Source organism: Clostridium sp. UBA7503, from assembly GCF_002477055.1.
GTDB classification, from domain to species: domain Bacteria; phylum Bacillota; class Clostridia; order Clostridiales; family Clostridiaceae; genus Clostridium_J; species Clostridium_J sulfidigenes.
In genome coordinates, this window is sequence record NZ_DLNT01000026.1 from 1 (window position 1) to 57,671 (window position 57,671).

Here is a 57,671-nt window from a genome sequence, read left to right on the forward strand (position 1 = left end):
CGGGCCGCGTTAATGTAAAAGCCGTGTACATCTTCGGGACTGACGGTAATATAGGGATCCAAGGCAACAATATATTGAAAGGAAACATCAGCGATGGCAAATGTACAGGTGGTGTTCGTCCTGCTTTGTGGATAAAGCTGTAATTGTAAATCTTCGATCACTTTTAAAGTGGTTTAACTATAATTACAGCATAAAATAATTAAATATAAAGGAGAATTAAAATGAGCAAATATGAAAATGCAATGAAACTTATGGAGGAATGTTGCGGAAATGGCAAAGAGGAAGTTATTGCCCTAGCGACAATATCACTATCCTCCAGCGCTACCGGTAATCCTCGTCCTGCTGTCCGTATGGTATGCGCTTATTATGAAGACAGCGTATTTTATGTTTCTACGGATGCAAAAAAAAGTAAAATGCTGCAAATTGAGAAGAACAACGAGGTTTCCGTGTGTGGGTTAGGTTGGTACGCTTTCCAAGGTACCGCTGAAAATCTTGGTTGGGTCAAGGACGAGAAGAATGCGGAGATCAGAGCGAAATTTAAAAAAATTTTTGATTGGTTCGATGAAGTTGGCGACGAAGACAATCCGAACTCGATAGTTCTGCGTATCTCACTCACAGAGGGTACGATCATTGACAACGAAGAAAAATACGGTGAACGTCAGTATGAAATTGATTTCATCAATAAAACAGCGAAATAAATCTGTATAACATATCCAATACCACCTCCTAACTATGATGATATATTCACCAATAGTCCATAGAGGATAAAACATTCAAGACCACCGTAGCAATCCTACTACGGATTTTAAAATACTAATTTAGAATAGTTAAGGAGAATTGTATCTATGGAGAACCCTAATTATTAGAACGAATAATTAGGGTTAATATGAAGTTTATAAATAGCATCATTAGCTTGTGTTATAATTATACTATTAATTTATTGGAAGACATAATATGTAAGTAGGGATTTGAGGAGGGGAAATAAAATGACTAGTGATACTTTGAAAGTTGTTGAGAGTGAATATGACTATGATGCATCACCAGAGGCATGGGAAGAATATAAAGAAATCTATACTACCTCAAGATGGGGTTTTTGGGAAAAATTTGATCATGATAATTTAAAAAAACAAGGCATTAGAATTTACGCACCAATTAAGATTAATGAAAAATATGCGCAATTTAATCGATATCCTAAATTTAAAATGAGTGGCGATACAGACTTTAACTTTGGAAAAGATAAAAAATCCCAAAAAAAATATGAACAATTTAAAGAATTGTTATTGCGTGATTATAAAAGGGACGAATTCAATGTTTATTTAGATGAATTGGATCAATGTTATAATAGGTACCATAAACTCGAAAACTTCTCTTTTATGCCAATGACCGGTGGTTTGCAACTGGTAAAAGGAGCGTGTCAGTATGATAGACTTGATATGTTTGTATATAGATTAAGCACATATTATGAAACAAAGGGAAAAGACAAATTTATACTTAGTCGTGCGAGAACTTGTAATAGAGAAGCATTGGAAACCTATTTGAAGTTATTTGATAGTATTTATGATTATTGCTCTAAAATTTATATGATTAATAGTAAGGACTTTGTTGATAAAATAACAGCACAAGGAGAAGAATTAATAGACAGTGGAGTAAGCGTTGTTAGATATATGAATCTTGCACAAGAATTTTGGGATAATAAAGAACAAACATTAAAGAATGCTTGATTGGATTACTTAATATTGTGTCTATGACAAACTCTAATTTATGTGGATGAATGTGTTGAAAACTATTGGATAGAAATGATGATGAAATAAAACATTAAATGTATAGGTAATTTGGGAATACAAACAGCAGGTTAGGTTTAAAAATCATATCTTTTTTTGTAAAAATATATAATTAAAACTTGAATCCGAAATAATATTAATTATATTGTATATAGGCAAATATAAACTATAATGCTATTTAATTAGAAATACATATTAACAGCTAACCTTATTTAGCAAAGAAGTAATTTTTACTAAACTAAAGCATTACTTCTTTGCTAAAATAAGTATCCTCAATATCTAAAATATAATGAATCTCATCACTGTTATTTTAATGCGATATAAATATCAATATCTGCATTTTCAAAGTCACTGTTTAGGTATTCTTCAAAGTCACCTGTAAAGCTTCTATCTAAGTCCATTTTCCAAATTTCGCCCCAAGATTTTGCTACTGCTGTTTCCATGTGTCCATGGACAGAGAATTTTGCATATTTTCCAGCAGGAATGATCTTTGTTGTGAACTCACTATTTTCTGATTTTGATACTTCATTTCCTGCAGTAACAAGATAACTGTTTTCTGTATAATCGGAATAAAGTCCAATTGCATATTCATTTACTTTATTCTTGATTTTTGCATTGATGCCACCTTGATATAAATCAACCCACAGCTTGCCGATTTTCTCACCCATTTTAGGGTCTTCGTTGCTCGTTGTCACACTTACACCAACAATAATTTTTTCTTCAAGATTTACGATTTCATAGTTCATTTTAACTACCTCCATATATTTGATATATTTATAATAAATCAAATAATATGTCAACAGCATGTCATATTATAAATAATTGTTCATCATTTTTTGTATTTCTTCTTTTATGGAGTTTCTTATATAAAAAGGTTCTAATACCTCGCAATGGCTACCAAAAGAAGCTATATAAGGAAATAGCCATTCACCCATAGGATAAATTGTTTCAGTTATAAAGCTGCCGTCAACTTCTTTAGTATAATTATCAAACTCGTCATAAACTCGAAAAGCCATATCTGGAGACAGTTTTAATTTCAAAGTGATATATTGCTCATTAAACATGTTACCATCCTTAAATATGGGCCCGATAACTTTTCGATGAAAATGTTTATCTGTAACCACAATATCCTTTATACGACTTAGTTTGAAAAATCGAAAATCCTGTCTTAAAGTACAATAGGCATATAAATAACGTGACATCCCTTTAAAACAAAGCTTTAAAGGTTCTACCTCTCGTGTAGTTCTTTCACCTTTTCCGCTTGAATAAGTAAAACTTATTATCTTCTTAGCTAGGATTGCTGATTTAATATCATTAAAGATTTTAGATTCTTTTTCAGAATTGTACCAGGATGAAAAATCCACTTCAATCCAGTCGGAGTTATTCTCTCCAAATAGGCTGCCTAATTTTTGTAATGCAGAATCTGTTTCATTAAAATTGATTGCACCAACTGCTTGTAGTGAGGATAAGATATCAGACTTTTCTTCCTCGGTTAATAGAGCTTTGTTCAGTACAAATTCATCTAAAATAGATATTCCGCCACCTCTGCCTTTGCTCATATATACAGGAATGCCTGCTGATGATAATGTTTCAATATCACGATAAATGGTTCTACTAGAAACTTCAAATTTCTCTGCAAGTTCTCTTGCTGTAACATTTTTTTTATCAAGAAGTATGTATATTATTTTAAACATTCGGTTGATTTGCATATCTTCACCTCTATCATATTATAACACATGAATATGACATCAATATGTCGTATTTATATACTGCCCAATAAAGAATGACGTCCACATTATGGCTACCACTTATAAGTTTGAGAAATCCCCTTTACGGATGAGATGTATTCCATCGGTGACATTCCAGTTGACTTTTTAAATTGCTTAGAAAAATGCTGCAATGAATTATACGAAAGAAAATGTGCGACTTCAGTAATATTCATACTACCATCACGAATAATTTCCTTTGCACGCTCAATCTTCATATATATGAAATAATCAATTACTCCACAGTTTTTATTTTTGTGGAAGAGTGAATGTAAGGTTGAATGACTGATAGAAAATTCATTGCAAATATCTGAAATTCTAATTTGCTCGCAAATGTGTAACTGTAAATAATGCAAAATTTGTTCAAATACATAGGATTTATTAGAGCTATCACAACACTGTTTTTGAGAAGAAGGTAAGTTATTAACTTTTTCATCATCACAATGATGCCTCTTTATATGAATTAGAAATTGTTCTAAATATAATAAAATTAATTGCTGTGAGCCAAAAGGTGCACTGGACGAGAGTTTTACTTGTTCAACGGACGGGATATGGAGTGGAGTTGAAAATGCAGTGCGAGCTTCTGAAATGATTTGTGCAATTATAGTTTTTTCTACAGAAGATAGAGTTGTAACTTTAGAATCAAAAAAATGCATTGAAGGAGAACTACACAAAAATGAAATTGCAACTAAATTAGGAGCTTTCGTTCCTATTGCTTTCAAAGCATGAAATTCATTTGGTCCATGAAAAATCACATCTCCAGCATGGAGCTGATAATGCTCAGAGTCTGCTTGCACCATAACTGTTCCTTTGTCTACATATAGTAATTCCCAAAAATCATGAGACTCACCATGGAAAACAAAATCTTTCAAGTACTCAAAATAGTGAATGGTGATGATTTCTGTGATTTCAATTTCTTTTTTTAATCTAGTACTGATATAAGCCATACAAACAACTCCTTGCTTATGCATTATTATCAATTTATTTTAGCAAATATAACAAAAGAATACAATTTTATTATATAGCTATTTTGGATGATATGACAATTAAACTGGATGATTGTAAAAGCTAAGTTTAAAAAAAACATATATAATATATGTATCAGTACGGAAATTATAGAAAAGGTATTCTCTATGCACATAGAAGTACCTTTTAAAAATATGAATAAAAAATAGAAGTAAATGGGGGATATGAAATGAGTAAAAAAATAAAAGTAGCATTAGCTGGACTTGGTAGTAGAGGAAAAGACACCTATGCATTAACGGCTAAACTATTTCCAGAGAAAATTGAAATTGTAGCTATTGCAGACATTGATCCCGCAAAGGTAGAAGATGTGGCAAGGGAGTATAAGATTCCACAAAAGGCATGCTTCTGCAGTGCAGAAGAACTAATTGCTCAGGATAAGCTGGCGGATGTTATGTTCATTACTACTCAAGACAAGGAGCATGTAAGACAAGCAATTCCTGCACTTAGAAAAGGCTATCACCTGTTATTGGAAAAGCCAATTTCACCAGACCTTGATGAGTGTAGGGAAATTGTAAAAGTAGCAAATGAATGTGATAGAAAAGTGGTTGTATGTCATGTTTTGCGTTATACACCATTCTATACGAAATTAAAAGAAGTAATTGACAGCGGTGTAATTGGAGAAGTAGTTTCTGTTATGGCTATTGAAAATGTGGGATATTGGCATCAAGCGCATAGTTTTGTACGTGGAAACTGGAGAAACTCCAATACTACTAGCCCTATGATATTACAGAAATGTTGTCATGATATGGACCTGTTATTATGGCTAACAGGTAAAACTTGTAAGTCTGTATCTTCCTTTGGGAGCACCTATTTATTTAAGAAAGAAAATGCACCAGAAGGAGCAACAAAGCGCTGTATGGATGGATGCAAAGCAAAAACAAATTGTCCCTTTGATGCAGAAAAGATTTATATAACAAATGATAAAACTGGTGTGGCAAAGGGGAATACAAAATGGCCTGTTGATGTATTGACTCTTCATCCAACGGTAGAAAGTATTACAGAAGCAATTAAAAGTGGACCTTATGGAAGATGTGTATATTACTGTGATAATAACGTAGTAGATCATCAGGTTGTAAACCTAAATATGACAGATGGTGCCACCATTTCTTTGACAATGTGTGCATTCACTTCTACAGGTTCACGTTATCAGAAGATTATGGGTACAAAAGGAGAAATTGTTGCAGATTTATCTAAAAATACTATTATAGTCACACCATTTGGAAAAGAAAGTGAAGTAATCGATATATCTAAGATATCAACGGATTTTTCTGGCCATGCAGGAGGAGACAATCGTATGGTGGAGGAATTCATTGATATGATTGCAGAGGATGGAGAACCAACTAATGCCATTACATCAGTAGATAAATCCGTAGAAAGTCATTATTGCGCTATGGCAGCAGAACAATCCAGGCTGGTAGATGGAATGGTGATTGATTTGGACACTCTAAGAAAATAAGATGTAGTAATTAAGTAATGTATTTAATATAGATTAATAAAAAGAAAGTATTGAATTATAGGTGGAAATATGAATGAAACAACATTAGTAGTAATGGCAGCTGGTATGGGAAGTCGTTTTGGTAGTCTTAAACAGCTGGAGCCTGTGGGACCAAGTGGAGAAATAATACTCGATTTTTCAATATATGATGCAGTAAAAGCAGGCTTTTCAAAGGTAGTTTTTATTATAAAAAAAGAAATGGAAAAGGATTTTAGACATGTTATCGGCAAAAGAATTGAAAAGATAATAGATGTTGATTATGCTTTTCAAGCACTAGATAAAATTCCTTAGTGGTGTTCTATACCTCATAATAGATCTAAACCATGGGGAACAGGCCATGCTGTGATTTGTGCTAAAAGTGAAGTTACAACTCCCTTTATGGTAATAAACGCAGATGATTACTATGGTAGCCATTCCTACAAAATAGTTGGGGATTATTTATCTCAAAATAAAGGTATGTGCATGGCTGGGTTTAGATTAAAAAATACACTAACAGAAAATGGAACAGTAAGCCGTGGATTATGTGAAATGGAAAAAGGTTATTTAAAAAGCGTGGTGGAGCATACATCTATTGATATAAATAGTGGAATACCTCTTGATTCTACGGTATCTATGAACATGTGGGGGTTTGACCTTGATATATTTGATGTGCTTGAAGGGGATTTTGCTACGTTCTTAAAGAATTTAAAAGATCCATTAAAGGATGAATTTTTTCTTCCTTCAGTAGTTGATAATATGATTAAAACACAAAGAGCAAAGGTGAAAGTCCTTGATACAACAGATAAATGGTATGGAGTTACATACAAAGAAGACTTACCCACTGTTAAAAATGCAATAAACGAAATGATTAGAGAGGGATTATACCATGGAATATAAACTGCACGACGTTTTAAAACAGTTTAATATTAATACTGAAATGAGTTCTTATGGTAACGGATATATAAATGATACTTATATTACGAAACCATATATAGTGCAAAGAATCAATAGTAATGTGTTTAAGAATCCTGAGCATTTAATGGAGAATATTGCAGCTATAACAGAGCATCTGAGAAAGAAAATCCTCCTTAGTGGAGGAAATTCTGATAGGGAAACACTAACAATAATAAAAACTAATGATGGTGAAAAATACTATAAAACCAATGGAAATGATTATTTCAGGGTATATAAATTTATAGATAATGCAGTAACCTACGATAAGGTTGAGGATCCTATGCAATTTTATTATGGAGCCAAGGCCTTTGGTAAGTTTCAAAAAATGTTGTCTGATTTTCCAGCAGGTAAATTATATGACACAATACCTAATTTTCATAATACGGTCACTAGGTTTGAGGATCTGTTAAAAGCAATTGAAGATAATAAATGTGGCAGATTAGAAGAAGTGGGAAAAGAAATTGAATTTGTAAAAAAACGCAGAAGAGATGTAAGCATTATATTAGATGCAATGAAGGATGGAAGCATTCCTCTAAGAGTAACCCATAATGACACTAAGCTGAATAATGTTATGATAGATATAGACACAGGTGAAGGGGTATGTGTAATTGATTTAGATACAGTAATGCCAGGGTCACTTCTCTATGACTACGGCGATGCATTGAGATATGGAGCTTCTAGCGGAAGTGAAGATGAAACAGATTTATCAAAAATATGGTTTGATATGAATCTGTTTAAGTATTTTACAAAGGGATATTTTCATGAAGTATTACCTATACTTGTGCCAAAGGAGATTGAACTTATGGCATTTTCTGTGAAACTTATGACCTTTGAATGTGGTATAAGATTTTTAACGGATTATTTAAATGGAGATACCTATTTTAAAACTCACAAAGCGAAACACAATCTTCATAGAGCAAGAACACAGTTTAAGCTGGTTAGTGATATTGAAGGGAAAATAGATAATATGAATAAAATAATTAGGGAAATTATAGAAGAAAATTAGATAAATAGGAATACCTAGAAACAGCAGAATTTCAGAATTCTGCTGTTTTTTATGTAATTATATATTAACATTTAGTGATACATAAATCATATCTTACTATTTAGTAAGATTAAGACTAATACAGTAAGAGTTTAGTTATGGTTTTAAATTGATAAGAGTAATAAAATAAGTACATACCAAAGGATGAAGTATGGAGGTGATGTTATGAAAAAAATACTAGATGTAATGATTGTAGTTATTTTAGTTGTATTTGCTGGTTGGGATGAAAAGCACTTTTTAGTGAAAGCATAATATAGGTATTAATGAATAAAAAAATTCATTATATATAAATTTTTATAATTAAAGGAGATGGAATTAGTGAAAAGAATGAGTAAATGGATAATTGGAGTAGTTGTTCTTGTTGCAATATTTTTACTTGCATCACAAGGGTTAAACTATTATTTAAAGGGACCTAAAAAGCCAATTAATGCAATTTTAGTTGGTGGAGAAACTGAAGATGTTAAGGAAGCAAAGGAAATATATAAAGATAACACTAAGTATACAAAAGACTATAAATATAAAATGGTGACTAAAGAAGTAACTGGTACTGCAGATGATGGACAACAAGTCACAACTATTGAAAAGAAAATATTGTTTGCTAAGGATACAGTTAAGTCTATGATAAAAGACCAAGCTTTTCGTGTAAATGTAGATGGAAACATTGATTTAAACACTGAATTACTTACTGAGATGCCAAATATTGATTCAAATAAAAGTATTATTTTAGGTAGTGAATATGATAAAAAAATAAATGAGATAGATATTAACGGGGTAAATATTCCTGTTGTATACGGATGTTATTCATGGATTGGGTATCTTCCATCAGAAGGACGTATTGTAATTATGGATGATAATATGTATGCATCTATGGATGGGAAAGAATTAGACATGAGTCTTATAAGATTAAAGAAAAGCAACTTGGATTTGAGAAATATACAGGATCAAACAAAGATTAAAAATGAGCTATCAGATGTTTCAGATAATATTGAAATAAATTACACAAATATTAAAGATTAGTGAGGAATGAATATGAAGATATTAAAAATAGAAAATCTATCTAAGATTTATGGAGAAGGTGATAATAAGGTTGAGGCGTTAAAAAATATAAATCTTTCTATAAATAAAGGTGAATTTGTTGCTATCATTGGTGCATCTGGTTCTGGTAAAAGCACACTACTTCACCTTCTAGGGGGATTAGATAGACCTACTTCAGGAAAAGTTATAATTGATGAAAATAGCATATATGACTACAAGGATGAGGAACTATCTATATTTAGAAGAAGAAAAATAGGATTTATATTTCAATTTTTTAATTTAATACCTGTTCTAGATGTAGAGGAGAATATAGAACTTCCAGTAGTTTTAGATAATGAAAAGGTAGACAACGAATACCTAGATGAGATAATTTCAATTTTAAATTTGAAGGATAGAAGGACGCACCTCCCATCAGAATTATCAGGTGGTCAACAGCAGAGAGTATCCATTGGTCGTGCTCTTATAAATAAACCAAGTATTATTCTAGCGGATGAGCCTACGGGGAACTTAGACTCAAAAAATACAAGAGAAGTTATTGAGTTGCTTAAATTTACGGCGCGTAAGTTTAATCAAACGCTTATTTTAATAACCCATGATTCCAATATTGCATCTATGGCTGATAGAGTTATTACAATAGAGGATGGACAAATTATAGAAGATACTTCACAAAAAATCAAGTAAATTAGGGAGGAATTATATTGATAAACAATTACAAATCTATAAGTATAAGATATATAAAGCAAAATAAAAAAAGAACTATCTTAACACTTATTGGAATTATATTATCATTGTCTCTTGTTGCAACTATTGGACTATTTATTACAAGTGCCGAAAAATCTCAAATCGATGATATTAAACGTGCTGATGGAGTTTCTTTCCATATTGGTTTTTCATCTTATACAGAAGATATTTTAACAAAGGTAGTGAATAACCCTAGTGTCGAGCGGTACGGTATTATGGAAAATGGAGATACAGTTTCTTATAATGATATTAATATTACTATATGTAAAATGGATAAGGGAGCTACTGAATTATTTAAGTATAGTATAAAAGAAGGAAGAATGCCAGAAAATGAAAATGAAATCGCAATAGATCAGTGGGCTAAGGATCACATTAAGGAAAATTTAGATCTTCAAGAAAAATTAACTATTGGTGAAAAACAATACACTATAGTAGCATTCCTTAAAAATGATATATATTCTCAACGTGAAAAAAGTTCTAAAGCCTTTACATTCAGTAATAATCCTACTAATGGACGATTGTTGGTGGAAATAAGTCCCAAAGCTGATTTTAGTAGCACTTTTAAAAAACTTACTGATTTAACTACAGAGGATAAATTAATTAAAAACCATGCTTTAATTAGAATGAACCAAATGAAATCCAATAAAGCACTTATAGCTGCTGCTTGCATTGCTATTGTTATTGTAGTTAGTGCCACAATTATTGTAATATACAATTCATTTCAAATTAATGTTGCGGAGAGACTTAAGCAATTTGGGCTTCTTAGAAGTATTGGGGCAACAAAAAAGCAGATTAAAAAGATTGTATTTAGAGAAGCATCTATACTTCTTATCATTGCAATACCAATTGGTATTATAGTAAGTTTAGGAGCAATCTACGGTATTAATTATATTTTTAAATTACTTTTAAAAGGAGACAATCCCATTTCCCTGGTAGGTATTGATCCAATGGTGTTATTAATTAGTGCTATAATTACAACATTGGCAGTTTATATATCAAGTTTGATACCTGCAAACTTTGTAGGTAAAATTTCACCTTTAGCTGCAATAAGCAGTCGTGTTGTAATTAAAAAAGACGTAATTAAAAAAAAGAAGTATCCAACACTTAAAAAAATATTTAATTATAAGGTTGTAATGGCCGTAAAAAATATAAGGCGTAATCCTGGTAGATGCCAGACTATGATTTTATCTATTGTTGTAAGTTCAGCCTTGTTTATAACTTTTACATCCTTTATGGATGAGGTATTTATGGTAAAAGGCCCTAGTGGATCTTACCAAATTATTGATTTAGAAGTTTCTAAAGAATCCGATAATAATAAAGAGAAAAGTGAATTAGATAATAATCTTCTTAGTCAGCTTAAGTCGTTGAGCAATATAGACAAAGTTTATGTGAAGTATTCAAACTTGTTTGGATTTACTGAAGTACCTGAGGATAAAAGAATTAGTGAGACAGGAGATATTTATAAAAGGCAAAAGTATGGAAATATCTATAAAGATGGTATTGATATAGAATTAAAAACTTATGATGAGGTAGCTTTAAAAGAAATAAATAATCATTTAATAAGTGGAGAAGTTAATACTGAGAATATAAAATCGGAAAATGGAGTAATTCTAGTAGATAATGGTAAAGCTAGAGATAAAAATACTAATAAATCTTATATTGGTAAAATCACTGATTTTAGAGTAGGCGATAAAATTGTAATTATGAAGGATAATGTAAAGTAATGGCAATTGTCAAGGATGACATCTTTGAAATGGATAATTCCACAAATGTTTTAAAATTCATAACTTCTAATGAAGTTATGAAAAATCTTATGGTAGAACCTCCTAATATAGAGTATTATGGTATCTCTTTAAAGGATGATTCATTAAACTTAAATACTGCTACAGAAATTAGTAATATGGTCAATAAGGATTATTCCTATACAGTTATTAATTATGTAGATATAAACCAAAATCAAAAAAATTCTATGATTATGGTTAAAGTCCTTGTATATGGATTTATATCTGTAATTGCACTTATTAGTAGTATAAATATCATAAATACAATTACAATGAATATTACATTAAGGCGTAAAGAAAGTGCTATGTTAAAATCAATTGGAATGTCACAAAAGGATTTAAAAAAAATTATTAAGTATGAAGGACTTTTCTATGGAATATTTGGAGGTGCTTTAGGGGTAGTGATAGGATGTTTCTTATCTTACAGTTTATCTAATGTGCTTTCTGAAGTTGTTGTATTACAATGGAAGTTTCCATGGATGTTAAGTATAGTAACAATTTTGGCAGCAATGGGTATAAGTTATATATCTACTCTTATACCAATGAAAAAGATTGAAAAGGATAACGTAATAGAAGCAATTAGAGAAGAATAAGGATGAAGGTGGAATTTTATGATTAACATTTTATTTGTAGAAGACGATATGGGGCTTGGATATGCATTAGAATTTTCATTAATTGATGAGGGTTTTAACGTAGTTAGAGTTGATACATTGAAGGATGCAAGAAATAAATTCAGTAATGACAAATTTGATATAATCATCCTTGATGTTAATTTACCTGATGGTAATGGGTATGAGTTTTGCAAATATATTAGGAAAAAATCTAAAATTCCAATTATATTTCTTACAGCTCTAGATGATGAAGTAAATATAGTTATGGGCTTAGAGATAGGAGGAAATGACTATTTAACTAAGCCCTTTGGCTTTAGAGAATTATTAGCTAGAATAAATGTACAAATTCGTTCCAGAGTGGAAAATTATAAAGTAGAAAAGTTAATTAGTAGAGAGGTAATGGCTAACTTATTAACAACTCAAGGGTTTAAGGGAGAGGAACCTCTAAGTTTAACAGCCTTAGAATATAAGCTCTTAACTTTATTTATGAACAATCCTTTTAAAACTATGAAGAGAGATGATATCTTAGAAGGAATTACCAGAGATGGGGAAGTGTTTTTTGATGAAAACACTCTATCTGTTTATATAAAACGCCTAAGGGAAAAGATAGAAGATAATCCTAAAGATCCTAAATATATTGTAACTCAGAGAGGGGTAGGTTATAGATGGGATGCGGAGGTAAGGAGTGAATAACAGTGGGAAAAATTTATTTAAACTATGAGGTGAAAATTAGCACTATAATTTTATCATCACTCCTAATTATATTTCTTATAGTTCAAGGTATGTTCTTTATATCTTATAGAAATAATCAAAAACAGGATTATATAGATATTATTGGAAGTGTAATTTCAAAAGCAATAGAGATTGATCCAAAATTGGAGAAGGAATTAATACCTCTAGTTACTAAGGATATTACTGAGGAAGACAAGGGAAAAGGGACAAAAGTATTAGATGAATATGGTGTAACAGTAGATCTTAGCAATAGTATTTTTCCTAATATACAAAAAAACAATGGTGCTATCATAGTTACTATAGTATTTTCTTTTGCTTTACTAATATTAAATTACATTCAGTATAATATCTATTTTAAAAAGGTAAGAAGTTTAACTTTAGCATCAAACAAAATAATAGAAGATGATTATTCTATAGTAGTTAAAGAAAACAATGAGGGTGACTTTGCCAAATTATCTCTAGCATTTTCTAATATTCGAAGAATTATAAAAAATAACATTACTTCTACACAACAAGAAAAAGAACATTTAGTGGAGCTATTACAAAATATATCTCATCAGTTTAAGACACGAATATCTACTATGCTTCTATATAATGATATATTACTAAATAGAAAGTTAACAGAAGAGCAAAGAGTGAACTTTTTAAAAGATAATTATAGGCAGCTTGGTAAACTTAATGAAATGATTCAGAATATATTAAAGTTAGCAAAATTAGATGCAAGCGCCATAGAGTTTTACAAAAGAGATGATAATTTAAACAAGACATTAGAAGAAGTTATTGAATCTCTAAACCCCTTAGCTAAAGATAATAATATTAATTTGTCTTTAAAATTAAATAACAACATTATTTTTAAGCATGATAGGTTTTGGATGCAAGAGGCTCTTACTAATATAATTAAAAATTGTATTGAACATACTCTATCAAATGGAGAAGTTAAAATTGAACTAACGGAAACACCTATTTACTATAAAATAACTGTTGAAGATAGTGGAGAAGGAATTGAAGGTGATGAAATTCCAAAAATATTTAGCAGGTTTTATAAAGCTAAGAATTCTAGGAAGAAAGATTCAGTAGGCATCGGACTTGCTATTTCTAAATCAATCGTTGAAGGACAAGAAGGATATATAGATGTGAAAAGTCAAAAAGGTAAAGGTACAACTTTTATAATAACCTTTATGAAATTTTAGACAGAAAATATGGTGCAGTAATTATTCTATGGCTTGAACATGGCTACTTCAGCCACCATACATTTGTACCTTTAGGAAATCAGGTGTACTATAAAGGTTTCCAAGGATTAAGTTTTTTTATTAATCATGTATATGGAATAATGAATATGGATGATTACAAGGCTTTTGATAATTTATCTGATGCAGAGATTAGATTTGCATACAAAAATGATAGTGAAATAATGGGTAAGATGTCCAGTATAATCTTATCATGTCTCAACTCAGCACCTACTTTTTTACCTGTAAAACCTGAACTTGTAATAGATATAAATGCCGGATATAAAAGTTTAGTAGAGGATGATGATTCAACGATTCTTATTGCAGAAAAGAATATGAAGGAATTAGGATTTCAAGTATATGAGCCTATTACTCCAGATTTGATGTCACCTGATGATGGAGTAGAGCTACATATTGCGGGCACTCACTATTCCCAAAGGGCAAGAGGTATTGGTAAAAAATTAATGAATGAAGGCTATAGGATTATGAAGGAAAGGGGATATAATAGCATAATAACAGATTGGAAAATAACCAACCTTTCTGGTTCGACTTTTTGGCCTAAGTGTGGATTTAAGCCAATAGCTTACAGAATGATTAGAAATATTGACAAGGATATAACATAGGCAAACTTTAACAACCCAGGTACTAAGTTGTAGTAGCTTAGAGCCATTAGAAAAGTTAAAGCAGTATCTTTAGTTAAGGCAATATCTTCTATAAAATTAGCAAATTTAAAACACATAGGAGCAGTAGAATTTCAGAATTCTACTGTTTTTGTAGTTATCATTGAATCTGTTAAAGTATATTAAGACAAAAGGCTGATTTATATAAATGTATAATAAAGGATAAATCTAAATGAAAATTAATAAAATATATAGCTATAGTTATAATTTGTTATATGCTTGATATGACGCTTAATGGAATAACTTCGGATATTAACCGCTTTCCGAAAATTATAAACTTCAGTTTTCTTGTTAAAACTATTGGAGATATTAAAAGTATATAGGGTGAAATTTAGGATAATTAAGAGTCAACCGTACCATAAGTAAATGAGGTTTTTACTAAAATTGGATAAGGAGATGGTGGTAAGGTAACCATCGATTTCACTATGAAAACCTCCAATTATTTTTAAAATTGTTCATAAAGTTAGGATTATTTATAATGCTATTGATATAGGCATAAAAAAGAGGACTTACTGTAATAATGTAAGTCCTTGATACATCTTTAAAGAAGGTGAACTAACATAACTTTACATTATACTCATACTCTGTAGCCTTTATTTAAACGAGTTATTAACTGTCGATATTTGCTTTTCTTGCTTGACTGCATAAATCTTTGACGCTAAGTGTGTATTTCTTATCATCTTTGATAAAGTGAGTTCCACATTGCCTAAATTCAAAACGAACTCCTTTAGTTATGCACTGTTCTCGAATAGATAAAACCCAATTGTAATTTAGCGGTCTTGCAGTTCTATCAGATTCACCACCAACTACCACCAATTCAACATTATCCAGATATTGTGATATATTTATCTCTTCAATAAGTGGCTGGCAAATTACATTCCTATGCTTTATTGGAAGGTTGGCAAATATAGAGAGCCTAAAGTCTGCTCTATCTTGATTTTCAACAGTGCAGCCAACAGTCACATTATCATAACCATTGTTCCAGTCATCTGGAATACATTGCAAAAATCTTTCGATTCTTTTTATAAGAAAAATAAAATTCAAGTCCCGGCGTTCTCTTATCATTTTCCAACATTCTTCTCGCCATTCGTCAGCTTCTTCAATAAGAAAATCTGTAGAAAAACATAAATACACGGTTTGACCTGATTTAATTTTATACTCACCTTTTCTATTCTTTGCAACAGGTGCATTGAAATTATCTGTTTTTATAATAATATTTGTGTCTACTCCTTTTTTGGTATCGCCTTTATGAATATAGCAGTATTTACATCCTTCGCTATATTTATGACAGCCACGCCACGGATTCCACATTGCCATAGCAACACCACCTAAAATTTCGATTTGTCATAATTATATGGAATGCTTGTGCCAACAACTACATCTTCTATTTTTTCAATAATAAGCCAATCATCCATATTGCCCTGATGGTCAAAGTCAAGAGGTTGAATTTCACTCATATTCTCAAACTCTACCAAGCACATACATTTTTTATGCCAACGTTCTTGTTGCTTTTTAGATAATTTTAAATTTTCTTGATTATCGGCAAGTACCTTTATTATTTCATCTTCCGATAATTTAACGAAATTTTGAACTGATTTCACAGTTGCAGTTGCTGAGATTTTAGCTGTACCTTTCTTCATGAAGTAAAGTTTCTCACCAACGAATACTCTGCTATGAGGAATCTTTCTTCCGGCAGCAGCTCTAATAATCATCGTTTTAGAACTATCCGATATTTTTTCTAATACCTTTTCTTTGTCATCACAATATATCAAATGTACCATACTTAATTCTCCTTTTTTGAAACTGGAATCCATACTTCATATTGGGCATTCTCCGGGTCTGCATTTAAATACACCTCAATATCTGGTGCATTTCCATATTCATATCCTGAAGTTGGAAGCCATTCAGTTACGATTTTTTTTCTAGTTCCTGTATAGACTGAGAACTTCCTTCTCCTGAAAATATTGCCCATAGGGAGCTAGGGATAACGTATTCTTCTAAATTATTGTCTATTGGTTGACTACTTGCAACTGCAATATAGTATCTCCAATTATCTGATTCATTACAGGAGCTTATTCCCAGCATACCCATAGGCATTCCATCCATCATGGTAGCAAGTCTTGGTATTGTTCCATTCATTGCAGCTGTGCCCCACATTTTTGGTACAACTTCAAAGTTTTTCTCAATTTCTGCCTCTAATGGTTCTGAAACTCCTACAATTCTAAATGATTCTTTCTTTTCAATTCTGTAATTCATTTCACTATCTCCTTTTATTGTTATTTTGAAGCTGATAGGAGGAAATGCTTTTAATATTGTACCTTCTTCTTTTGCCTGAGATGGTGCTATACCATGTACACTTTTAAAAGCTCTGTTAAATGCTGTTGGTGAATCATATCCATATTTTAGAGAAATATCTATCACTTTTTCATTGCCACTCTGTAAATCAACGGCTGCCAATGACATTCTCCTACGGCGTATGTATTCTGATAATGGTATATCTGCTATATAGGTAAACATCCTTTGAAAATGATAAGTTGAGCAACATGCAATCTTTGATACTTCTTCTAAATTGATAGTTTCTTTTATATTCTCTTCGATATAATTAACAGCACTATTTAATCGTTCTATCCATTCCATATATTCATCTCCTAACAATAAAATACTCTATTTCAGATGATTATACCTCTCTTTTTCTGCCCAATAAAGAGAGGTTATATAAATAATCTTTATTACACAATTTTAAATTAACATAACGAATTAATTATAACATAAGCTTACAGTTATATTCCAATATTATCTGAATTAAGAACAAATTAACATATAACCGTATTAGTAAATAAAATTCCAGTATTAAATGCTATTTGAAATATATATTATTATAAGGTGTTGATTACTTGTTTTAAAAGTAATATTGCATCAGCTAAGACTATTATTAAAAATGGAGGGGTTTTTGAAAATGAAGTTGTTGAAGATGGAAAGACAAAACAAAGGTATTTGATTAAACTATAAACATATCATTACTTTATAAAAGTCCAATTTATACTGTTGAAATTAAAATTTTTAAACAGAAAAAATTATAATATGTAGAATAAATATAGGGATATTAATTGGAAAAACCTCACTTATAGTAGCTACGGTGAACCGTACCATAAGTAAGCCTCTAAATCTTTGATTTAGTTAGGCGAACTTACTCAGCGAACGAAGTGAGTCGAGTTTCCTTTATGACCAAGTGCGGCTTATAGCTTTAGGCAATGATATGAATGCCTAAAGCTATTTTTATAAGTAAAAATACTGTGCCATAAGTAATAGTGAATTTATAAAATATGCTATAATAAAATTAGGAAAAATTTGAGTAATAGACAAATAGTAATTTATCTGTTAGTTAATTAGCGCATTAATTTTAATAGAACACAAGGGGGAAAAATAATGATTCAATCAATTGTACATATTGCTTTAGTGGTAAAAGATTATGATGAAGCAATCGAGTTTTATACAAAGAAACTTCATTTTACATTAGTAGAAGATACCTATCAACCAGAACAAGAAAAAAGATGGGTGGTAGTATCTCCACCAGGTTCAAATGGAACAACAATATTACTTGCAAGAGCATCTAAGCCAGAACAAGAGCCCTTCATAGGAAATCAAGCAGGTGGACGAGTTTTTCTTTTCTTAGGAACTGATGATTTTTGGCGTGATTATAATGACATGAGAAAAATAGGAATAGAATTTGTTAGAGAACCTAAAGAACAGGACTATGGAACGGTTGCAGTATTTAAAGATTTATACGGAAATTTATGGGACTTAGTTGAATTCAATAAAAATCATCCAATGTTCAAAAGAGTTAAATAAATAATCACAAAGAGGAATTGTTCTAAGATTGTCGAATAAACATATAATTAGAAATATTTATATATTTGGGAGGGTTTTATGGAAGATAATACAGAAAAAATAAAGTTAAGTTTTTGGAAGAAAATAATAGGTAGCATTCAAGGAATAGAGCATTATGAGAATGTGTTAAAAGAAACTACTGGGAAGGCAGTACTATATTTGCTATTAATATCGTTGCTTCTTGGAGCTATTGGATCTATAAGAGGAGCTATTGAGGTTAATAATAGCATATCAGAGTTTATGAAAATATATAATGATGATTGTCCAAACTTTGAGCTTATAAATGGAGAGTTAAGTGTTGAGGGCGGTATGCCAATGATTTTATCGGAGGATGAAGATAATTATATTATTATAGATACAACTAACAGCACTAATCCTGATGTTCTAGATTCTCATAGTAAAGGTATTTTAATACTAAAAGATAAAATGATTCAAAAAGAGAACCAATTACAAACTCAAGTAACCGAATTCAAATCATTACAAGGATTAACCATAAATAAAGATATAATATATAGCTTCTTTCCTTATGCAAAGATTATTATACCATTTATTTTTATTGTAAATATCCTTGGGTATTTCTTGGGTGCACTCATAAGCTCTCTATTTTTAGCTCTATTTGCTCTTATAATCAATGGAATTTTTAAAACAGAGTTGAAATATGGACAGTTGTACAGCTTAAGCATTTATGCACTAACTACTCCGCTTATAATAAATACAATCTTTAAAATTTTAAGTATAGAACATTTTAGATTCTATTGGTTAGTATATCATACTATAGCTTATGTTTATATTGGCTTTGCACTGAACAAACTAAAAAGTTCTAAGAATAATATTTCATTAGATTAGGTGTATAAAACAAATAAAAAGGTTAATGTCATAAATATTACGGTGAATGGTACCATAAGTAACGATGACTCTTTATATTATATATGTTTAGGGTATTAAAATTCCGTTTATCATATGCAATGAAAAGTATATTAAAGTTAAAAAATGAAGCTACAGATTGTATAAAAATCTGTAGCTTTTTCTACGTTAATCAGAATTGAAGATATATAGTCCATATTGTAATGGAATTTACATTAGCTATCTCATAACCAGTCAATATATTATATAGAAAAAGCAGTGGTTTGTCAATATAATATGTTAAAAAGCTTGAAATGATGAGTGTTAAGTAGATAATATATATGCATCCTATTTGGATGTATTTTGTTCATTTGTAATAACCCACCTAAATGAATATAATTAATGTTCGTTGGTTAGGAAATTTATAAATTGAAATTGAGGTGTTGATTATGTTGTCAATGTTAGCAGACTTAAGAGAAAGTGACAAGGTACAGTATGGTGCTAAAGCAAGTGGGTTAGGAGAGTTAATAAGAAGCGGAGAAAAGATTTCAATTGGCTTTGCATTATCTTTAGAATTTTTCATGCGGTTTATAGCATTATGTATCCATATGACTTCGCTAAAGATGTTTTATAAGTGAAAATTCCCGTATCATAAGTACTAACATATTTTCAAAATATGTTAAAATAAGATTAGGAAAAAATCTGAGTAATAGACGAATAGGAATTTGCAGTTAACATGATTTATATAGAATTAACTGAGAAAGGAGGATTTTATTGTGAGAAACAAGAAAAATAAAGAATTTTTATGGAGGGGACTACCTCTATAAATTATGGAGGAAATATGTTTAAAGATAAATTTAAAATTACTAATATTCCTACAGTTTTGTGGGGAGAAAAGAGTGAAAAACTTTTTATCGCAGTACATGGAAATATGTCAAACAAGGAAGATGTTATAATTCAAATTTTAGCTGAAGAAGCAATTAAAAAGGGTTATCAAGTATTAAGCTTTGATTTACCGGAGCATGGTGAAAGAAAAAGTGAGGGTATTAATTGCAAAGTACAGTTATACGTTAGTGATTTATCTATAATTATGAATTATGCAAAAGAACGTTGGAATGAAATAAGTTTGTTTGCATGCAGTATGGGAGCTTATTTTAGCCTTTTAGCGTATCAAAACCATGAATTAAGAAAGGCATTATTTTTATCACCAGTAGTTAATATGGAAAGAATTATTGACAATATGATGCTATGGTTTAATGTAACACCGGAGCGTTTGCAAAAGGAAATGACAATAGAGACACCTATTGGTCAAAAGTTGTATTGGGATTATTTCTGTTATGTAAAGCAAAATCCCATTAGTACATGGAATACATATACAGATATTATGTATGGAGCTAAAGATGAATTGTGTGAAATTGAAATTATTAATGATTTTGTTGAAAAATACTGCTGTGGATTAGAAATCATGGATAAAGGAGAACATTACTTTCATACGGAAGAACAGTTGAATGTATTCAAGCATTGGTTACAAAAGCATATGGATTAACAAATTTAAATTTATATTGTTGAGATTAAAATTTTAAATAGAAAAAATTATTTAAGTTTACTTTTTATAAAGCTTTAATATAGTATAAATAAAAAATACTTCCCAGATTGATATTCAAACTGGGAAGTATTTTCTAACTTTATATTACCACAAAATTACTAAAATTTCAAGTCTTGTATTGGGTTAGAGTTAGGAGTACTGTGTATCTAGAGGTGATTATGGTGGATAAAAATATGACTTTAGCATTTCAAGATTTCCAGAAAAAACAAGCTGCAATTGAGTTAAAAGCTTGTAATGAAATAACAATAAAATATGGGTTAGCTTTATGTGATGTAGAAATTAATGAGCTGGTGGAGAATCGTTTTAAGTCATTAAAAGATACAGGAAGAATTGAGTTTTCTGAAGGGATTTTAAAAAAGATAGTGGAAGTTTTTTGTGATTCCCCTTATATAATGCAACAGAATTATAAAGAGACATTAATGGAGATTCAAGAGTCTTTCTATTTCTTTAAAAATGAAGCCATGGATCAGATAGCAGATGATGAGCTTATTGAGTTTATGAAAAGACATTTTGATGGAAAATGTCAAGGTTCTTTGGAATATTTAAGAGGAACTACCTTAGAAGAGCTTTGTAGAAATACAAGATACGGACATGAAGTGGAAGATACAGATATGTACGGACATGAATTTTAGGAGGTATTATGGAAGAAAGCAACAAGAGTTTAATGGCATTTTCAGATAATATTCAAATAGATAAAAATATAAGTGAAGAAGATAAAATGCTTATTGAGTTTAAAATATGGAATTTACTTGGCAAGCACACTGAGCGATATACAATGGGTGATAGCACTTCAGTTCCAATAGAAATAGCGGAAGAGTTACTTAATTCAATTTGTTTTTCATTAGGATTAGAATTAAGAGAGTTAATGAACGCAAAGGAAGTATTGATGGAAGAAGATATAAGTGACTTGTTAAAAGCTTCTTGGAGTAAAATAGCCTCTTTGATGGATAGAGGAAAGAAATTATTAGAAGAAGTTAGAAAAAGTTCACCTAATATAGAAAACATATCATATAAGGATACATTAAATGAAATAGATAAATTTTTTAATAAATATGACTATAGATTTTTTGCTCATAAGATAGGCTGTAGTATAGATTATCAACTTTCTAATCCTATATCAGAAAAGTTGCAGGGAATTGAATATATAAATGAATACTTAAAAGCACTACTTATAGAAAATCAGTTTTGCTTATGTTTTGATAAGGATAATATTATTTATATTCTAAATAGCTATTGCTCTGATTATAAAGAGCTATTAATTAATATTTTTGAACCAATACTAACAAATGCCATAGGGCTTGATATTTTAGGCAGAGATATATTAACATTAGAGATTTCGGCATTGCAAAGAGAAACATTATTAGGGATTTTTAGAAACTTGTCCAAAACTGAAATTTTAGTAAAATTAAAAAGCTCATCAAAGAACGTCTGTGATATTTTAGGGGTAGTTGATAATGAAAAGATAGAATATATCAAAAAAACAGCTGCGAATATTTATCCTAGAATTGAAGTAGGATTATCAACAGGAAATATTGATAACATATTTTTATCCTTTAAGTATGAAGAAGATTTAAAAGAAAGTGAATTTATAGATAATGATACTATGGATAATGAAAGGTTACGTAATTTAATCAATGAAATAAATGATTGTAGATTTATTTCAGATAAGATTGCAATGGTAAAAGAAGAGGTTAATAGCTTAAGTGACCTAGTGGAAGTGTTAAACCTATGTTTTTGGGAAGATGAAGCTTTAGAATTATTTAAAACCCTTTCAAAGGAAGAGATTTATATTATTAAACATTATTTAGATAATAAATATGAAGCATATAGTTCAGATTCACAATGGGAAATTAAATTTATGCATTATATAAGAGCTCTAAGTGAATAGTAATAAAAACTTCAACTGTTGGCATGATTTCAAATGAACATTGCTCTTTAGATTGCCATAGGTGCTGCTATTTTAGGTGGTATTGTTACTATAAGTATTAGTAACAATAATAAAAAGGAGAAAAATAACAAGAAATAAACTAAAATTTGTTTATTTAGTTAAAAAGGTTTATATAGGAAATATTATTTATGTTTATCTTTCATATAAATTTGATATAAAATAGATAGGAAACTCACTCAGTCGAGCTGAGGAATACAGAATTCTAAAGAAACAAGTTTCTAGGAATTCTAGTAAGAAAAGCTTAGTGCGTCAACACTAAGCTAAGTATCAGAACATTTATTTTGTTTTAGGGTTATTGGATTAGATTTATGTTATAAATTACGAATCTTAGAAAAAGTGCTAATCTTTACGGGATGTAGCACTTTTTCTGTATTTTTAACTTCTATATCAAGACCAAGAAATTTAATCGTAATTTTTAAGTGATGCTCTAAATCTTTGATTTAGTTAGCAGAACTTACTCAGTGAGCGAATGTGAGTCGAGTTTCCTAAGTAATGTATAAAAGGATTATGCTTTAGAATTAATCTAATTACATAAATTTATTTATTACAAGAGTAATTTTTACTTTAATCTTTCATCGAAAGATAATTGAATTTTAATACCAAATGGATCTTCAATGATTCCATATGCTTTACTAAATATATTACTAGCTAATGGTACAATTATTCTAACTCTATTATCTGCGATTAAGCTATCATAGAATTGATGGATTTCCTCCAAATCAGCACTTTGAACACATAGAGAGGTATTATTACCAACTTTGTACTCTTCATTGGCATCCATTGTATCTTCAGCAATCATAACTTTAGTATTGCCAATTTTTAAAACAGAGTGAGAAATATAATCTTTATTTTCATCATTAATTTCTAGTGATTTATCCCCCAGCTTTAACATATCTGCATATGTTACAATCATTAACTGTTCTGCGTTAAAGTGTTTCTTATAAAAATTAATAGCATCTTGTGCTTTTCCATTCATTGAAAGGAAAATAGCTGTTTCTAAGGTTTTACTCATAATATTAATCTCCTTTTTGTAGTAAATTATATATCAATGATTATATTATTGATATAAATATATTATAATATTTAAAGGTGTCAAAATGTGAAACCTTTACTTAAGATAATTTAAAAACGGAGGATATATGAAAAAATCAGAAAGATTAAACCATATGATAATGTACCTAAATGACCTGGATTGCTTCAATTTAAGTGACTTAATGAATAAATATAACATTTCAAAAAGTACAGCTTTGCGTGATATTAGTTCATTAGAAGAATTGGGAATGCCTATTTATACAGAGCAAGGTAGATACGGTAAATATGTTATATTGAAAAATAGATTATTATCACCTATTATATTTACCGTAGACGAAGTATACGCGCTGTATTTTGCAATGCTCACACTAAATGCCTACGAGTCTACACCCTTTCATTTAAGTATAAATAAACTAAATGAAAAATTTGAAAACTGTCTATCGGAAGAACAAATAGAAAAAATTAATAAGATGAAAAAGTCCTTACAATTTGAAGCCTCTAAACATAATAATGTCAGTAAATTCTTAGATAGGATTTTAGAAAGTATTATTAATGAAGTTAGTTGTACGATTAAGTATTTGAAAAATGATAAAACTATAAATTACCATATACAGTTTTTTAAAATTTCATCTAAATTTGGACAGTGGTACGCTAGTGGAATAGAGCTTAATAGCAATAAATACAAAGTTCTTAGATGTGATAAAATAACCTCATTAGATTTTAGTAGTGAGAAGTTAGAATTTCTAATTGATGATGTTATAAACTCACCCATAGAATTTTACCAATCTAATAAAAGTATTCATTTTGAAGTAGAGATTTTAGATGGTGCATCGGATATTTTCTACAAGGAACATTATCCTTCTATGAAAATAGAAACAGGAACAAAGACAATTATAAAGGGATTTTGTAATGTAGGTGAAGAAGATTTTATATCTGATTATTTTCTTAGATATGGCACTTGTATTAAGTCAGTAAAGCCACAATGGTTAAAATCTATTATTTATGAAAAGATCAAAAAAATTCTAAATCATTATGAAGAAATCTAAAATTCATCTACACTAAAATATTAATTCAATCATATCCTTTAGTTTATAAGTTTTCCATTGGTGATATAAAAATACTATGAATGATAAATTTAAACATACATATCTACAGCCACCTGTAAGTAGATTAAATAGCTACTTTACAGGTGGTTATATTTTTTATTAATTAATATTTAGTTTATGGGAGAAAACTTATTGCCAGTGTATTTATATATTTTAATAAAAATATATAAATATCAAAAGCAATAAAGAAAAACTTGACAAATATATCATTTATGGATATATTATATTTAATGATATATTATTAAATGATATATTATTAAATGATATATTATTAAATGATATATCGTTAAATAATATATGAAGGAGAATTTTATGCCAAGAAAAGATTCTATTGATATAGGGGAATTAACAGATTCTGCTTTTTATATTTTATCTAGTGTTGTTGATGAAAAGCATGGATACCTAATTATGAAAACTATTGAGAAGTTTACTAATAATGAAGTTACTATTGGTCCTGCATCACTTTATACAACATTGAAAAAGCTTTTAGCAGCAGATTTAGTGGAGTTAAATTGTGACACAGATGAAAATAAAAAAATATATAAAATAACCAATAAAGGACGAGAGATGCTTAAAAAAGAGATTGAACGTAAAAAGCAGATGATTAAATTCGCTGAAAATTTTTTAGGTTAGAAAAGAGGGATATTTTTGAAAAGTAAATATGTAATGATTAAGGGTCTTGCCTTTAGTGAAGAAAGTGATATGAAAAAATTAAAAGAATATGCAAGGCAAGGTTGGATATTAGAAGATATAGTAGGAGGGTTTTTCTATAAACTAAGAAAAGATAAATCTCAAGATATAATATATAACTTAGATTACCAAACAGAGGCAAATGAAGAATACTTCACTATATTTAAAGAAGCAGGATGGAATTGTATTGTTTCTATAGAAAATTATATGCACATTTTTTCAGCGCAAGCTGGAACTAAACCTATTTATAGTGATTGTGAATCAGAAATAGATAAATATACAAGTATAAGAAATCAAACAAGAAAAGGGACTTTATATTCTTTAATACTAGCTATAGCTCTAATGGGGTTGTTAGTTGTTTCTTTAGTTGCCATTAAACCTATATTTTTGATTATTGTTGGATTGTTGATAATTGATATATTTGTATTTGTCTTTAATTTTATGCCTTATTTAGCATATGGCTCTAGAATTAAGCAAATAAAAAAAGATGGTACGTGTAATTGTAAAGCAATAGATAATAAAAGTTCATGGATATTATATGCAATTTCAGGGGTTCTATGGTTGGCTATAGGAATATGGCATTTAACCGGGAAACTATATTTTTCTGCAGTGTTTTTTATAATTTTTGGTGCCTTTTTTATTTTTTCAAGTTTAACCTACTTTAAGAAATATAAAAAGTCTCTATAAATTATATGCAGTATGGTTAAGAGTATTTTTTAGGAACAGTAGAATTTCAGAATTCTACTGTTTTTTATGTAGTTACAGGTTAAACAAAGGAAATATATGCTTTAAATGGTATGGATTTATTGAGCAGTGGAAAGTGAGGTGGTACAATAAGTATATTGTTAATTCAGTTTAAATAATAAGGAGCAGGTAAAATAATATTCAATTTAGGAATAGTATTAAAGGTGAGTGAGATAGGAAATGCGTATAAGAAGGTATGAACCATCATACTGTAAAGATTTAGCGGAACTGTTTTATAATACAGTACATTCCATTAATGCAAAAGACTATACAGAAGAACAGTTGAATGTATGGGCAACAGGTAGTGTAGATTTAGAGAAATGGAATAAATCCTTATTAGAAAATTTTACAGTTATTGCTATTGAAGATAATATTATAGTTGGTTTTGGAGATATAGATAAGAGTGGATATTTAGATAGATTATATGTTCATAAGGACTGCCAAAATAAAGGGATTACTACTGCGATTTGTGATGTGCTGGAAAAGGCATTTGATGTAGATAAGATTAGTACACAGGCATCAATTACTGCAAAGTATTTCTTTGAAAAACGAGGATATAAGGTTGTAAAAGAACAGAAAGTAGAAAGGAAAGGTGTTTTACTAACAAACTATGTTATGGAGAGGTATTGCAATTCTAGTTTACTTAATGAAAATATATAAAAAACCCCACTTTAAGTAGATATGGAGAACTGTAACACAAGAAAATGCAATTTATACCCCCGGGAATTTATATGGCTTGGCTAAGGCTATTTTTAAAGCTGGAAATACCATACTAAAAATAATGTTATATTTACAAAATATGTTACAATTAAATAAGTAAGAAATTTTTTAGTGACAGGGAAATAGTATTTTGTAGAGGGGATTTTAAATTATGGATAATATTCAGAAAGTAATTAATTATTATATTACAAATTATAATCTGGAGTATAATGCATTTGATAATGATAAAAATGTATTCATGGAAAGCGATGTAGAAGTTTTTCGTATGATTTCATTTGGAAAATCAATGCTTTTTATTGGAAGGAGAAATTTAATTAACTGGGCAAAAGAAAATTTTATAGATACTTTAGCAGAAGATATTATTGATGGTAAAAATCTTCATAGAATTGAATGTAAACTAAGAGAAAATGATTTATGTCTTGCAGGTGAACATTTGAGATTTCTTTATAGTAAAAGTGAAGATATTATTTGCCCAGATAATGTAGTTCTTAAGAAAATAGAAAAAGAAAATATGAGTGAGTTTTATATAAAATATCCTGGATTTGAAAATGCATTAAACTATGAAAAGGATGAAATTGCAATTGCAGCTTTTATTGAGGGAACTATGGTAGCTGTAGCTGGTGCAGACAATTATCATGATCCACTATGGCAAATAGGTATAGATACCATTAAGGAATATAGGGGACAAGGGTTAGCAAAATTGGTTATTCAACAATTAACAAAGGAGATATTGAAGCTAGATAAAATACCATATTATACAACGTGGAGTGCGAACCTTGCTTCAATGAGAACTGCTTTAGCTACAGGATTTTATCCAGCATGGGTAGAATATTTTGCAGAAAAATATTAATTTTAACCAATATACTTTAGGTAACTTCATAGGACTTCAAAATGGTAACGAAGTTTGGGATGGTCCTATTCATAGATTTAGTAATAAATAAATAAGTACAAATAGAGCAGTAGGGCAATTATTGCATTACATATTTCATTATGAGATAATTATTAAAGATTACATAAAGGAAAGGGGATATATTATGCATATTCAGCATGTAACCTTAATGGTCAACGACTTAGAAGAATCTATTAAATTTTATGAGACAATTACAGAACTAACTGTTTACCGACGCTTTAAAGCAGGAGATGGAGAGCTTGCATTTCTGACAAATGGCAAGGGAGAAACTGAGATTGAACTTGTCTGTATGCCACAGGGTCAGAAGTTTGAAGGAAAGGGTATGTTCATTTGCTTTAAAACAGATAAACTAGATGAAATGCATAATCTTGTGCAGGGCAGAGGTCTTAATCCTTCTGCCATCCAAAACCCTGGTGATGGAACTCGCTATTTTTATGTATATGATCCAAATGGGGTATCAGTACAGTTACGAGTTTTTCCAGAGTAATTTTCAAAAGCATTTGGCTTACTGTAGTATACGGTTGAGTTAATTCACTTTTTCTATTATAGGTTGAAAGGTCTTTATCTAAAAAGGTAGAGGCTTTTTTATATTGAAAATAAAGCTTAGAAGGGCAGCCACTTATAGAACTAGTTAAATCACAATGTACCAGCAATTCCATTTAAAATCACAACACCAGAAAAGGGAGCTAAATAAAGTAACTAAGCTTTGGACAGATGTATCAGAATGTTTTTAATCAAGGGTATGGGTTATTGGGTAATAGGAGATATTAAAAGTATATAGGTGGAAATTTATGATAATTAAGAGTGAACCATACCATAAGTAAATGAGGTTTTTACTAAAGTTGGATGAATGCATAGTGGTAAGGTAAACCTCGCCTCCGACATGAAAATCTCGATTAATTATCAGTTATTTTTTTCTTATGCATAAGCTTAGAATTATTTATAATACTTATGGATGCTTTTTCAACTACATCCAAGTGAAATATCCTTTCAAGTACCTTTACTAAAACTAGTATAATATTTACTAAAAAATAAATTTAGGATAATCTGTCGTTGAATCTATCATAACCTAAATTGATATAGTATAATAGTTAATAATAAGAGGAGGTGGTTACATGGAAAGTGATATTAGCGATATTATCAATGACACAATAATTAAGAAGCAGGGGGAATTATTATGGGTAACCACGAAAATAATGAGGGTTCTAAGGAACTTTACAGAAAAGAGTACTTATTAAACGAGGGTCAACAACTTATTATACGAATTCCAGAACCAGGTGATGCACAAGGTTTAATAAATCAGATGCAAACTGTTGATGGTGAAACTAAATTCTTGGCACGTGAATCTGATGAATTTAATTTCACAGTGGAACAAGAAAGAGAATTTATTAAGAATTGTACGAACGATGAGAATATCCGTTTTCTAATTGCAGAATTAGACGGTAGAATTATAGCGAATTGTTCAGTTGGATTAATTCAAAATAAAAAAAGGTATCTTCACAGAGCAGCAATAGGTATTGCAGTGATGAAGGATTATTGGAACAAAGGAATTGGGAAGAAAATGATGCAGGAATGTATTAATTGGTGTAAAGAAAAGGGTGTTGAACAACTTGAGCTTGAAGTTGTTGCTCAAAATAATCGTGCTATTTCTATGTATAAAAGTTTAGGTTTTGAGATTTATGGTACAAAGAAACATGCATTGAAATATGGTGATGGAACTTATGCTGATGAATACTATATGATTTTATTCTTGAACAGTAAAAAACCTGAGTAAAGATTTTGTTCATACACTTATATTTATACTTATTGAATAATGACACACGTTGTGCATCGCTAAACCTTGAAACATAAGGCGCATAAATATATGCGTCTTTTTTTATGCCAAGATTTAGTTGTTGTAAAGTAGTAATAAAAGAAAAAATCGCATTTGATAGCGATACGCTGAACCGTACCATAAATAATGGAGTTTTTTTTATGGTAAAAAACAAATACTATGTAGAAGTAATGATATATATTGTTTGTGTAGATTTGTGATATATGATAAGAATTATTCAGCAATAAGGGCAAAATAAAACTATGGAGGAGATAAAATGAGTTTTAAGATTATTGCAGACTATCATACTCATACTAATATTGCAAAGGGGCATATTCCCTTATTTAATATTATTTTTGGAGAACATGCAAAAGGAAGTGTTGAATCAAATGTTAAAACTGGAATAAAAAAAGGATTAAAAGAAATAGCAATAACAGACCATGGTTATAGGCATAGTACCTACGGGATGAAACTAAATCAATATAAAGAAGTACGTAAAGTAATTGATGATTTTAATAAGAGTTCATTGTTGAAGGAGAATGACTTTAAGATTCTTCTTGGTGTAGAATGTAATATTGTTACTAAGAAGGGTGATATAGATATTAAAGATGAAATAATTGATTACCTAGACATAATTTGTGTGGGTTATCATCCTGGAGCGGTACAAAATCCATTTTTATTGAGAAATTATACAGAAGCTGCGATTAATACTATTAAAAAATATGAAATTACAATATTAAATCATCCATTAGAGCATGTTAATCCAGATATTATTGAAATTGGAAAGGTCGCTATTGAAAAAAATACTGCTCTAGAAATTAACAGATCTCATAGGAATATGGATATTGAAACAATAAGAAAGTTAAAGAACATGGGCGTTAAATTTTCATTGGGAAGTGATGCACACAAATCAGAGGATGTAGGGGATTTTGGTAAAGCATATAATATTGCAGTTGAGGCAGGTCTTACAGATGATGATATTATTAATGCTGATGGAGATTCACATAAATTAATGAAATTATTAAGAGATTAAGTTTGGTAGTGGTAACGGATTGTAACATATTTATTTTATGTATAAAGAAATGAGAAAATTATATTATCTAATACATCGCCAACGGTTCCATTACCAATTACCTTTGGCGGATTACTTTCTAGGTGGCGGTGTATGCCAAAATACAATAAGGCAGAGCAATCCCCGTTCTACAGTTGGCACAAAGACTGGAATTCTAAACCGGTTAGCCATGTTGTATACCAGTGACGGAAAGGCTATTGATGAGCATAGTGGACATCTCTCCCTAGGCTTCTTTCTATATACAACGGCCGATGGTATGTGTATTAGCTGCCAGGGCAGAGGTTCTTATTATGATATCAATCTGGAGAAGTTGATTCCAGATAAAACAACAACCTTATTGGAGGTCTATGAGAGTCTGCAGGTAACAGCTGGTTTCTTACGAATTTTAAAGAAGAAATACGGCGTATATTTTGCAACCCTATTCTGGGAACTTCCAGAAGATATCAGTAATGAAGTCATCTATGGCACATATGATAATGGCAAACAAAGCTACTGTCTAGAGCGTATACTAAGAAATGAGTATGAGAAGGGAGAGGATGTGGAGGAAGTTTATTTAAAGACCCTTTGTCCAGATTGTCATGGCAAGCGGTTTCATGAAGAAAGTCTTTCTGTAGACTATAAAGGAAAAAACATTGCCGATGTGTTAGATATGACCGTTACCGAAGCCATTTCATTCTTTGCAGATCAGAATAGTATTGTGAGACCACTACGTATTCTAGATAAAATGGGCATGGGGTACTTAGCCCTTGGTCAGCCATCTTCTTCTTTAAGTGGTGGTGAAGCACAGAGAGTGAAGCTTGCCAAAGAGCTAGGACGGCATCGAAAGGGTAATATACTATATGTGTTAGATGAACCAACCACTGGACTTAGCTTGTATGATACGGCATTGTTATTAAAACTATTAGATCAACTTGTTGTAAATGGCAATTCGGTGATTGTAATTGAACACAATGTAGAGGTCTTAAAGAGCTGTGACTATATTATTGAACTTGGTCCGGAAGGTGGGGACAAGGGCGGTGAGATTATTGCCAAAGGAATACCAGAGCAACTGAAAGATAATCCAAATTCCAGAACAGGAGGGTATCTTATATGAATCATATAAATCAAAGAAAAAAGATATGGTTAGAAAAGATAATAAACAGTAGCTATAACAATATTACTGGCATAATTGTATTAAAAAACGGTGAAACATTATATGAAAATTACTATAATGGTTATACCGCTAATAACACCAGCCATGTTTTTTCAGTGACAAAAATATTGATTGGTATTGCTATAGATAAAGGGTACATCAAAAGTATTAACCAGAAAGTATTGGATTTTTTCCCGGATTACACAGTTAAAAGAGGAGAAAAAACGATACAGAGTGTTACCATTAAGGATATGCTGACTATGACAGCCCCATATAAATGTAAGTCAGAACCATATGCGAAGGTTTTCGCAAGCGATAACTGGATAAAAGCTGGGCTTGATTTACTAGGAGGGAAGAGGGAGAACGGAGAGTTTAGGTATTCCCCTATTGTAGGAACACATATTTTATCAGGAATTCTTGTAAAAGCAACAGGACAATCAGTACTTAATTTTGCAAGAGAAAATTTATTTTCACCATTAGAAATTAATGTTGGACACAATGTGGTATTACCAAATAAAGAAGAACATCTTGCATTTCCCAAAGATAAAAATGTTAGTGGTTGGGTTGTTGACCCTGAAGGTATAAATACAGCAGGCTGGGGTCTTACCTTAACCCCAATGGATATGGCAAAAATAGGTCAATTGTACTTAAGTAATGGAATATGGAATGATAAACAAATTATAACAAAGAAAAAAATGGTAGTTTCTATTGCTTCTATTTTAAAGCCATATGCGAAGGATAGTTTAAAACTTATTAAAGATTATATTGAACCAATATTTGAGAATTGTGTATAGTATATCTTAATTTATCAGTGAGATTATGAGGCTAATCCGAAGTTTTACAAATTCCAATTTGTGCAGGTGAAGATACTCAAAGGGATAGGATAGGCTTAAAAGCCTATCTTTTTTCATGAAAAATATAATTAAAACTTGAACTTTAAATAATATTACTTATATTATATATTGAGAAATCTAGATTTTTTTATATATTTTTTCCAATGGAAATTAGTTTTGATTGAAGTTTTACATCATTTTTAACCTTATCAATAGTAGTACAGCCATGAATTATAATATTTCTGTTATTAACTAATCCCATTGCTTTTAAAGATTTACCTGTACTTTTGATATATTTTGAAAAAATAAAAGGTATAGGTGCACCATATGTACAAAGCATTATAACATTTCGTTTTCCAAAACGTGGTTTATGGTATTTGTCGGTAAGTGGATAACACCTATCGAGAAAGGTTTTTGTGTATCCGTTAACTTGGTTAATATAAATTGGCGATGATATTATCACAGTATCAGCAGTTTTAATATTTTCAAAAATCTCAGTAAAATCATCTTTCAAAACGCATACACCACCATTTTCTACACATTTTCTGCAACCTAAACAGTTTTTTATGTTAATTTTACAAAGCTCATATTTTAAACATATTGCTCCGTTTTCTTTTGCACCTTTAAGTATTCTATCCAAAGCAAATGCACCATTTCCATTAATATGGGGGCTACCTAAAATTGCTACAATTTTATGCATATTTAATTTACCATCCTTACAATTAAATCTGCACAATGCTTTGCTCCATTTTCACTTGCAATATTTTTACCCAACTGTTTTGCATTTTGTGTGACTTTGTCAGATAAAGCATAGTTTATTGATTCTACAAGCTTTTTTGCTGATAGCTGTTTTTTGTATATAGGTTTTGCTCCTACTCCAATGTCATAACTACGATGTGCCCATGCAAATTGGTCGTTGGAAAATGGAATAATAATAGACGGCACTCCTGCAGCAAACCCAGCTGCTGTTGTACCTGCTCCACCGTGGTGGCAGACAGCCAAGCATTTTGCAAATAGCCATGTATGGGGGATGCTATCTATTGCAAATATATTTTCAGGTAAGTTCTTAACATTACCCATACCACAAATAATTCCACGCTTATTTGTTTTTGATAAAGCCTCTTTTACATAAGATATAAACCTATCTTTATCTTTTTCGTTAAATACAGAACCAAATCCAAAATAAATAGGTTTTTCACCCTTTGATAAAAACTCCACAAGTTCTTTTGGTGGAGTATATTCATCATTTTCTTGAGTAAACCAATAGCCAAATTGATAAACATTTTTATTCCAGTCTCCTGGACGTGGAAAAACATAATTAGAACAACAAACAATAGATGGATTTTTTTCATCTACTCGTTCAAAAGGACAATCAAAAATTTCTGGTAGTTTACCGAAATTTTCTTTCCAATAAAGCATAACGCCTGTTTTAGATGCCATCCATAACATCCCCTGTAGCATTTTGTAAGACAGAGAAATAGGCATTTTAGTTTTCCCATAAGCGATAATTGATGGCACTTTAGAAGTTTTCAGCATAGGAAAAGGAGATGCCATAACAGATGGTATCCCCATTTGTTGTGCAGCGAAATAGCCAATAGTGCAACCAGGATGATATACAATAACATCACTACCAACACATGACTCATACATTTCATCAACCATCATTTTCGAATATTTTTTCATTTTGTTAAATGTAAAAAGCATTTTAAGTGGATTTGTTGAACTTTGAGCAGCATCTAGAAGCTTAGGATCAATATCTACAGATTTATAATCTGCTGCAAGTGGAAAATGTTTTATTCCATAACTTGTAATAAAATTTCCAAAGCTTTTACCTGCTGCAATTCGTACATCTTCCCCCTGTTTTTTTAACTTAATAGCCAGAGCAATATATGGCTGAATATCTCCACGAGAACCACTACATAAAATCGTAATCATTATTGCCTCCTAAAATCCATTTGATTTGCACAACAGCTTGTTGTATGATTTTAGTGTATTCTACATATAAAAATTATTCAACCGACAATATCGATCAATATGTCGGATTTTATAAAGGAGCAGTTATGGCAAAATATAAAGAAATATCTACCCAAACAAGACAAAACCTTATAGACGCTTTTTGGGAGCTTTATTGTGAGAAGCGTATTGAAAAAATAACAGTCCGTGAAATAACCACAAAAGCAGGATACAATCGAAGCACTTTTTACGAGTATTTTAATGACGTTTATGATGTTCTTGAGCAGATTGAAGAATCTCTTTTACCAAACATTGAAGACATGCCACCACTTTTACCAACAATGGGCAATGAATCGGTACCTATAGATTCATTTATAAAGCTCTATTCAAGTAGTAGTAAGTATTATACTGTGCTTTTAGGGGATAATGGAGACCCTGCTTTTGCAGGTAAGATTAAAAATGGTATAAAAACAAAACTATTGGAGCAATTAGAAACAAGTGAGAGCAATATGGAAATTGATTATACCCTTGAATATATGTTATCTGCTATGATTGGCATATTAACCTATTGGTTTAAAAATAATGAAAATATCTCAAAAGAAGATTTAGTTAAGTTAATGTATGAGCTTATGAACAGTGAAGGTATAAATAAATTGGTTATGAAATTAAAAGTGTAATTATTATTATATTGGAAAATGATTATAAAGAGCTTGATGTAATGTAAACATGGAGATATAAAGATGGGAAATGAAAAGCTAATAGCCTTAAAAGCAGAAATAAATGATAAATTAGAAATCAAAAGGCAAGAGGAAGAAAAGGCAAAAGTTGAAGCCGAAGCAGAAGCTGCATCAAAATCTCAAGTGGAAGCAGAAGCTCAGACTCAAGGGTAAATAAATAATCAAGGAAATACACAAAGCACAAATGAAAGTGAAATAATAATAGATATTCCAACACCATATATTCCAACGAGGATAGAGAATCACTATTTCAATTAATGTTGTGCTTACTTAGAATCCTTAGAGGGTTAAGGAAGTATCTTTATTTAAGGATATATTTACTATGAACCTCAATAATTAGAAACACCTAGAAACAGTAGAATTTCAGAATTCTGCTGTTTTTTTATGTGGTTCAGTATTTTAAAAATAAGTTGCGCACACAACAAGTATGTGCTAATATTAAGTTGTCCACACAACTTAAAGAGGAGAGATAAAGTATGCATACGGAAAAACTAGGCGATTTAGTAATGAACATATATAAGAATTTGAAGACGAAAATTGAAAGAGATTTAAAACATTATGATATTGGTATGGGACAAATGCAGATATTGATGACTTTTTTTAATGATATTGAGAAAACTTTAACACAAAACGATTTGGTCAAACTCGTTGGTGTAGATAAGGGCAATATTAGTAGGAGTGTACTAAAATTATTAGAAAAGGGATATATTGAGCAGTCAGATATTAATAAAAAGGGTTATCGCTTGACAGCAAAAGGTGTTGACTTAAAATCTGAAATTGTCCCAATATTTATTAGATTAAATGCATTGATAACAAAAGATATAGATCCAAGTGATATAAATCAAACTCTTATTACGCTTACTAAAATATCTGAAAATTTGGAGGGAATAATATGAATGTATCCATTGTATATTTTAGTGGTACAGGAAATACAAAAGCAATAGCAGAAGGCTATGAAGCTGTGCTTGCAAAGTCAGGTCATCATATTGAGATTATGTCTATAGAAGAGTCAACTTGCATACCTGATCATGAGTTGTTAATAATTGGTGGTCCCATTTATGCAGGAAATATGCCTGATGAGCTAATCAATTGGATCAGGAAGAATGTAAAAAGAGTAGAGGGAAAAAAAGCTATTGTCTTTTCAACCTCAGCAGGATTATTAAATGCAAATGGTGTTAAATCAATTGGTAAAAAACTGATAAATAAAGGTTATTCACTTCTAGATATGAATGCTTTTGAAATGCCACGTAACTTCTACATCGATAAATATGATCCTACCCCTGATAATATTCAAAAGCAACAATTTGAAAATGCAGCAACTAAAATTATAGAGTCATTAAGTAAAATTAATAATAGTAATCAAATAAGAATAAAAGAGTCAATGATAATGNNATTTATTTGCTGATTTATTTAGAATTATGGCAAAATCACTGGGTAAATCCCTTACCATTAATGAAAACTGTATTGGTTGTGGAATGTGTGAAAGAAATTGTCCAAAGAAAAATATAAAATTTAAAGATAAGAAGTATTTTAACAAGTGTATTATGTGTACACGTTGCATTCACAATTGCCCGGTTAATGCAATTAGCTATAAAGGTAAGCAAATTGAACAGTATAGAGTAAATCATGATATAAAGTTTGATTCTTAAAAACGTGATCAAAATTTAAAGAATAATATTAATGGAGATAAAAAATATTATATTTAAAATGCAAGCATACATGGATGACGGGTATAAGTGGGCAGTAGGTGTTGATTTAAAAAAATATTTCATTACAGTAAATCAAGATAAATTAATAGGATTGGGATATAAAGAAGTAAAGGATGTTAGAGTAATATCCTTACAAATAAAAACAGCTTTCTAAGATAAAATAAATATATCATAGAAAGCTGTTTTTGGATTAATCACATCCGTCGTAAAAGCTGTGAAAATGTTCGATTAAACAGGTTGAAACCATAAGGCTTTCGTGTAACTAACCAAAATGAATTGTAGTAAGTGCAGATGGAATCAATTACAAATTATTCTCATTGGAGGTATAAATATGATAAGTGTTGGAATTGATATATCTAAAGGTTATGGGGTTTTGAATAAGTAATAGGAGATATTAAAAGTATATAGGGTGAAATTTAGGATAATAAAGAGTGAGCCTTATCATAAATAAGTGAGGTTTAAAAACATTTACCTATATGTATTATGAATAAAATAATGTGATAAAAAATAAGATTTTCTAATTAAGATAATCTTATTTTTTTACAATAGGCTATTCTCACTTAAATATTAAGAAATCTTAATATTTTTATATAGTGTTACTTAAACATTTATTTCTATAATTAATAAAAATAAATGTTGGAGGTAATGCTTAAAATGTTTGTATTGGAATATATTAAAAATCCTAGATTTGTGGGAGCAATTGCTCCCAGTGGTAAATACTTAGCAGATAAAATGGTAAATTCTATTAATTTTAAAAAAGCTAAGTGCATAGTGGAATTTGGACCAGGGACAGGAGTATTTACAGAGAAAATTCTTTCGAGAATTAAAGAAGATGCACTAGTTATATTGGTAGAAATTAATAAAGAGTTTTATAATATTTTAAGAGGAATATACGGACATAAAAAAAATGTAATAATTATAAATGATAGTGCTGAAAATATTGATATAATACTTAAAGAGCATTCTATAGAAAATGTGGATTATATTTTATCAGGACTTCCATTTGCATCATTACCAAAGGAAGTTTCAAAGAATGTATTGAATAAAACATGTAAAATACTAAAAGGAGAATCAGAGTTTATAACATTTCAATATTCACTCTTTAGATTAAACTTTTTTAGAGAGTTTTTTCATGATATTAACTATAAAAAAGTAATAAGAAATTTACCACCTGCTTATGTTTTAAAATGTAAAGGAGGAAAAGATGAGCAAAAATATATTAGTAGTAGATGATGATAAAGATATTAGAGAACTTATAACTGTTTATATGCAAACAGAAGAATTTTATGTTGATAAGGCTTGCAATGGTGAAGAAGCTCTAAAACTAATTGAAGGAAAAAATTATGATTTAGTTATCCTAGATATTATGATGCCAAAGCTTGATGGATTACAAGTTTTAATTGAGATTAGAAAAAAATATTCAATGCCTGTAATTTTTCTAACTGCAAAGAATGAAGAAATAGATATGATAAAAGGACTTGCTTTAGGGGCAGATGATTATATATTTAAACCTTTTAGTTCTATGGAGTTAATAGCACGTGTTAAATCACAATTAAGAAGATATACAGTGTTTAATAATTCGGAGAGAAATATAATAACAATAGGAGATTTAGTCTTAGATACAGAAATGTATAGGGTAATGATATCTGGTAAAGAAATAAGTTTAACGCCTACAGAATACAAGATACTAGAGCTTTTATGTAAAAATAGAAACATAGTTTTCAGTGTTGAGCAGATATATGAAAACATCTGGAGAAATAAATATGCTGTAGGAGATACATCTATAATAGTTCATATAACCAAGTTAAGACAGAAAATAGAAAAGGACCCTAAAAACCCAGAATATATAAAGACAGTTTGGGGAGTTGGATATAAAATATGAAAAAGATAAAAGCTAAAAGTTTAACGGTTAAAGCTTTAGTTGCAATATTAATTTCTTTCATTATATCAAGTATCTTTATGATACTAGGTAATAATTCTATTAAGAAACTTTTAATGAATAGGAGTAAATACAGTCCTATAGATTTTGTTCAAAAATATAATTTCATAACATTAGGTATAATAATAATTCCTATACTAGCTTTCATTATTACTTTTATAATTTTGATAAGAAAAAGAATTAGTTATTTAAAATATATAATAGATTCAGTTTCAGAAATTGAAAAGGAGCAATTTTTATCAAAGCTAAATATTGTAGGTAATGATGAATTTGCAGAATTAGCAACAAGTATTAATACAATGTCGCAAAGATTAGAAGAAAAGTTTAATAAAGAAAAGGAGATTGAAGATTCAAAATATGAATTAATAACATCGGTATCACATGATTTAAAAACACCACTAACCTCTATTGTAGGTTATTTAGAGGTATTAAATAATAAAAAAGTTGATGAGGATGTTAAGGATGAGTATATTAAAATTGCCTATAATAAAAGTTTAAGGCTTAAAGTATTAATTAATGAATTGTTTGAGTACACAAGATTGACTAGCAATGATATAAAAATTGAGAAAGTTAGATTTAATATATCAAATTTAATTAATCAAATTGTAGGAGAAAGTATTTTAGCTTTTTCAGAAAGAGGAATTGAAGTAAACTTAGAAAATCCATATAAAGAATTATATTGTGATATAAATGTGAGATTAATCTCAAGAGTTTTTGAGAACTTGGTGAAAAATGCTGAGAAATATAGCGACAATAATTCAATATTTAGAGTAATTGTTGAAGAAAATGAGCAAAATATTACTATACATTTTATAAATAAATGTGGAAAAATAACTCAAAATGATTTAGGTAAAATATTTGAAAAGTTTTATAGGGTAGATGAAGCGAGAAGTAGTGAAAATGAAGGTTCTGGATTAGGATTAACTATAGCTAAAAGGATAATAGAGTTACATGACGGAGAAATAATTGTAGAAAAGAATAAGGAAAATATAAAATTTAAGATTATAATAAATAAAACATAGTAAATTGACTATGCTTTATTTACTAAGAAAAATTAACATATATATATTAATTATTAAAAATTAAAAGTTAAAATTTTAGTATAGTATTACTAAGGTAGATGTTAAGAATGAGTATATTAGAAACTATGTTTAGCAAGTATGGAATGGTTATATTTGTTTTAACAATAAGTATTTATGCATTTTACTTTTTAAAAAAAATCAACAAGTGATTTAATAGTAAAATAAAAAAATTAGGAAAATATAATTGTGGAACATAATCTAAAAGTAAAAAATAAATTTAATGGTGATTCATATCAAATAGGCCTGTTTGCAATGTTAGTAATGCTTTAGATAAGGCGTTAGCTATAGAAAATGGAGTAGTAAAAAATGTAGAAGAATATAAAAATATTGATATATTAGGTATTAACGCTTCAAATTCAAGTGTGATGAAAATGGCCTCAAAGAGTTGTAAATATATGAAGTTTGAAAATAGGGGATTATTTTTGAGTGAACATAGAAGATGTTATGATAAAATTATATCTTATTGCAATGACTTAGTATATGAAGGGAATCTTGAACCTATGCGCAGTAAAGGTAGCGTATATGACAATTATAAGTTAACTAATCTACCCCAAATTGGATATAAACAAATTGAAACTGAATGTTCAAGTAAAAATGGAAGTAGCAGATATAATAAAAATGAAGCTATTGAAATAGCAAAGTGGATTAATAAAAATTTCCAAATGATTAAAGAGGCATATCCCAATGAAGATACAAAAAATTTGTTAGGTGTAATTACGCCCTTTAAAGCACAGGTAAGTTGCATTAAAAATGAGATTAATAAGCGAATTCCAAAAGAAATCAGGAAAAATATAAATGTTGGAACAGTGCATACTTTTCAAGGTGCTGAAAGAAGAGTAATAATAATGTCTACAGTGTATGGTGGAAATGAAGGTTGTTATTTTATAGATGCAAGCAAAAGTATGTTAAATGTTGCTGTTTCTCGTTCAAAAGATAGCTTTTTAGTTTTTGGTAATATTAATAGTTTAAAAGATGATAGAAGAGAATCAAGTGGATTGTTAAAGCAATATATTAGCAGCAATAAAATATAGTATCTAATTATGGTGTTTTTGTTATTGAAACAAAAAACTGTAAGAGATGGATTATAGGGAATGAATTTGATGAATATTGGAAACAGAAAAATTATAAATCTGAGAAAAGTATGTATAATCCAATAAGGCAGAATTACGGACATATACAAGCTCTAAAAAAGATACTAGGTGACTTTCCAGAAGTGAATTACATTCCTATTGTAGTTTTCACTACTAATGCGGATTTAAAAGTTAAATGTAAAACAGATGTTATATATACAATAAAATTATTGAAGACAATTAAAAAATACAATAAACAGACATTAAGAGATTCTGTAAAAAAACAAATACACGCAAAGCTGATTTCTTTGAGTATTGATAGTAAAGAAAATAGGAAAGCACATATAGCACAAATTCAGAATCAACTAATTGATAATAAGAATAAAATAAGTAATGATATATGCCCTAAGTGTGGAGGCAAGTTATTTTTGAGAAAAGGTAAATATGGCGAGTTTAAAGGGTGCAGCAATTATCCTAAATGTAGATTTATTTTGAAATAGTCAGCTCAATACGATATAGGAGAGCTAACAATTTTATTAATTATATACTTGATATAGAGTATTTAGACACGTTAAATAAATTAATTTAATCAAAGATATATTTATTGTAATATAACTAGTTAAATCTTAATGTACCAGCAATTCCATTTAAAGGGGTAAATAAAGCAACTAAGCTTTGAACAGACGTATCAGGAAGCTTTTAATCAGGGGTATGGGGTTTGGAAGAGGTAATAGGAGATTAAAAGTATATAGGGTGGAGTTTAGTATAATTAAGAGTGAACTGTATCATAGGTAACGAAGGTTTTTTGCAGAGAGCATTGAAAATACTGGGCAGTAGAATAATTAAGATGAGTGGCTTTTAAGTTATCATTAATTATGAAGTAAGGAAAATAAGACTATATGCTGAGGTGAGCTTATTTGAGTTATAGTAGGGTTTCAAGACTGTATCATAACACAAATATAAGTACTACAATGCAATAAAGATTGTGATAATCAAACCTGGTTAGTAAGCAAGCAAGGACAGTCCCATCCGGGCAAGTGAGTGGATTTAATATAATAAATATTGTGAGGTTTGGGTGAGATGAAAAATGGATAGAGTTAAATTTTATTCTGAATACGATATGGCATGTGGATGGGAACTAGATAAAGTTATTGAAAGAATTAATGACAATTCTATTGAGAAGGAATGGTCATTAGAAGATGTAATTGAGTTTTTTAACATTTTAAAGTATATGCAAGTAAAAAGGTTTGCTGAATATATTCAGGAAAAAACAAATGTTATATGCATAGATTATATTAAGAAAATCAAAGCTGAAATTGGAAAGTTCATAGGTTTTAACAAATCTGTTATTATTTCAAAATATGATGATATTAATTTTTTTGGAACCCAAGATTTTCTTGAAGTAATCGAAATATATGGAGTCTATAAAGACATTCCTGGTTTTGAATTTAAGATGTTCTTAGATAAGGATAATGTCCCACTTTACATGGTCCTAAAACATAAGAAGATAGCTGATTATTTTGATGATATTGTTAAGGAAAAAATAATGAGTGATTCTTATAATGCTGAAACAATACTTTCAAAGTTTTTGGATGACAAGGATTTATACTTACCGCCTTCATTAACAGAAGAAGATATATTAAAGTTAGTAGATGATTATATTGAGATTGACGCAGAGAGGGTCAATATAAATGTTCTCAGAAAAATTATTCATTTCCCAACAGGCATAGGGTTGAACATTACTGATAAAATAAAACTCCATGCTAAACGTAAAGAGAAAGAAGAGTCAGAAAAAATTTTTAGTCAAGGCACTGGTATGAAATCTAGTGTTTCAATAAGCTATGAAGAAGGATTAAATGAGGCAATAAAATTTAATACTATTGGTAATGGTAGAGAGGTATCAATTGTAGTCAATCGTGATTGGATTGAAGAAAATAAAGACTATATGACACTTTGGAATAATTTTATTCATTTGTTTAGTATCGTCGATGATAAAGCACAATTAACAATAGTATCAAAGGAAAACGAGGTAAGTGCTTTAGAATTAGCGTTCATGCCATCAGAAAATCATCTTTATAGAACTTCATTTACTTTTGGCTTTAAAGAGATGATTGCTAATGCACAAATATTTAGTTATATACAAGTACTTAATGTTCTTGGTATAAGAATAGAAGATATGATTGAATGGTTTTTAATGACTATTTATCAGTTGAATTTTCAATAACTGATTTCATTATAAAAATGCCATCGGGTTCATCTTCATATTTCGAAAAATGTAGAACAATTCTACCGGAGATAGATAGAATATTCAAGCAGTATAATGCATTGATAGAAGATGGTGAAATTGACCAAGAATTAATTCAAATATCATCTTCAAGTATAAAAGTAAAAGAAGTGAAATCTTTTATATCTTGTAAATACGCATATCCTATTGGTGAATGGTATAAGACTGCTACTTTTCTTTTGTTGTCTGACCAAAGTAGTTTATTTTACTTGCCGGATAAGAATGAAAAGTATAAGAATTTTCTAGACTTAATAATGCGTGATAATGTGGGGAAGAGCGATTTTCAGGAATATCAAATTCAAAGAATGAATTGGTTATTTGATAATGGTGTAGTTATTGAGAATGAAGAAGGTTTTATCAAGGTAGCAGATGTTAAAACCATTTTTATTTTAAAAGAGTTGTACTATGAGAATGTCTTAAACTATTTTCATTATCAACCTAGCTTAAGAGGTGTAATAGATTCATTAATGGAAAAAGAAATTGTGGTCTTTGAAAATTCATTACTTACTAGAAATGAACAAGATTACCTCGACTTCTACTTGAATAAGTCAAAGTTTACAAATGGTTATGATATTAGGAACCGATATTTACATGGGACGAATGTTAATGATGAGAAGCAATATGAATCTGATTATTATTCAATTCTAAAATTAATAATAATTATAGTTCTAAAAATTAATGATGATTTGTGTCTTGCTGATAAATGGTAGATTTAATGAACAAACTATATATATCATTGGGACGGTTCTATATTTAGGCTAGACTATAGTTGTTTAGTTAACTTATTAAGCATATATAATTAAGAAAAGATACTAAAGGGGGAATCTGATGATACAAGTAGAGAAAGTAACATCACCAGAAGAGAGATTTATTTTGAATAAAGAGTATATTAAGACTTTAGCATCGCCAATAGATGGTTACTGGGAAAATGTAATTATAGGGAATTCCCAGTGCTATATAATTATTTATATATGAATTAGCTAATTTTAAAGATGTGTCCTTCAAATTAGCTAAAAGCAATGATATAGTTACTATAAAAGCAAAATGGACCATGCATTTGAAGGTTATTATGAAGATTTAATAGAAAACAATCAACTATTCGTACTATACAGTGGTGACATTCTACTAGGAATAGGTGAATTTAGAATATTTAAATCAAATGAACAATATGGTGATATAGGAATGATTGTCGCAGAGGAATACCGTAAAAAGGTATAGGAGCATATATTATAACTCAGCTAAAGGAACATTGCTATAGGAATAATTTAAAGCCGATGGCTTGCTGCAACCCTAAAAATATAGCATCAAGAAAAACATTGGAAAAATCCGGATTCATCGCCAATCATAGAATTATATATGTAACTTTAAAGTGATGCTGCCATGAATTATCAACTTAAGGTGACAGCCATCATATAAGTAATGAGTTTTAATAAGGAACATATTATCAACACTGTTATTAAACATAGCTAAACTTTTAAGGAAAAAATTTAAAGATATTCCAGAGAATATAATAGTGTCTATACTTAGTGTATCTTTAGAAAAGATAGAAAAATTAATGGAGATTTATTTGATATGGAATCTATAGAGGAGTTAAAGAAGTATATTTAATTAGAAACACCTAGAAACAGTAGAATTTCTGAATTCTGCTGTTTTTTTATGTAGTTACAGGTTAAACAAAGGAAATATTTGTTGAATATGGTATGAATTTATTGAGTAGCAGACAGTGAGGTGGTACAATATATGTGTAACGTGTAATATATTGGAGGATGGGTTAATGCATTTTTAAGATATAAGAAATAAAAAGGCCATAGGGAAGTAGGATCACAATAGTTTAAGAATTCAAAACAGGCTCTTTGATTTAGTGATATTAATCCATGAAAAATATAATATACCTTGTGATATGAATAAAAATAAACTTAGACTTGAAATAATTAGGGGGATACAACAATGTCATTTTTAAAAGCCTTATTGGGGATTAAGAAAATAAATTCAACTCTTTTCTATAAAGAGTTTAGTGAAGATAATAAGCAATTAAGGGAACTTGAAGAGCTAAGTATAAGAGTTAAGACTAGGGAAAAGAAAGCTTTTATAGATAGAGACATAAAGCTATTAAAACTTGGCTTAGAAGGAGAAAAAAATGTAGCTTACGAGCTTAAAAGTAGTAAGATTCCAATGATTTGTTTACATAATATTAGACTAGAAGATGGAGATGATGTTGCTCAGCTAGATTTTGTAGCTATAACACATAGATTTATTATGGTTCTTGAAACTAAAAGGCTTAATGGAGATATCTATATAAATGAAGCTGGGGAGTTTATCAGGTATATTAAGAATAAGCAAGGTAAAGTTTTAAAGAAAGAAGGCATGTATAGTCCTATAGCTCAGAATGATAGGCATGTAAGAATTCTTAGAGAAATACTAATTAAAAACGGTATTATAAAAACTTTTTCTACTATATCAAAAGTAATAATTGCAAATCCTAAAAGTATCATAAATAGGTCTAAGGCTCCTTCAAAAATAAAGAAAGAAATTTTTAAATATGATCAAATAACAGAGATGATAAATACAGAAATTAAAAATCATGAGAAATCAGGAGAAGCTTTCGAAAGTTTAATGGATAATGTAGCAGTATTTTTAATGAAAAACAATAAGGAAGTAGACATTGATTATTATAATAAATATTCATTAACAGAAGAAGATTTTCAAGAAAAGGCTATATTAGAAGATGTAGCAGTAGCGGAAAAATCTATTTATAATATAGAGGAAGAAAATAAAACAGTACAGGTTAATAGCTCCAGTATTGGAGATAAAGCTGAATTAAATAATGCAGAGTCAAATAATACTCTAGAGGAATTTATAGGCAGTGAAGATTCGGAGTGTAATGTAGAAGACACTAAGGATATAAGTACAATATTATGCAATAAACTTAAAGAGTATAGAACTAACATGGCAAGGATAGAAAATAATAAACCTTATTTTATATATAGCAATAATACACTTGATGAAATAGTTGCTACTAAGCCAAAAACTAAGGAAGAACTTTTAAAAGTTAAAGGGTTTGGTCCAGTTAAAGTTGAAAAATATGGCGAAGGTATTTTAAATATTATAAGTGAGGTTGTTTAGTGGGAATCATCCCCGGGGTACGTAAACAAATTGTGAATACAATTTGTTTTTCTATTCACAAGCACAAATACTAAGTATGTGTATGTGAAATTTTGTTGTATATGAAAATTAGCTTGATATAATATAATTATAAGCATTTTTGTGAGAAAATTGAATTCTGTCTATTGCAATTGGAGGAGAAATTTATGTCTGTAAGTTATAAGAAGCTATGGAAAATGCTTATTGATCTAGACATGAAGAAAAAAAGATTTAACCAAGCTGTCAGGAATCAGTACGGCGTCTATGGCAAAGCTTGGGCGTAATGAAAATATTACAACCGATGTATTGGTTAAAATATGCTATGCGCTGGAATGTGATATAGTCGATATTATGGCGGTCTTACCTAAAGATACAATTGTAGAACAAGAGACGGCAAGAAAATAAAAAAAATGAAGTTCAACAGCAAATAATTGAGATGGGGTAAAGAGAATGGGTATAAAAATAACAAAAGATTCTAGAAACGCTATATCAAGTTGGAGTGGTTATAATTATCAAGGACAAGTAGCAATTATTGTTGCGTTGGAAACCGTAATTAGTAACAAGGAGCAAACTGAAGACTATTCTGTTGGACTTGAGGATTTGGAGGATTTTTCTATTTATTGTGCTGCTGTGATGAAAAGTACTCATCAAGTAAAAGCGACAAGTGGGAAAAAAGTCAGTAATTATGCAGAAGCATTGTATTATATGGCAAAAAGTCTTCAATCAGAGAAAGCCAATTCTGAGACAATAGCTTATCTTCATACAAGAGAGTGCGTGGATTTATCAAATTGGGAAGAAAATGTAAAAACTGAAATTGAAAAATATATACCGAGTAAACAAGCTGAATTAAAAAGTATTTGTAATGATAATCCAGCGTTGGAAAAAGAAGTGGAAAAACTAAGGGAAAAATATAGAAAGTATAAAAAATTCAAAACTAGTAAAAGTCCGACTTGGCGTGATATATATAAATTAATGGATGATGTTGAAAAAGATGAAGATATAACAAAAGAAAACCTAAAAAACGCCATTGAAACATATCTGTCTAGCTTACAACCCATAAATTTAGCGCATGAAAACTTGTTGCAGCGAATCAAATATTATAAATATTCGTGTGGAAGTAATATTGAGGTAGATGAGACTAGAAATTATATAGAGAAATTGGTCGAAATTTATTGGGGAAATGAACTAAGTAAACAACGTAAAGGAAGTGAATTTAGTTATCGTTGGAGAGTACAAGAACTAATTGATCAATATGTAGTTGAACAGCATGTAGGAGAAGGTGCAGAGGATAATATTGAATTTAGCAAGATTATAGGTGTTTTAAATGAACAAAGTTTAGGAACAGAAGAATATAGGATATTAAGAAATAAGGATGCTTTTTTTTATGAGATGGAGAAATATTGTAGAGATAATTGTGAAAATGAAGATGTGTGTGAAGAGTGTGATCTGAATCTTAATAAAGAGTGGATTAATAATTTATCAAATCAGGAATTAAAAAATGCATTTTATATGATGTCACCGGATATATCTAGAAATATAAAGGAGCGTGAGGTTGATTTGTTGAATGTTGATGGACTAGCGAACTGCTTTTTTTATGTTTTAAGTGAAATGACGGAGTCAAAAATAAAAGATGGATATAAAGTAACATATTCTGATGATAGTGATTTATACATGCTAACGGATATTTATATAACCCAAATGAGGAAAAAATCAATATATAGTGGACTTACTGTAAATGAGACAATTGAGAGTATTTGTAATGATATTTTAAGTAATAGAGAAATTGCTGTAGAGCGCATGGAAATTGATGCAATGATTTCTGGAAATATAGTAGATGGAAGAATAGAAATTGAAAAACTATGTCCTAACATTTCTAAAGGTGAAGCAAATTCTGACGAAGAAATAAAGAAAAAAGAATTTTCGTATTTGAAGATAACAAATAAAAAAAATACAGTTTTAGTTGATGCAGAGCTATTTTTGGAGGAGCATGAAGCAATGAGAAGGGAGAAATAATGGAAAAGCAAGGAAAACAAATGAATGAAAAAATGATTTTTAAATATATTGATGAAATTTTTAAAAAAAATGGATACCAAGAAATTAATATTGAAGATAGTATAGAATCTTGTATACAAAAATTAGTCAATAAAGAAGAAAATGATGATAAAGACGTAAAAGATAAAATAGAGTATTGTCTATATGGACCAGGAGATAACAAAAACGCACAGTATATTCTTTTTGTTGACTTGTACAAAATTAGTTTGGATAAAATAAAAATGATTGAAGACTTGCAGATTGAAATATATTCAATATTAAGAAATTTAAAGAAATTAATTTTACCTGAATTTGATAAAAATGTTTCGTTGTTACTTGGTATAAGTTGTTATATTGAGAAAGATGATAATATAGAAAAAGAAATATTAAAATTAGAGGAAAATCCTTATTGTTTTAAAAAATTAGTTATTACATATACAGATAGTGAAATAATGGATTTGAGTAACAAAATCAATGCTAAATCGGGTATATGGAAATATATGAAAGATAGAGTCGATGAGATAAAAGAAGGAAAAGATATTGATTTCGACGATAATATAATGAAATTTATTTTTCAATTATTTATAAAAATGACATTTATACCCATTGATATTATAAAGCAAGATGAAAAAGAAGATTTAATAGGAAAAGTAAATGTTCTCATGCAAAATGCTTGCAAAATAAAGATATGGAATGAAGTTCAGAAAATGGATATTGATAAAATTGGTCAAATAAAAGATTACTCCGAAGAAGAGCTTGATAAAATACTGAATGAATGGTATGTAGAGGAGGTACAGTAATGGAAAATTTCAAGTTAAAAACTTTAGTGATTCATAATTTCAAGTTATTTTCACATGCTGTGATTGATATGGATGGTGCCAATTTGGTATTGTTAGATGGACCTAATGGATATGGAAAGACAAGTACTTTTGATGCATTGGAATATTTGTTTACAGGAGATATTAAAAGGGTAGCAAATAATAGTGTAAATAAAAGTAATATATCATTTAGTGAAGACTGTCTTATAAAAACTCCGTCAGATGGGAGTCAAACTTATGTAGAAGGGCAATTGGAAAACCAAAATGGTAAAATACTTTTTATCAGACGAATGCTATCTAGCGGAAGAACCAATTCGGAAAATAATCCTTCAAAAATTACCAATAGAACAACAACAGAAGTAAAATTTGATGGTGAGACAATATGCAACAATGAGAAAAATGTAAAAAAAGCAAATCAGAAAATTGAAGGATATTTAGGAAAGAGTTTAATTGAAAATTATAATCACTTCTATTATGTTGCGCAAGAGGATAGGTTGAAGTTTTTATCGAAATCAGATTCTGATAGATTAAGAGAGATACAGAAATTATTTGGGATAGAAAAGGAAGATGAAATTTTAAAAAAGATTGGGAAGGCAAAAATACAGTTTGACACTCTAAAAAAGAGATATAGTTCGCTATTAGAGCAGAAAGAAAATTTGATTAATGGGTTAAAGGAACAATTAAAAAATAAAAAAGATAAACAGCATGTCAAGTATCGAAAAATGATTGTAGATGAAAATATTAATCCGGTATGGGATAGGGATCATCCAGTCATGGAAAATCAAGAGAAATTAGTAGAAACAATCAACCAGATTGAAGCAGTGGGAAAGTTTTCACAAGATATTGAACTATACAAGTGTGATAATGCGAACCGATGGGTTGATAAGAAAGAAAGAGATATAAGAAACTTAAAAAAGATGCTTTTTTTACACTCGTATGGTGATAACATTCAAGAACTATGGGATAAATTGAAAAAATACAATGATGTTTTGTCGTTAATGGAAGCGGCACAGTTAGATGATGGAAATAATGATTATGAACAATATGATTATAAACAGTTAAAGGAACTTTTGGGAATAGAAGTAGATTTAGAAGAAATTACACAGATTAAAGGAGAAATTGGTAGATACCGTAAAAACATAGGGGACGAAGATGCTGCTAGAGAAAAAATTATGCAGTTACAAGAACAATTGATAAAGGAAAGGGATAATTGGAAGAAACAGAAATATGATGGAATAGTAGCGAATCAATGTCCATTATGTGGGTATATGTGGGATGATGAAAGTGCATTATTAACGGCTTTGCAGACGTTTAAAGATGGAATTGATAGCGGAAAAGGTGATTCACAGAAACTTCTAGATGGTGAGACAGCTAAGTTGAAGAAAATATATTTGGATAGTTTTGAAGAAATAATATCTCAATATTTGGAAGATAATAGAGGTTTATCACAAGATATTTGTAAAGAAATTTATGAATCTTGGGAAAAAAATAAGCAAGAATACAACAAATTTATTAGTGACTGCAAACAATTTGGTGTGCAGATAATTAATGCAATAAGAGAAGAGGAATTAGAAGATACTGATCAAATTGTAGAGAATTTTATAAAGGATGATTTAAGTAAGGTTAAAACTAATATTACTGATGACTATTACATAAGAAATAGTGAATATCAATACAAAAATATACTGTCCATTATATATAAAAATCAATTAGCAAAGGTGAAAGAATTAAAAGATGAAGATATTCAAAATAAAATAACTTATGTAGAACAAGAATATTATTCAGGTAAAGGTAAGGTAATAGAAGCAGAGAAGAAAAATTTGCTTCAGTTACAGAACAGAAATAAAAAAATTCAAAAGATTCATCAAGATATCTTAGATATGGAAGAAATCATGAAACAAGAATTTAAGAATTATAAAGCAAAAATGGTGAAACAATTGCAAGCACCGTTCTTTGTATATACAGGAAGAATATTGCAAAATTATCCGGGTGGACTTGGAATAAAATTAGATCTGGTAAATGATGAAAAAATTAGATTTGAAGCTACAAACCGTAAAGAACATGATGTTCTTTATACATTAAGTTCTGGACAATTGTCAGCAACTGCAATTGCATTGGCACTAACTTTGAATAAAGTATATACGCAGGAATCTGTTAAATGTGCATTTATAGATGATCCAATTCAAACAATGGATGAATTAAATGTATCTTCATTTGTGGAAGTGCTTAGAAATGACTTTCCGGATTACCAGTTTATATTATCTACGCATGAGGACAATTTTTCTGATTATATTCGGTACAAGTATCAAAAATATCAACTTAGTAATAAGCCAATTGATGTTAGGTTGATAGATGTTGAAGAATATGCGCAAGTATTATGAAAAGAGAAGTAGTATGCTAATTTATAGGATAGGAGGTGAAGTCATTTGAATCTTGGTTTTGAAACAGAAGTCTTAAAATTTAAAAAATCCACAGGCTAAATGAAGGAAGCAATAATTACTATATGTGCTATTTAAAATGAACATCAGGCAGGATAACTATACTTAGGTGTTGCCCAAGATGGAACACCAATAGAATAGGTTATTAACGAGAAAACATTGCGTGATGTAAGCAATGCTATTAAAAATCATATTGAGCCAAAAATATACCCAGAAATTGAACTTGTATATTTGGATGGACCTGCTGTATACATGTGAGATTCGAGGGGACAGAGGTACAGTATTATGTCTATAATCAAGTGCGTATTCGTGTAGCGGATGAAGATTTACCTATGTCTCCTCAGGAAATAGAAAATAGATATAGAATAAAGAATGATAGCACAAAATAAAGGAAAATAATATTTCAGAATGGGATATTAAAGATGTAAAGAAAGATGTTTTAAAAGTGGTGCTAGTATATAATTGTGGACATGAAAAGTTGAACAAAGTAAAATATAATTAATATGAAGGAGATGTTCAACTATACCACAGAAGAAATATACTGAAGAATTTAAACAACAGATAGTAGATCTATATAATATGGGAAATAAATCCCTATCAGAGTTAGAAAGCGAATATGGCATATCAAAATCAACTATGAATGGCTGGATAAAAAAGCTATCACCAGTAAAGGTTAGTGAAACTGAAACTATAACAATGAAAGAATATATGGCTCTTCAAAAGAAAATGAGAGAGTTAGAATTAGAGAATGAAATATTATAACCTAAAGGGCACTCGAAAAAAACTACCGCCATATTTTCAAAAAACTATAGAAGAAATTGTATATTTTATCAACAAGTATAAAGAACAATATACTGTAAAAAGAATATGTAAAGTATTAAAGTTTCCTAGAAGTACTTACTATGAAGCTTTAATTAGAGTACACTCAAAACGAGAATTAGATAATCAAGTATTTAGAGCAAATATTAAAAAGGTCTACGACCAAAGTAAGCAACGCTATCGAGCTATTACGATTCACCAAAAGCTTATTGCTGCTGGGATTCCTTGCAGTATAAAAAGAGTTCAAAGACATATGAAAGCTTTAAATATACGCTCTATAGTTGTAAAGAAATATAAACCTTATAGTATTAAGAATACAGTTCCTGAAAAAGAAAATATCCTAGATAGAGATTTTACTGCAACCGACATAAATCAGAAATGGTGCACTGATATAACTTATATTCATGTTCTTAAAGAATGCTGGACTTACTTAGCCTCTGTAATGGATTTGCACTCTAGAAAAATAGTTGGCTATGCCTATGGAAAGAATAGACTGCTGAATTAGCCGTTAAGGCTGTAGAAAACGCTTGTCTTAATGTGCCTAATCCAGAAGGTATAATACTTCACAGTGATCTTGGAGCTCAATATACTAGTAGCTAATTTCAGCAAATGATAGCAGAGAAAAAGTTAATTCATTCCTTTAGCCGTAAAGGCAACCACTATGATAATGCATGTATTGAGTGTTTTTATTCAGTACTTAAGAAAAAGGGAATTTATGTAAATAAATATATTGACTTTGAATATGCCAAGAGAACTCTATTTGAATACATAGAATCCTTGTATAACAGAAAAAGAATTCATAGTGCCTTAAATTATATGACACCAGTGGAATTTGATAAACTAAGAAAATCAGCTTAATATTGTACGACTTTTTGTGTCCAAGTTATTGACATAGGTCCAGTGCAACAGCCTCACGGAATTTACTCAATAAGCCTCTTGAAAAAATATAGTTATTGAAAGTGGTGAAAGAAAAACAAGGTGGTACATTTTGAAGCAAAAAATTGAAAGAGATGAAGAATAGATAGGTGAAAAAATGAATAGTAGTACTTTGGAATTAGATGTCTCTATGGGAAAAAAGTATTTGTTTTCATATGAATATTTAGAAGAAACTCGTGAACTTGTTAATGGCGAGGATTATAGATTATACTTTGTTTTGTTGAGTGACAAATACAAGATGATGGAATATTATGGATTAAAAAATATTTTGAATCTTATTTGTATTAATGAATCAAATGGGACAAAATATAATGTGCAATTTGATATATTTGGTTCGTTTAGAGCAAATAATATTGATTGTATAAATGTGAAAATATGTAATCAAGGGAGCCTTTTACATATTTCATATACGGAAAAAGGCGTAAATTATTTGAAAGATAATTTTCCTGATGAATATTCAATGTATTGTGAGCGTATAGAAGCATGTGGAGAGTTTTGGGTCAAAATACATGTTAAAAATTTGATAGAATTGTTTTTAACATCAAATTTAGATGAGATTGTTAATAAGTATAAAATTTTATATATAGGACGATCAAAGCAAGAGAATATATTTGATCGTTTAGAAAACCATGGTACAATTCAAAAGATTAATAGAGATATTGGAAAAAGATTTGCTGGAAAAACATTAGACATAATGTTATGTGATGTTTCTAGTAAAAAATTGGATAAGCATTCAATTGAGAAATACAATACTGAGATTATATGTTCAAACTCGTTGGGAAATAGTTTTGAATTATTTAATAGCATTCATCGGAATGAAGTAATTGATATTTCAGAAGCTATGCTAATAGCACATTTTAAGCCAGAGTATAACACAAATTTAAAAGAAGTAAAGGGTAACTTGAAAACATATTCTAAATTTAATGATGTAGAAATTAGATCAATTAATTTTACATTAGATTTATTCTGGGAAATGTCAAAAGAAAAATCTATTCTTTATACTGATAATATCAAGACAGAAACAAAGGCAAGGATTATTATATGTGAATTTAAAGACACAGACATTGAATTTTCCTATGATGATTTAGAGGATAAATATTACTAGATAATGTAATAAATTAATGAAGTTCTAGATAGTCCTCAGCAGCCATGAATAATACACCCACAAGTAACACTGAAAATCAAAAAATGGTATCCTGGCCACTTCCAGCCCCACATTCTTTTTTCAAAGAGATAGTTGAGGTGCTGGGGGATTTAAATATTCAAATAATTATGAATTGGTGCTTGAGTTAATTATATATTATTTCAAAAAGAGACCATCTGAAGTAATGGATTTTTGCTTTTTATTTTCTGATAGATTAGGATATGATCAGAATTCTTATGATTATGAATATAGAAGAGAATTGATAAATATTGAATATTTATGAAAAGAGGCAAATAAAGGTTTAGATATAAATGTCATTACATACTGCAACATCAAATGGAGGTATTACATCTACTGTAGGTGATTTATTAAAATTTATATATGCATTAAGATCTACCTCAAAACTTTTAAAACCTCAAGTTTCACAAAATTCTTCTATACGAAACTATAATCTGGCTTATGGATTTGGGCTAGAATTCTTAATTGAAAATAATGATATATTTAATTTTGGATTAGCTGGTAAGGAAATAGGAGTAAGTTGTAGATTATATAATTATCATCGACATAATATTGATTTAATAATCTTAGGTAATCAAACACTTGTGCTAGCTCTGTAGGTTGGGATATACAAGATATTATATTTCAGAAACAATCCCAACCCTCACTCAATTAATTTCTCATTCGAAAAAATCTTCCCACCTCACCCATGAAATATATACATATTTAAATTTATCCCTAGGTAAATATACAAAATTTTATATAGTTAAATAGGGATATATGTAAAATTTTACATAGGATAATAGTTATATATTAAACTAGCATCCTAGTTAAATATGATCCTATTTAACTGTAAAACTATATAACTATTTAACTAGTTGTTGTCGCTGTGCGGGTTTGCGGGTTTTTGAATATTTTACTTATTAATAATTGACTCCATATAGTTACTATCAATTATTAATCTAATTAATTTATATTAAGGTACAAAAGCAACTATAAAATAAATGTTTGAAATTTTACTCTATGTTTAAATAACTATTTTATATTATAGAATATCAGTATAGGATGGTGATAGATTTTGATGAAGAAGTTTAATATAACGGTAACTTGTATACCTAATAAACACTATAATGAAGAGGTATAAACAATGTTGAAAAGCTTAGCTATAGATGGTAACAAAATAACCTATAATATTAATTATCCAAGCATAAGCCTTGGAATACAGTACGGAATATTTAGCACTTTAAAATAGGGTGTCTCTTTTGAAATGAAGCTGTAAAAATTTCGAATATAAATTTCTTATGAAAGTAGAAAAATAAAAATTTATGCGACAATATTATTGACAGTTTACATATAATATATACAATAATACAAAATAGTAAAAAATTATATTATTTAATTTTTATCCGATGACTACCAGCTCTAATACTCCTATCTCCTTCAAAGTGGGAGTAAAGAGCTGCTACGTCCCTGGATAAGGATTTCCCCTAAAGTACAACGACTTCTAAGTATCAAAAATACTGATACTTAGAAGTCTGTTAGTAAAGCTTCAGAGAAGCTTAGAACTCTCTTTATATAATATATGATTGGAGAAGTTGATATGAGTAATAGGATGTTAGATAAAAATAATATACCTACGGAAAAAGAGATTTTTGAATTCATTGGAAACGATACGAAAAAATTATTGAAGCAGTTTGAAGAAATGGTTGATAAACAATATGATATGCAAAAGGAATTAAAGTTACCATTTGGAAATAATTACGGTTGGGGATATAAGTATTCCCATAAAACCAAGCACTTATGTTATATCTTTTTTGAAAGTAGCGATATAGATGTAATGATGCAAATAAGTTCAAAAGATAAGGAAAAACTCAATGAAGTAATTAATGGAGGGTTATCTTTAACTAAAGAATTATGGAAGAATAAATATCCTTGTAGTGATGGTGGATGGATTAATTACAGACCTAAAACAAAGGAAGATATAGAAGAGATAATAAGATTATTAGCTTTTAAAAAGAAGCCTGTTGTAAAGTAATACTAAATTTAATCTTCTGTTCTTTACCTATTATCTGAAGTCCTTCACTGGCAAATTTATTATAATAGTTTATTAAGCGATAAAAAGTGTTATTCTTTGTAGGATGGGGCACTTTTTTTCTTTGCTTTTAACTTCTATATCAAGGCTAAGGAATCTAAGCTTAATTTTTAATTGATGCAACCACTGGTTTACAGCAAAAGGAACTAATATATGCTTGTATAATAGTAAATAGATAGAGATAATTATACATGAGGTGATTACTTTGAATTTTAAAGAAAATCTAAAAAAATTGAGAAAAGAAAAAAATATATCACAAGAACAACTTGCAGAAAAGTTAAATATATCACGT

At 29.5% G+C, this 57,671-nt stretch carries 63 protein-coding genes and 3 pseudogenes (1 of these 66 running past the window's edge); 57 read left to right on the plus strand and 9 right to left on the minus strand.

The genetic code is table 11. The features are described 5' to 3' along the window. Positions 1 to 221: 221 nt before the first annotated feature. Both B3630_RS07650 and B3630_RS07655 read left to right on the plus strand, forming a co-directional pair. Positions 222 to 698 carry a pyridoxamine 5'-phosphate oxidase family protein gene (locus B3630_RS07650; protein ID WP_346896939.1) on the plus strand — a complete coding sequence of 159 codons (477 nt, stop codon included), beginning with the start codon at positions 222 to 224 and terminating at the stop codon, positions 696 to 698. Positions 699 to 986: 288 nt separating this feature from the next. Continuing rightward, positions 987 to 1,721, plus strand: coding sequence for a hypothetical protein (locus B3630_RS07655; RefSeq protein ID WP_346896941.1), 735 nt, complete (start codon positions 987 to 989; stop codon positions 1,719 to 1,721). Positions 1,722 to 2,086: 365 nt separating this feature from the next. Here the strand turns inward: B3630_RS07655 and B3630_RS07660 are convergent, their stop codons facing one another. The 3 genes from B3630_RS07660 to B3630_RS07670 form a co-directional block, all read right to left on the minus strand. Next, positions 2,087 to 2,527, minus strand: coding sequence for a GyrI-like domain-containing protein (locus B3630_RS07660; RefSeq protein WP_346896943.1), 441 nt, complete (start codon positions 2,525 to 2,527; stop codon positions 2,087 to 2,089). Between the two features lie 66 nt (positions 2,528 to 2,593). Continuing rightward, positions 2,594 to 3,490 carry a YafY family protein gene (locus B3630_RS07665; RefSeq protein WP_346896945.1) on the minus strand — a complete coding sequence of 299 codons (897 nt, stop codon included), beginning with the start codon at positions 3,488 to 3,490 and terminating at the stop codon, positions 2,594 to 2,596. 92 nt (positions 3,491 to 3,582) lie between these two features. After that, entirely contained in the window at positions 3,583 to 4,494 is a 912-nt protein-coding gene (locus tag B3630_RS07670; protein WP_346896947.1) for an AraC family transcriptional regulator, read from the minus strand. Positions 4,495 to 4,742: 248 nt separating this feature from the next. Between B3630_RS07670 and B3630_RS07675 the strand changes: the two genes are divergently transcribed. From B3630_RS07675 to B3630_RS07725, 11 genes are all read left to right on the plus strand, one after another. Beyond that, positions 4,743 to 6,029, plus strand: a complete 1,287-nt coding sequence (locus B3630_RS07675; protein WP_346896949.1) for a Gfo/Idh/MocA family oxidoreductase — start codon at positions 4,743 to 4,745, stop codon at positions 6,027 to 6,029. A 69-nt stretch (positions 6,030 to 6,098) separates the two neighbouring features. Next, a complete protein-coding gene (locus B3630_RS07680; protein WP_346896951.1) occupies positions 6,099 to 6,359 on the plus strand; it encodes a hypothetical protein in 261 nt (86 codons plus the stop codon). A gap of 51 nt (positions 6,360 to 6,410) precedes the next feature. Further along, complete coding sequence (locus B3630_RS07685; protein ID WP_346896953.1) at positions 6,411 to 6,944, plus strand: hypothetical protein; 534 nt, start codon at positions 6,411 to 6,413, stop codon at positions 6,942 to 6,944. Beyond that, the gene (locus B3630_RS07690; RefSeq protein ID WP_346896955.1) at positions 6,934 to 8,007 is read left to right on the plus strand and encodes an aminoglycoside phosphotransferase family protein; all 1,074 of its coding nucleotides are present in this window, start codon (positions 6,934 to 6,936) and stop codon (positions 8,005 to 8,007) included. The genes B3630_RS07685 and B3630_RS07690 overlap by 11 nt, the downstream gene beginning before the upstream one ends. Before the next feature lie 366 nt (positions 8,008 to 8,373). Further along, positions 8,374 to 9,063, plus strand: a complete 690-nt coding sequence (locus tag B3630_RS07695) for a lipoprotein BA_5634 family protein (protein ID WP_346897057.1) — start codon at positions 8,374 to 8,376, stop codon at positions 9,061 to 9,063. A gap of 12 nt (positions 9,064 to 9,075) precedes the next feature. After that, positions 9,076 to 9,762: an ABC transporter ATP-binding protein gene (locus B3630_RS07700; protein WP_346896957.1), complete on the plus strand. Its 687-nt coding sequence runs from the start codon at positions 9,076 to 9,078 to the stop codon at positions 9,760 to 9,762. Between the two features lie 17 nt (positions 9,763 to 9,779). Further along, positions 9,780 to 11,546, plus strand: a complete 1,767-nt coding sequence (locus tag B3630_RS07705) for an ABC transporter permease (RefSeq protein WP_346896959.1) — start codon at positions 9,780 to 9,782, stop codon at positions 11,544 to 11,546. Beyond that, positions 11,546 to 12,196 (plus strand): ABC transporter permease, encoded by a 651-nt coding sequence (locus B3630_RS07710; protein WP_346896961.1) that lies wholly within the window; start codon positions 11,546 to 11,548, stop codon positions 12,194 to 12,196. Before B3630_RS07705 ends, B3630_RS07710 begins: the two co-directional genes overlap by 1 nt. 18 nt (positions 12,197 to 12,214) lie before the next feature. After that, complete coding sequence (locus B3630_RS07715) at positions 12,215 to 12,907, plus strand: response regulator transcription factor (protein ID WP_346896963.1); 693 nt, start codon at positions 12,215 to 12,217, stop codon at positions 12,905 to 12,907. A 2-nt stretch (positions 12,908 to 12,909) separates the two neighbouring features. Next, on the plus strand, positions 12,910 to 14,136 hold the full coding sequence (locus tag B3630_RS07720; RefSeq protein ID WP_346896965.1) for a HAMP domain-containing sensor histidine kinase: 1,227 nt from the start codon (positions 12,910 to 12,912) through the stop codon (positions 14,134 to 14,136). Positions 14,137 to 14,282: 146 nt separating this feature from the next. After that, positions 14,283 to 14,795 (plus strand): GNAT family N-acetyltransferase, encoded by a 513-nt coding sequence (locus tag B3630_RS07725; RefSeq protein ID WP_346896967.1) that lies wholly within the window; start codon positions 14,283 to 14,285, stop codon positions 14,793 to 14,795. A 666-nt stretch (positions 14,796 to 15,461) separates the two neighbouring features. On the opposite strand, the gene B3630_RS07730 is transcribed toward B3630_RS07725, so the two are convergent. The 3 genes and pseudogenes from B3630_RS07730 to B3630_RS07740 form a co-directional block, all read right to left on the minus strand. Continuing rightward, entirely contained in the window at positions 15,462 to 16,169 is a 708-nt protein-coding gene (locus tag B3630_RS07730; protein ID WP_346896969.1) for a DUF5131 family protein, read from the minus strand. Positions 16,170 to 16,180: 11 nt separating this feature from the next. Then, on the minus strand, positions 16,181 to 16,633 hold the full coding sequence (locus tag B3630_RS07735) for a hypothetical protein (RefSeq protein WP_346896971.1): 453 nt from the start codon (positions 16,631 to 16,633) through the stop codon (positions 16,181 to 16,183). Positions 16,634 to 16,635: 2 nt separating this feature from the next. Next, a pseudogene (locus tag B3630_RS07740) lies at positions 16,636 to 17,489 on the minus strand (AraC family transcriptional regulator). Positions 17,490 to 17,732: 243 nt separating this feature from the next. On the opposite strand from B3630_RS07740, the pseudogene B3630_RS07745 reads away from it, so the two are divergent. The 7 genes and pseudogenes from B3630_RS07745 to B3630_RS07775 form a co-directional block, all read left to right on the plus strand. Beyond that, positions 17,733 to 17,861, plus strand: a pseudogene (locus B3630_RS07745) (GNAT family N-acetyltransferase); the annotation flags it as partial. 417 nt (positions 17,862 to 18,278) lie between these two features. Next, the gene (locus B3630_RS07750; protein WP_346896973.1) at positions 18,279 to 18,701 is read left to right on the plus strand and encodes a VOC family protein; all 423 of its coding nucleotides are present in this window, start codon (positions 18,279 to 18,281) and stop codon (positions 18,699 to 18,701) included. 78 nt (positions 18,702 to 18,779) lie between these two features. Further along, the gene (locus B3630_RS07755) at positions 18,780 to 19,586 is read left to right on the plus strand and encodes a DUF1189 domain-containing protein (RefSeq protein WP_346896975.1); all 807 of its coding nucleotides are present in this window, start codon (positions 18,780 to 18,782) and stop codon (positions 19,584 to 19,586) included. Positions 19,587 to 20,032: 446 nt separating this feature from the next. Beyond that, on the plus strand, positions 20,033 to 20,221 hold the full coding sequence (locus B3630_RS07760) for a hypothetical protein (protein ID WP_346896977.1): 189 nt from the start codon (positions 20,033 to 20,035) through the stop codon (positions 20,219 to 20,221). Between the two features lie 203 nt (positions 20,222 to 20,424). Then, the gene (locus B3630_RS07765) at positions 20,425 to 21,129 is read left to right on the plus strand and encodes an alpha/beta hydrolase (RefSeq protein WP_346896979.1); all 705 of its coding nucleotides are present in this window, start codon (positions 20,425 to 20,427) and stop codon (positions 21,127 to 21,129) included. Between the two features lie 218 nt (positions 21,130 to 21,347). Continuing rightward, on the plus strand, positions 21,348 to 21,821 hold the full coding sequence (locus B3630_RS07770; protein ID WP_414633004.1) for a DUF6323 family protein: 474 nt from the start codon (positions 21,348 to 21,350) through the stop codon (positions 21,819 to 21,821). A gap of 8 nt (positions 21,822 to 21,829) precedes the next feature. Beyond that, complete coding sequence (locus tag B3630_RS07775; protein ID WP_346896981.1) at positions 21,830 to 23,077, plus strand: DUF6179 domain-containing protein; 1,248 nt, start codon at positions 21,830 to 21,832, stop codon at positions 23,075 to 23,077. Between the two features lie 619 nt (positions 23,078 to 23,696). On the opposite strand, the gene B3630_RS07780 is transcribed toward B3630_RS07775, so the two are convergent. Then, positions 23,697 to 24,149 (minus strand): VOC family protein, encoded by a 453-nt coding sequence (locus tag B3630_RS07780; protein WP_346896983.1) that lies wholly within the window; start codon positions 24,147 to 24,149, stop codon positions 23,697 to 23,699. Positions 24,150 to 24,276: 127 nt separating this feature from the next. Here B3630_RS07780 and B3630_RS07785 point away from each other — a divergent pair, with 127 nt between their 5' ends. The 10 genes from B3630_RS07785 (at position 24,277) to B3630_RS07830 (ending at position 33,150) form a co-directional block, all read left to right on the plus strand. After that, positions 24,277 to 25,215: a YafY family protein gene (locus tag B3630_RS07785; RefSeq protein WP_346896985.1), complete on the plus strand. Its 939-nt coding sequence runs from the start codon at positions 24,277 to 24,279 to the stop codon at positions 25,213 to 25,215. 372 nt (positions 25,216 to 25,587) lie between these two features. Then, positions 25,588 to 25,908 carry a PadR family transcriptional regulator gene (locus B3630_RS07790; RefSeq protein WP_346896987.1) on the plus strand — a complete coding sequence of 107 codons (321 nt, stop codon included), beginning with the start codon at positions 25,588 to 25,590 and terminating at the stop codon, positions 25,906 to 25,908. 15 nt (positions 25,909 to 25,923) lie between these two features. Then, positions 25,924 to 26,652 (plus strand): DUF2812 domain-containing protein, encoded by a 729-nt coding sequence (locus B3630_RS07795; RefSeq protein WP_346896989.1) that lies wholly within the window; start codon positions 25,924 to 25,926, stop codon positions 26,650 to 26,652. A gap of 237 nt (positions 26,653 to 26,889) precedes the next feature. Beyond that, positions 26,890 to 27,369, plus strand: coding sequence for a GNAT family N-acetyltransferase (locus B3630_RS07800; RefSeq protein ID WP_346896991.1), 480 nt, complete (start codon positions 26,890 to 26,892; stop codon positions 27,367 to 27,369). Positions 27,370 to 27,580: 211 nt separating this feature from the next. After that, positions 27,581 to 28,279 carry a GNAT family N-acetyltransferase gene (locus tag B3630_RS07805; protein ID WP_346896993.1) on the plus strand — a complete coding sequence of 233 codons (699 nt, stop codon included), beginning with the start codon at positions 27,581 to 27,583 and terminating at the stop codon, positions 28,277 to 28,279. 121 nt (positions 28,280 to 28,400) lie between these two features. After that, a complete protein-coding gene (locus B3630_RS07810; protein ID WP_346896995.1) occupies positions 28,401 to 28,826 on the plus strand; it encodes a VOC family protein in 426 nt (141 codons plus the stop codon). Between the two features lie 690 nt (positions 28,827 to 29,516). Continuing rightward, positions 29,517 to 30,113: a GNAT family N-acetyltransferase gene (locus B3630_RS07815; protein ID WP_346896997.1), complete on the plus strand. Its 597-nt coding sequence runs from the start codon at positions 29,517 to 29,519 to the stop codon at positions 30,111 to 30,113. A gap of 316 nt (positions 30,114 to 30,429) precedes the next feature. Next, positions 30,430 to 31,185, plus strand: coding sequence for a PHP domain-containing protein (locus tag B3630_RS07820; RefSeq protein WP_346896999.1), 756 nt, complete (start codon positions 30,430 to 30,432; stop codon positions 31,183 to 31,185). 349 nt (positions 31,186 to 31,534) lie between these two features. Beyond that, entirely contained in the window at positions 31,535 to 32,317 is a 783-nt protein-coding gene (locus B3630_RS07825; protein ID WP_346897001.1) for a hypothetical protein, read from the plus strand. A gap of 5 nt (positions 32,318 to 32,322) precedes the next feature. Further along, on the plus strand, positions 32,323 to 33,150 hold the full coding sequence (locus B3630_RS07830; protein ID WP_346897061.1) for a serine hydrolase domain-containing protein: 828 nt from the start codon (positions 32,323 to 32,325) through the stop codon (positions 33,148 to 33,150). 187 nt (positions 33,151 to 33,337) lie between these two features. Here B3630_RS07830 and B3630_RS07835 read toward each other — a convergent pair whose 3' ends face one another. Beyond that, positions 33,338 to 33,925 (minus strand): flavodoxin family protein, encoded by a 588-nt coding sequence (locus B3630_RS07835; RefSeq protein ID WP_346878931.1) that lies wholly within the window; start codon positions 33,923 to 33,925, stop codon positions 33,338 to 33,340. Further along, positions 33,892 to 35,124: a glycosyltransferase gene (locus B3630_RS07840; protein ID WP_346897003.1), complete on the minus strand. Its 1,233-nt coding sequence runs from the start codon at positions 35,122 to 35,124 to the stop codon at positions 33,892 to 33,894. The genes B3630_RS07835 and B3630_RS07840 overlap by 34 nt, the downstream gene beginning before the upstream one ends. Positions 35,125 to 35,249: 125 nt before the next feature. On the opposite strand from B3630_RS07840, the gene B3630_RS07845 reads away from it, so the two are divergent. The 27 genes and pseudogenes from B3630_RS07845 to B3630_RS07975 form a co-directional block, all read left to right on the plus strand. Beyond that, positions 35,250 to 35,819, plus strand: a complete 570-nt coding sequence (locus B3630_RS07845) for a TetR/AcrR family transcriptional regulator (protein WP_346897005.1) — start codon at positions 35,250 to 35,252, stop codon at positions 35,817 to 35,819. A 63-nt stretch (positions 35,820 to 35,882) separates the two neighbouring features. After that, positions 35,883 to 36,032 (plus strand): hypothetical protein, encoded by a 150-nt coding sequence (locus tag B3630_RS07850; protein ID WP_346897007.1) that lies wholly within the window; start codon positions 35,883 to 35,885, stop codon positions 36,030 to 36,032. A 323-nt stretch (positions 36,033 to 36,355) separates the two neighbouring features. Continuing rightward, positions 36,356 to 36,775, plus strand: coding sequence for a MarR family winged helix-turn-helix transcriptional regulator (locus B3630_RS07855; protein ID WP_346897009.1), 420 nt, complete (start codon positions 36,356 to 36,358; stop codon positions 36,773 to 36,775). Beyond that, a complete protein-coding gene (locus B3630_RS07860) occupies positions 36,772 to 37,284 on the plus strand; it encodes a flavodoxin family protein (RefSeq protein ID WP_346897011.1) in 513 nt (170 codons plus the stop codon). Before B3630_RS07855 ends, B3630_RS07860 begins: the two co-directional genes overlap by 4 nt. 13 nt (positions 37,285 to 37,297) lie before the next feature. Next, on the plus strand, positions 37,298 to 37,528 hold the full coding sequence (locus tag B3630_RS07865; protein ID WP_346897013.1) for a 4Fe-4S dicluster domain-containing protein: 231 nt from the start codon (positions 37,298 to 37,300) through the stop codon (positions 37,526 to 37,528). A 31-nt stretch (positions 37,529 to 37,559) separates the two neighbouring features. After that, positions 37,560 to 37,742, plus strand: coding sequence for a hypothetical protein (locus tag B3630_RS07870; protein WP_346897015.1), 183 nt, complete (start codon positions 37,560 to 37,562; stop codon positions 37,740 to 37,742). A gap of 500 nt (positions 37,743 to 38,242) precedes the next feature. Then, positions 38,243 to 38,821: a class I SAM-dependent methyltransferase gene (locus B3630_RS07875; RefSeq protein ID WP_346897017.1), complete on the plus strand. Its 579-nt coding sequence runs from the start codon at positions 38,243 to 38,245 to the stop codon at positions 38,819 to 38,821. Continuing rightward, positions 38,793 to 39,470 carry a response regulator transcription factor gene (locus B3630_RS07880; RefSeq protein ID WP_346897019.1) on the plus strand — a complete coding sequence of 226 codons (678 nt, stop codon included), beginning with the start codon at positions 38,793 to 38,795 and terminating at the stop codon, positions 39,468 to 39,470. Before B3630_RS07875 ends, B3630_RS07880 begins: the two co-directional genes overlap by 29 nt. After that, a complete protein-coding gene (locus tag B3630_RS07885) occupies positions 39,467 to 40,549 on the plus strand; it encodes a HAMP domain-containing sensor histidine kinase (protein WP_346897021.1) in 1,083 nt (360 codons plus the stop codon). Before B3630_RS07880 ends, B3630_RS07885 begins: the two co-directional genes overlap by 4 nt. Before the next feature lie 482 nt (positions 40,550 to 41,031). After that, entirely contained in the window at positions 41,032 to 41,640 is a 609-nt protein-coding gene (locus tag B3630_RS07890) for a C-terminal helicase domain-containing protein (protein WP_346897023.1), read from the plus strand. Between the two features lie 53 nt (positions 41,641 to 41,693). Next, complete coding sequence (locus B3630_RS07895; protein ID WP_346897063.1) at positions 41,694 to 42,179, plus strand: nuclease-related domain-containing protein; 486 nt, start codon at positions 41,694 to 41,696, stop codon at positions 42,177 to 42,179. 587 nt (positions 42,180 to 42,766) lie between these two features. Further along, entirely contained in the window at positions 42,767 to 43,903 is a 1,137-nt protein-coding gene (locus B3630_RS07900; RefSeq protein ID WP_346897025.1) for a hypothetical protein, read from the plus strand. Next, positions 43,864 to 44,673, plus strand: coding sequence for a hypothetical protein (locus B3630_RS07905; protein ID WP_346897027.1), 810 nt, complete (start codon positions 43,864 to 43,866; stop codon positions 44,671 to 44,673). The genes B3630_RS07900 and B3630_RS07905 overlap by 40 nt, the downstream gene beginning before the upstream one ends. A gap of 118 nt (positions 44,674 to 44,791) precedes the next feature. Beyond that, positions 44,792 to 44,938 (plus strand): hypothetical protein, encoded by a 147-nt coding sequence (locus B3630_RS07910; RefSeq protein WP_346897029.1) that lies wholly within the window; start codon positions 44,792 to 44,794, stop codon positions 44,936 to 44,938. 69 nt (positions 44,939 to 45,007) lie between these two features. Next, entirely contained in the window at positions 45,008 to 45,181 is a 174-nt protein-coding gene (locus tag B3630_RS07915; RefSeq protein ID WP_346897031.1) for a hypothetical protein, read from the plus strand. A 729-nt stretch (positions 45,182 to 45,910) separates the two neighbouring features. After that, a complete protein-coding gene (locus B3630_RS07920; RefSeq protein ID WP_346897033.1) occupies positions 45,911 to 47,086 on the plus strand; it encodes an HRDC domain-containing protein in 1,176 nt (391 codons plus the stop codon). 185 nt (positions 47,087 to 47,271) lie between these two features. After that, positions 47,272 to 47,509 (plus strand): annotated as a pseudogene (locus B3630_RS07925) (helix-turn-helix domain-containing protein). 45 nt (positions 47,510 to 47,554) lie between these two features. Continuing rightward, positions 47,555 to 49,117, plus strand: a complete 1,563-nt coding sequence (locus tag B3630_RS07930; protein ID WP_346897035.1) for an ABC-three component system protein — start codon at positions 47,555 to 47,557, stop codon at positions 49,115 to 49,117. Continuing rightward, positions 49,117 to 49,935 (plus strand): ABC-three component system middle component 1, encoded by an 819-nt coding sequence (locus tag B3630_RS07935; RefSeq protein WP_346897037.1) that lies wholly within the window; start codon positions 49,117 to 49,119, stop codon positions 49,933 to 49,935. Before B3630_RS07930 ends, B3630_RS07935 begins: the two co-directional genes overlap by 1 nt. Then, positions 49,935 to 52,334, plus strand: coding sequence for an AAA family ATPase (locus tag B3630_RS07940; RefSeq protein WP_346897039.1), 2,400 nt, complete (start codon positions 49,935 to 49,937; stop codon positions 52,332 to 52,334). Before B3630_RS07935 ends, B3630_RS07940 begins: the two co-directional genes overlap by 1 nt. Positions 52,335 to 52,970: 636 nt before the next feature. After that, the gene (locus B3630_RS07945; RefSeq protein ID WP_346897041.1) at positions 52,971 to 53,153 is read left to right on the plus strand and encodes a hypothetical protein; all 183 of its coding nucleotides are present in this window, start codon (positions 52,971 to 52,973) and stop codon (positions 53,151 to 53,153) included. Further along, positions 53,140 to 53,715 (plus strand): IS3 family transposase, encoded by a 576-nt coding sequence (locus B3630_RS07950; protein WP_346897043.1) that lies wholly within the window; start codon positions 53,140 to 53,142, stop codon positions 53,713 to 53,715. The genes B3630_RS07945 and B3630_RS07950 overlap by 14 nt, the downstream gene beginning before the upstream one ends. Positions 53,716 to 53,819: 104 nt before the next feature. Beyond that, positions 53,820 to 54,068, plus strand: coding sequence for an IS3 family transposase (locus B3630_RS07955; RefSeq protein WP_346897045.1), 249 nt, complete (start codon positions 53,820 to 53,822; stop codon positions 54,066 to 54,068). A 175-nt stretch (positions 54,069 to 54,243) separates the two neighbouring features. Further along, positions 54,244 to 55,251: a hypothetical protein gene (locus B3630_RS07960; protein ID WP_346897047.1), complete on the plus strand. Its 1,008-nt coding sequence runs from the start codon at positions 54,244 to 54,246 to the stop codon at positions 55,249 to 55,251. A gap of 350 nt (positions 55,252 to 55,601) precedes the next feature. Further along, a complete protein-coding gene (locus tag B3630_RS07965) occupies positions 55,602 to 55,907 on the plus strand; it encodes a hypothetical protein (RefSeq protein WP_346897049.1) in 306 nt (101 codons plus the stop codon). Between the two features lie 980 nt (positions 55,908 to 56,887). Beyond that, complete coding sequence (locus tag B3630_RS07970; RefSeq protein WP_346897051.1) at positions 56,888 to 57,322, plus strand: DUF3788 family protein; 435 nt, start codon at positions 56,888 to 56,890, stop codon at positions 57,320 to 57,322. 262 nt (positions 57,323 to 57,584) lie between these two features. Further along, a protein-coding gene (locus B3630_RS07975; protein WP_414633005.1) for an RstR family transcriptional repressor crosses the window boundary here: on the plus strand, positions 57,585 to 57,671 show its 5' portion. Its footprint extends 351 nt past the window's final position; 87 of the gene's 438 nt are visible here — the first part of the coding sequence; the start codon lies at positions 57,585 to 57,587; the stop codon falls past the right edge of the window.

Bases quoted from the DNA above. Each gene is read 5' to 3' on its own strand.
- B3630_RS07650 (WP_346896939.1), top strand. From the start codon at position 222: ATGAGCAAATATGAAAATGCAATGAAACTTATGGAGGAATGTTGCGGA.
- B3630_RS07655 (WP_346896941.1), top strand. From the start codon at position 987: ATGACTAGTGATACTTTGAAAGTTGTTGAGAGTGAATATGACTATGAT.
- B3630_RS07660 (WP_346896943.1), bottom strand. From the start codon at position 2,527: ATGAACTATGAAATCGTAAATCTTGAAGAAAAAATTATTGTTGGTGTA.
- B3630_RS07665 (WP_346896945.1), bottom strand. From the start codon at position 3,490: ATGCAAATCAACCGAATGTTTAAAATAATATACATACTTCTTGATAAA.
- B3630_RS07670 (WP_346896947.1), bottom strand. From the start codon at position 4,494: ATGGCTTATATCAGTACTAGATTAAAAAAAGAAATTGAAATCACAGAA.
- B3630_RS07675 (WP_346896949.1), top strand. From the start codon at position 4,743: ATGAGTAAAAAAATAAAAGTAGCATTAGCTGGACTTGGTAGTAGAGGA.
- B3630_RS07680 (WP_346896951.1), top strand. From the start codon at position 6,099: ATGAATGAAACAACATTAGTAGTAATGGCAGCTGGTATGGGAAGTCGT.
- B3630_RS07690 (WP_346896955.1), top strand. From the start codon at position 6,934: ATGGAATATAAACTGCACGACGTTTTAAAACAGTTTAATATTAATACT.
- B3630_RS07695 (WP_346897057.1), top strand. From the start codon at position 8,374: ATGAGTAAATGGATAATTGGAGTAGTTGTTCTTGTTGCAATATTTTTA.
- B3630_RS07700 (WP_346896957.1), top strand. From the start codon at position 9,076: ATGAAGATATTAAAAATAGAAAATCTATCTAAGATTTATGGAGAAGGT.
- B3630_RS07710 (WP_346896961.1), top strand. From the start codon at position 11,546: ATGGCAATTGTCAAGGATGACATCTTTGAAATGGATAATTCCACAAAT.
- B3630_RS07715 (WP_346896963.1), top strand. From the start codon at position 12,215: ATGATTAACATTTTATTTGTAGAAGACGATATGGGGCTTGGATATGCA.
- B3630_RS07725 (WP_346896967.1), top strand. From the start codon at position 14,283: ATGGATGATTACAAGGCTTTTGATAATTTATCTGATGCAGAGATTAGA.
- B3630_RS07730 (WP_346896969.1), bottom strand. From the start codon at position 16,169: ATGGCAATGTGGAATCCGTGGCGTGGCTGTCATAAATATAGCGAAGGA.
- B3630_RS07735 (WP_346896971.1), bottom strand. From the start codon at position 16,633: ATGGTACATTTGATATATTGTGATGACAAAGAAAAGGTATTAGAAAAA.
- B3630_RS07750 (WP_346896973.1), top strand. From the start codon at position 18,279: ATGATTCAATCAATTGTACATATTGCTTTAGTGGTAAAAGATTATGAT.
- B3630_RS07755 (WP_346896975.1), top strand. From the start codon at position 18,780: ATGGAAGATAATACAGAAAAAATAAAGTTAAGTTTTTGGAAGAAAATA.
- B3630_RS07760 (WP_346896977.1), top strand. From the start codon at position 20,033: ATGTTGTCAATGTTAGCAGACTTAAGAGAAAGTGACAAGGTACAGTAT.
- B3630_RS07765 (WP_346896979.1), top strand. From the start codon at position 20,425: ATGTTTAAAGATAAATTTAAAATTACTAATATTCCTACAGTTTTGTGG.
- B3630_RS07770 (WP_414633004.1), top strand. From the start codon at position 21,348: ATGGTGGATAAAAATATGACTTTAGCATTTCAAGATTTCCAGAAAAAA.
- B3630_RS07775 (WP_346896981.1), top strand. From the start codon at position 21,830: ATGGAAGAAAGCAACAAGAGTTTAATGGCATTTTCAGATAATATTCAA.
- B3630_RS07780 (WP_346896983.1), bottom strand. From the start codon at position 24,149: ATGAGTAAAACCTTAGAAACAGCTATTTTCCTTTCAATGAATGGAAAA.
- B3630_RS07785 (WP_346896985.1), top strand. From the start codon at position 24,277: ATGAAAAAATCAGAAAGATTAAACCATATGATAATGTACCTAAATGAC.
- B3630_RS07790 (WP_346896987.1), top strand. From the start codon at position 25,588: ATGCCAAGAAAAGATTCTATTGATATAGGGGAATTAACAGATTCTGCT.
- B3630_RS07800 (WP_346896991.1), top strand. From the start codon at position 26,890: ATGCGTATAAGAAGGTATGAACCATCATACTGTAAAGATTTAGCGGAA.
- B3630_RS07805 (WP_346896993.1), top strand. From the start codon at position 27,581: ATGGATAATATTCAGAAAGTAATTAATTATTATATTACAAATTATAAT.
- B3630_RS07815 (WP_346896997.1), top strand. From the start codon at position 29,517: ATGGGTAACCACGAAAATAATGAGGGTTCTAAGGAACTTTACAGAAAA.
- B3630_RS07820 (WP_346896999.1), top strand. From the start codon at position 30,430: ATGAGTTTTAAGATTATTGCAGACTATCATACTCATACTAATATTGCA.
- B3630_RS07840 (WP_346897003.1), bottom strand. From the start codon at position 35,124: ATGATTACGATTTTATGTAGTGGTTCTCGTGGAGATATTCAGCCATAT.
- B3630_RS07845 (WP_346897005.1), top strand. From the start codon at position 35,250: ATGGCAAAATATAAAGAAATATCTACCCAAACAAGACAAAACCTTATA.
- B3630_RS07850 (WP_346897007.1), top strand. From the start codon at position 35,883: ATGGGAAATGAAAAGCTAATAGCCTTAAAAGCAGAAATAAATGATAAA.
- B3630_RS07855 (WP_346897009.1), top strand. From the start codon at position 36,356: ATGCATACGGAAAAACTAGGCGATTTAGTAATGAACATATATAAGAAT.
- B3630_RS07865 (WP_346897013.1), top strand. From the start codon at position 37,298: ATGGCAAAATCACTGGGTAAATCCCTTACCATTAATGAAAACTGTATT.
- B3630_RS07870 (WP_346897015.1), top strand. From the start codon at position 37,560: ATGGAGATAAAAAATATTATATTTAAAATGCAAGCATACATGGATGAC.
- B3630_RS07875 (WP_346897017.1), top strand. From the start codon at position 38,243: ATGTTTGTATTGGAATATATTAAAAATCCTAGATTTGTGGGAGCAATT.
- B3630_RS07880 (WP_346897019.1), top strand. From the start codon at position 38,793: ATGAGCAAAAATATATTAGTAGTAGATGATGATAAAGATATTAGAGAA.
- B3630_RS07885 (WP_346897021.1), top strand. From the start codon at position 39,467: ATGAAAAAGATAAAAGCTAAAAGTTTAACGGTTAAAGCTTTAGTTGCA.
- B3630_RS07900 (WP_346897025.1), top strand. From the start codon at position 42,767: ATGGATAGAGTTAAATTTTATTCTGAATACGATATGGCATGTGGATGG.
- B3630_RS07905 (WP_346897027.1), top strand. From the start codon at position 43,864: ATGGTTTTTAATGACTATTTATCAGTTGAATTTTCAATAACTGATTTC.
- B3630_RS07910 (WP_346897029.1), top strand. From the start codon at position 44,792: ATGATACAAGTAGAGAAAGTAACATCACCAGAAGAGAGATTTATTTTG.
- B3630_RS07915 (WP_346897031.1), top strand. From the start codon at position 45,008: ATGGACCATGCATTTGAAGGTTATTATGAAGATTTAATAGAAAACAAT.
- B3630_RS07920 (WP_346897033.1), top strand. From the start codon at position 45,911: ATGTCATTTTTAAAAGCCTTATTGGGGATTAAGAAAATAAATTCAACT.
- B3630_RS07930 (WP_346897035.1), top strand. From the start codon at position 47,555: ATGGGTATAAAAATAACAAAAGATTCTAGAAACGCTATATCAAGTTGG.
- B3630_RS07935 (WP_346897037.1), top strand. From the start codon at position 49,117: ATGGAAAAGCAAGGAAAACAAATGAATGAAAAAATGATTTTTAAATAT.
- B3630_RS07940 (WP_346897039.1), top strand. From the start codon at position 49,935: ATGGAAAATTTCAAGTTAAAAACTTTAGTGATTCATAATTTCAAGTTA.
- B3630_RS07945 (WP_346897041.1), top strand. From the start codon at position 52,971: ATGGGAAATAAATCCCTATCAGAGTTAGAAAGCGAATATGGCATATCA.
- B3630_RS07950 (WP_346897043.1), top strand. From the start codon at position 53,140: ATGAAATATTATAACCTAAAGGGCACTCGAAAAAAACTACCGCCATAT.
- B3630_RS07955 (WP_346897045.1), top strand. From the start codon at position 53,820: ATGATAGCAGAGAAAAAGTTAATTCATTCCTTTAGCCGTAAAGGCAAC.
- B3630_RS07960 (WP_346897047.1), top strand. From the start codon at position 54,244: ATGAATAGTAGTACTTTGGAATTAGATGTCTCTATGGGAAAAAAGTAT.
- B3630_RS07965 (WP_346897049.1), top strand. From the start codon at position 55,602: ATGTCATTACATACTGCAACATCAAATGGAGGTATTACATCTACTGTA.
- B3630_RS07970 (WP_346897051.1), top strand. From the start codon at position 56,888: ATGAGTAATAGGATGTTAGATAAAAATAATATACCTACGGAAAAAGAG.